This is a genomic window from Rhodococcus sp. SJ-3, assembly GCF_051918125.1.
In the GTDB taxonomy this organism is placed as follows: Bacteria; Actinomycetota; Actinomycetes; order Mycobacteriales; family Mycobacteriaceae; genus Rhodococcus.
This window is the reverse complement of the sequence record NZ_CM123306.1, coordinates 5155393-5213063: the sequence shown is the minus strand read 5'-3', so window position 1 is coordinate 5213063 and position 57671 is coordinate 5155393. Positions and strand designations below refer to the sequence as shown.

The window sequence follows — 57671 nt, the reverse complement described above, 5'->3', positions numbered from 1 at the left end:
GCGGTCGATCTTCGATCGTCTCGGATACGAGTACGACCGTGATCTGGTGCGGCGCACGGTCGAATACTACGACGAACGCACCTCGCACGGATCCACGCTCAGTTTCGTCGCGTATGCGGGTGTGTTGGCAGGGTTCGATCCCGAATCCTCCTGGGAGCGGTTCAAGGTGGCACTCGAAAGCGATGTGAGCGACCTGCAGGGCGGCACCACCAAGGAGGGCATCCACATGGGGGTGATGGCCGGAACTCTGGATCTGGTGCAGCGCTATTTCGTCGGTGCCCGGATCTACGGCGGTGTGCTGGTGTTCCGACCGCGGTTGCTTCCCCATCTCGATGGGGTGTCGTTCTCGATGCGGTATCGGGGCACTCCGCTGCGGGTACAGATCTCCGGCGAGACATTGTCGGTGTGTGCACAAGTCGAAGGTTTCCGGGTGCCGGTGCGGGTGGGCGTGAACGGAGAGTCCGTGCAACTCGGCGCTGGACAGTCGCACGAGTTCCACATTCCACCGACTCCCCTGCCGACCTGACAGGCATCCCGGAGAGACGAGGAGGCGAGCACTGTGACCGGTGACGTGTCGTCGCGTGCCCCCGGGTTCGCCGGGGTGATCTTCGATGTCGATGGGGTGCTTGTCGATTCACCGCACGAGCAGGCATGGCGGGAGTCGTTGGCCCAGCTCATGACGGGGCCGTGGCGCGATGTGGCCGGGCGTACGACGTGGACTCCGGATGCGTTCACCTCGCGGGTGTACCGCGAGGTGTTGTCGGGGAAGCCCCGGCACGCGGGCGCGTTGGCGTGCCTCGAGCACTTCCTGGTCCCGGATGCCCGACGGCGGGAGCCCGAGTATTCCGAGCGCAAACAGGCGATGCTGCTCGAGATGATCGAGGCGGGCCGTTTCGATGCGTACGGGGACGGGGTCCGGTTCGTACTGGCCGTGCGGTCTGCCGGTATCCCGGTGGCGGCCGCGTCGTCGTCGAAGAACGCACACCGGTTCCTCCGTGCAATCCGATTGAAGGAATTCGGGGCGGGCGGCGGGGCGTTGCTCGACGTGTTCGACGCCGACCTGTCGGGCCGCGATTTCGCGCGGGGTAAGCCGGACCCGGAGATCTTTCTCACCGCGGCGGACGGACTCGGAGTGCCGCCGGAGCGGTGTGTGGTGGTCGAAGACGCGGTCAGTGGCGTGCAGGCCGCGAAGGCAGGCGCGATGGTCGCGCTCGGTGTGGCGCGCGCAGGCGACGAGCACGAGTTGGCACAGGCCGGTGCGGATCTTGTCGTGACGTCCCTCGATGAGGTGGATCGGGAGGCATTCGTCGCCGGACGGCTGGTGCAGCGCGCACGTTGACTCGGTGGGGTCAGCGGTCGAGGCCGTGCCAGCGCCAGTCGGCGATCTCGGGCATGTCCTCGCCGTGCTCCCGGATGTACTGCCGGTGTCTGATCAGCGTGTTCTTGAGATGTTCGCGGGCGTAGGCGGCCCCTGGGCGGAGGCGTTCGACACGGTCGATGACGTCCAGTGCCAGATCGAATCGGTCGATTCTGTTGAGGACACACATGTCGAACGGGGTTGTCGTGGTGCCTTCTTCGATGTATCCGCGCACGTGGATGTTGTCGTGGTTGCGGCGGCGGTAGGTGAGCCGGTGGATGAGCCAGGGGTACCCGTGGTACGCGAACACGATGGGTGTGTCGGTGGTGAACAGGGCATCGAAGTCGGCATCGGGTAGCCCATGAGGGTGTTCTCGGTCGTCCTGCAGACGCATCAGGTCTACGACGTTGACCACCCGGATCCGCAGGTCGGGGAACAATTCGTGGAGGATCTCCACGGCGGCGAGAGTTTCCATGGTGGGGACGTCGCCTGCGCAGCCGAGTACGACGTCGGGTTCTGCACCGCGGTCGGTACCGGCCCACTCCCAGATCCCGATTCCTTTGGTGCAGTGAACGATGGCTTCGCCGATGGAGAGGTATTGCGGTTGCGGTTGTTTCCCGGCGACGACGACGTTGATGTACTGGCGGGTGCGCAGGCAGTGGTCGGTGACCGAGAGCAAGGTGTTGGCGTCGGGCGGGAGGTAGACGCGGATCACCTCGGACTTCTTGTTGACGACGTGGTCGATGAATCCGGGGTCCTGGTGGGAGAACCCGTTGTGGTCCTGCCGCCACACATGCGAGGTGAGAAGGTAGTTGAGGGACGGTATGGGACGACGCCAGTGGATCCGGTTGGTGGTGCGAAGCCATTTGGCATGCTGGTTGACCATCGAGTCCACGATGTGCACGAACGCCTCGTAGCAGGAGAACACACCGTGACGTCCGGTCAGCAAATATCCCTCGAGCCAGCCCTGACACGTGTGCTCCGAGAGGATCTCCATGACCCGGCCGTCGGGCGCGAGGTGTTCGTCGGTCGGCAGGATCTCGGCGTTCCAGGCGCGGTCGGTGACGTCGAGCACGTCGTCCAGCCGGTTCGAGTTGTGTTCGTCGGGAGCGACCATGCGGAAGGTTGTCGGATTGTCGCGCATGACATCCCGGAGGAAGGTGCCCAGGATTCGTGTGGATTCGGCGAAATCGTATCCGGGACGATCGATGGTCACCGCGTGGTCGCGGAAATCCGGTAGTGCGAGATCCCGGATGGTGGGACCGCCATTGGCGTGCGGATTGGCGCTCATGCGTCGAGACCCTGCGGGGTTCAGGGCGCGCAGGGCCTCCATTGGTGTCCCGTTGTCGTCGAACAGCTCGTCCGGGCGGTAGCTGCGCAGCCACCGTTCGAGAATGTCACGGTGCTCGTCGTCGTCGCGGGCGTGCGCGAACGGCACCTGATGGGACCGCCAAGTGCCCTCGATCGGGAGCCCGTCCACTTCGACCGGTCCGGTCCAGCCCTTCGGAGAACGCAGCACGATCATCGGCCAGGCAGGTCGGTCACTGCTACCGGACAGCCTGGTTTCCTGCTGGATCTCGGTGATGCGGTCGAGGCTGCGGTCGAGCGCGTCGGCGAAGTGCCGGTGCATATATTCCGGGTCGTGTCCCGAGACGATGATCGGGTCGTGTCCGTATCCCCGGAGCAGCGACTCGAGTTCGTCGGCGCCGATGCGGTCCAGCAGCGTGGGATTGGCGATCTTGTATCCGTTGAGGTGCAGGATCGGGAGCACGGCGCCGTCGCGGCGAGGATCGACGAATTTGTTGGAATGCCAGCTCGCGGCGAGCGGGCCGGTCTCGGCTTCGCCGTCGCCGATCACTGCTGCGACCACGAGGTCAGGGTTGTCGAATGCGGCACCGTAGGCGTGGGAGAGCGAGTATCCGAGTTCTCCGCCCTCGTGGATGGACCCGGGGGTCTCCGGGGCGACATGGCTGGGTATGCCGCCGGGGAACGAGAACTGGGTGAACAAGCGGCGCATGCCGGTTTCGTCCTGGGAGACGTCGGGGTAGAACTCGCTGTATGTTCCTTCGAGCCACGCTGCCGCGACCGGTCCGGGCCCACCGTGGCCCGGTCCCATGATGTACATCATGTCGAGGTCCCGGGCGAGGATCGCGCGGTTCAGATGCGCGTAGACGAAATTGAGCCCCGGTGTGGTGCCCCAGTGCCCGAGGAGGCGCGGTTTGATGTGCTCCGCGCGTAGCGGTTCGCGTAGCAGCGGGTTGTCCATGAGATAGATCTGCCCGACGGACAGGTAGTTCGCGGCGCGCCACCACGCGTCGAGGTCGTGGACGTCTTCGTCCGACAGCGTGGTGGGTTCGGTGGAGGTCGCGGGTTCAGGGGAATCGGGCATCTGTATCGGGCTCCTCGTCTCGACAGCGACCGATCGTGACCTTGTGCTGCACGATCGGCTCATGCGCGTAGCCGCTGCGTGAACGGTACCCACCGCACAGGCGTTGCACTCGTCGATCTCGAATTCGAGGGTGGGGTGGCCGTGGTCCGAGGGGCTCAGAGTCCGAGGCGGGTGACTGCGTTGGCGACCAGACCGGCGTGCTGTCTGCTGTAGAGCGCGACCATGCGCTCGTCGGCGTGCCCGGTCTGGGTCATGATCGTCTGGGTGGTGGCTCCGCCGCGGACGGCCTGGGTGACGAATCCGGCGCGCAGACTGTGCCCGCCGAGGGTCGCGACGAGTTCGTCGCTGAATCCTGCACGGCGGGCGCGCCGTTGGATCATCGAGTGAACCGATTGTCCGGAGAGCGCTGCGGCGCCGAGCGACCCGGTGCGGTGCACCGGACGGAACAGCGCGCGGTTGCCGACGGGCGTCGGTCCTGCGGCCAGGCCTCGGCAGCAGTGCTGCACCGGGCCGTCGTCCCCGTGCTCGAGTAGCGCCGCGACGGCAGGCCTGCCGCCGTCGTCCCAGGTGTCGAGGACTTCGCGCCAGCGCCGATACGCGCACACCGGGCACGTGTGCGGGTCCTGGCCGTGCGGGAGAGTGACTGTGCGACCGCGCGCCGCGCGATCGGTCTTGGACTGCCGGATTGTGACGTAGAGGCCGTCGGCCCGGTGTGGGACGACATCGGCGACGGTGAGGGCGGTCATCTCGGAGCGGCGCAGCGCCCCGGCGAGACCCATGAGCAGTAGTGCGGCGTCGCGACGTTCGGCGACGCGTTCGGCCCATCCGGCAGTCGCCGCGTCGATGCGCATGTGGGTGAGGATCGTGCGGATGTCGTCGGTGAGCAGCGGGGTGCGGCGTGCGGGCGGGGTGGCGCGGTCGCGGCGGATGCCCCGGAGGAGTTCGCGGACCGATTCGTGCTGCCCCGGTTTCGGGTATCCGGCGAGAGAGTGCATCTTGTTGATGGTCGAGACCCACCGGGACAGCGTCGACGGTGCGTAGGCGTAGCGGCCGTCGGCGCGGACCTCGACCGATTTCTCGGTGACGAACCAGGAAATCTGCTCGGGTGTTGCCGGGAGCGGGGTGTGGCCGGTGGTCACGCACCAGCGGGTGTAGGTGTCCCAGTCCGTCAGCTGCGCGGCGCGGGTGTTGTCGGAGGCGGCTTTGTCCCGGAGCCGGCGCATTGCGTCGGTGATGGTGTCGGGTGGTTGCGGGGCGTGGTGAGCGAGCGGTGTCGGGGTGACGACGTCGGGGACGTGTTCGGTGCTCATGCGATCGGGCGGGCGTCGTTGGTTTGTTGTACGCGCAGGTCGCGGGCCAGGTGGTCGCGTTGTTCGATGACGAGGCGACGCAGTGCGCCAGGGGCGTCGGTGTTCGCTGCGAGCCATGCGTCGACCTGGTCGAGGGTGTCGGCCGCGGGGAACAGGCCCAGGACGATGCGGCGGGCGATCTCGATGCTGCGCTCGGACCAGGTGTCGCGCAGGATCGCGAAGTAGTCGCTGTCGTAAGGCCCGGTGAGGTCGCGTCGCGCACCGGTGCGGAAGCCTGCGATGGTGGCGTCGAGGTGGTCGTTGGTGAGTGCGTGGTCGGCGCAGATCGCCGCCCACGCGTGGGCTTTGACCTCTGCGCGGGGGCGGGCGGTCATGGCCCGTAGGTGCGCGGTCCGGCCGGTCGCGGTGTCGTCGCGACGCAGTTCGTCGTCGAGGTCGGGCTTGTCGGCGTATCCGGTGGCGGTCAGCGCCGTGAACCAGGACCACCGCAGGTCGGCGTCGAGTGCGAGCCCGGGCGGTACGGGTGTGGCGCCGTCCAGCATTGCCCGGAGTTCGGTGGCGCGATGGGCGTCCATGGCGGCGGCAGCGCCGACCGCGCGGGCGAAGGCGAGTTGGGCGCCGCTGCCGGGTTCGGCACTACCGAGTCCGTGCCACACTGCGTCGAGCCACGCGACGCGCGCCTGTGGTCGGGCCGGGGCGGGAAGGTAGTGCTCGATGGCGGCGGGCGCGTTGGCGAGGGCCGCGGTGAGCAGCGAGAGGTTCGCCTCGTTCGTCGAGAAGCGGCTCGCCATGGCGATGTAGCGGGTGGCTGCAAGTTCGCCGTCGCGGGTGGCGTTCCACAGCGCCGACCAGATCAGGCCACGTGCAAGAGGGTCGCGGACCCGATCGAGTGAGAATTCGACGGTGGTCAGTGAGCGTTCGTCGAGGCGGATCTTGGCGTAGGTGAGGTCGTCGTCGTTGAGCAGGATCAGGGGTGCGTCGGGGAGTTCGATGCGGGTGCGGGCGTCAACGGCGTCGATCTCGACGCGGTGGGTGCGTACGAGGTCGCCCACGGGGTTGTGGTCGTAGCAGCCGACGGCGAGCCGGTGGGGTCGCGGGTCGGTCTGCACGATGTCGTGATGACCGTTGCCGGTGTGTTCGAGGGTCAGGGTCGAGACTCCGGAGGTTTGCAGCCAGGCGCGGGTCCATTCGGTGAGGTCGCGACCGGAGGTGCTCGACAGTTCGGTGAGGAGGTCGTCGAGCGTGGTGTTGCCGTACGCGTGTGCGTGGAAGTAACGGCGGGCACCCTCGAAGAAGGCGTCGCGGCCGACATAGGCGACGAGTTGTTTGAGGACGCTGGCGCCTTTGGCGTAGGTGATGCCGTCGAAGTTGAGTTTGGCGGCTTCGAGGTCGACGATGTCGGCGACGATCGGATGGGTGGTGGGGAGTTGGTCCTGCAGGTATGCCCATGCCTTGCGGCGGTTGGCAAAGGCGACCCAGGCATCGGTGTACTTCGTTGCTTCGGCGCTGACGAGGGAGCCCATGTAGTCCGCGAAGCTTTCCTTGAGCCACAGATCGTCCCACCATTTCATGGTGACGAGGTCGCCGAACCACATGTGTGTCATCTCGTGCAGGATCGTGTTGGCGCGGGCCTGGTACTGGGCTTCGGTGGCGGCGCCGCGGAAGACGTAGGCCTCGGTGAACGTGACGCAGCCGGGGTTCTCCATGGCTCCGAGGTTGTATTCGGGAACGAACACCTGGTCGTATTTGCCGAATGGATACGGATAGTCGAAGTGCTCGGCGTAGAAGTCGAGGCCCTCGGTGGTGACCTGGAGGATCTCGTCGGCGTCGAGGTGTTCTGCGAGCGAGGCGCGGCACAGCACCCGCAGCGGCACGGTGAGCTCTCCTCTGCTCCAGGTCGAGTCGACGCGGTGGTACGGCCCGGCAACGATGGCCGTGATGTAGGTGGAGATGGGCAGGGTCGGGGCGAACGTCACGGTCTGGTTGTCGCCGCCCCGCTGGCGGTGATCGACGGCCTGGTTCGAGATGACCTGCCAGTGGGCGGGTGCGGTGACCACGAACGTGTAGGTGCCCTTGAGGTCGGGTTGTTCGAAGCAGGCGAACACGCGGCGCGCGTCGGCCGGTTCGTATTGGGTGTAGAGGTAGGTTTCGCCGTCGACGGGGTCGAGGAAGCGGTGTAGCCCCTCCCCCGATCTGCTGTAGCGGCCGGTGGCGACGATGGTGACGACGTTGATCTCGCGGAGTCCGCTGATGGTGATTCGTGCGCCGTCGTAGACGACGGGGATCAGGTCGCCGTTGACCGTCACTGATTCGACGGAGTCGCCGAGGAAATCGAGCCACGATTCCGGTGCGGAGGCGGTGAACTCGACGGTGGTCACCGTGGGGAATCCGGTGCGGTCCGGGTCGACGGCACCGCGGAGGTCGAGTTCGACGTGGTAGGAGTGCACGTCGAGAGCGCGGGCGCGCGCGGAAGTTTCAACTCGGGACAGGTTGACGGAACTCACGGATCCGATCCTGCCATTGCGGCGGCGATTTCTGGCCGGCTCCGGTCGGTATGCGTGTGTCGGCGGGTGCGCTTGTGCCTATCGGCGGGTCAGGGTCGTCCAGTCGGGGTCGAGTTCTCCGAGGAGCAGATCCTGCTCGTCAGCAAGCGGTTCGGACAGTGGAAGCGGCACGAAACGGCAGGCGAACCGCAGTCCTGCGTCGGTGTCGTCGCCACCGACCGTGTGGATCCAGGTGTCCGGGGCATCATCGGGGGCCCGGAGATGTAGGACGTGGGTGTGCCGGGGTTGCCCGGTGACCGGGTGCGGGCGGCGATCGATACCGGCCGTCCCGATCACCGCACAGAGCGCGAGGCCGGTCTCTTCGGTGACTTCGCGGAGCGCGGCCGCGTGGGGGTCTTCCCCTGTGCGGATGCCTCCGGCGGGGATCTGTGTGCCCGCATCGGGGATACCGATGTGGTCGAACACGAGCAGTTCGGGTCCTGTGTGGTCGCGGATCACGTAGGCGGCGATGCGTTTTCGGAGTGTCTGCACCCGGTCAGTATTCAGGTCTCGACCCTGCCCGTGTTCCAGGGGACTACGCCCGTGTTCCGGAGGACTGCGTCAGGCGCCGAGTACGTCGGCCAGCTTGGTGGTGGGGCGGCCGATGAGTCGGCGCAGGTCATGACCATCGGTGTCGAGGGCGCCTGCGGCGATTCCGGCATCGGAGTCGGCGAGGACCTGTGCAAACGGTGCCGGCACTCCGGCACCCTCGAGCACTGTGGCGTACTCGGCCTGCGGCAGGTCCTTGTAGGTGACCTCGGTGCCGAGGACGCGGGAGAGCACGTCGGCGATGTCGCTGTAGGTGAGGTGTTCGTCGCCGCCGAGTTCGTAGGTGACGCCGTTGTGGCCGTCGGTGGTCAGGACAGCTGCGGCCGCCTCGGCGAAATCCTTGCGGGCGGCGCCGGCGAGGCGGCCGGTGCCTGCCGCACCGAACAGTGCGCCGGTGGCCTTGGCGGTATCGACGGCCGATTCGTAGTTCTCCCAGTACCACCCGTTACGCAGGAGCGTGTGGGCTAGCCCGGACTCGGCGAGCAGTTTCTCGGTGGCCTCGTGCTCGGCGGCGAGCGCCAGAGGAGAGGTGTCCGCTGCGAGGATCGAGGTGTAGGCGATGGATCCGACTCCAGCGGCTTGTGCGGCCTCGATGATATTGGTGTGCTGCGGCAGTCGCTGGCCGACCTCGCTACCGGAGATGAGGAACAGCTTGTCGACGCCGATGAGTGCCTCGCGTAGTGCAGCGGGGTCGGCGTAGTCGGCGGCGCGAACCTGGACACCGGCGGCAGCGAGATCGGCGGCCTTGGCGGTGTCACGGACGATCGCGACGATGTCACCAGCGGGGATGCCGCGTTCCTGCAGGGCTGCGATGGTCAGACGGCCGAGGTGTCCGGCTGCTCCGGTGACGGCGATGGTCATGTGTCTCCTCCGGTTGAGTTCGCACGCCGAGGCGCTCGAACCATTGATGCTTCAACTGTCCCCCATTTATACACTTACCTTTCGATAGCGCAATAATTTCGGTAGCTCTTCCTGATGGTTCGCGAGGTAAAGTGGATAGCCATGAGCACCGCCGACCTTCCCGAAGCCAATGTTTTCGCGCGAGACTGCGCGTCCAGGCCGGTGCTTCAGAACATCACCGGGCGCTGGGGCGCCTTGGTGCTCGCAGCACTCGCCGACGACACCCACCGCTTCTCCGAACTGCGCCGTCATGTCGACGGCATCAGCGAACGGATGCTCTCGCAGACCCTGCAGACCCTCGAACGTGACGGCCTCGTACACCGCGAGGTGCTCACGACCATCCCCCCGCACGTCGAGTATTCGCTCACCGGGCTGGGACACCGGATCGTCACGCCGCTGCTCGCCCTCCTGTCTCTCGTTGAGGTCAGCGTGCCGGAGATCATCGCGGCGCAGATCGAACATGATCGCAGCCGCTGAGCGTCCGCACCTCGTGCGACGGCAGTTCGCGACCCACACCGGAGACCTGCGCATGCACGACCGTGACTTTCCTTGTCGGATACCGGGATCTGCTCGCTTGTCATATCCGCTCGGAGAGGATCTCGACGTACCCGTCCGTTCCGTTGACACGAATCCGCTGCCCGTCGCGGATCGAGACGGTGGCATCCGGAACCGCGACAACAGCGGGCAGTCCGTACTCCCTCGCGATCACCGCACCGTGGGTCATCAGTCCACCTACCTCGGTGACCAGACCCGTGATAGCGACGAACAGCGGCGTCCAACTCGGATCGGTGTAGGCGGTCACCAGGATGTCGCCCGGTTCGAGGTCGGCCTGCCCGATGTCGGAGACCACGCGGGCGCGTCCTTCGACGACCCCGGTGGACACCGCCAGGCCGGGAAGCGCACCGGCGGGTAGATCCTCGCGGCGGTACTCACCGGTGACGATCTCACCGTCCGAGGTGAGCACGCGTGGCGGTGTGAGCATTCGGAAGGCACGGAACTCCTCTTCTCGTTCACAGAGGAGTTCGGCGGAGGCGTGTTGTGTACGCACAACCTCACGGAGTTCGTCGAAGCGCAGGTAGAAGATGTCGTCTGCTCGCCGAAGCACCCCGGCCTCGACGAGGCGTTCGGCCTCGCCCAGGAGCGCTTGTTTGTAGACAAAGTAGCGGCAGACCATTGCGTACTTCGGATATTCACGGTATCCGGCGTAGGTGCGGACGCGGTCGATCACGGCCTTGGTTTCGTCCGCTTTGCGGTGCCCGTCGGGAAGGGCACGGAGCCGTTCGAGTACCTCGTGTTCCTTCTGTCGCGCCGTGCGCAGTCCGTCGTCGAAGCGTCGCCGGGCGGCACCCGGTTCGAAGTTCGCGATGTTGCCGAGGATGGTCGGGACGAGTGCGGTGGGGTGCTCGCGCCACCGTGGCCTGGTGATGTCGATCTCGCCGACGCAGCGCATCCCGTACTTGTCGAGGTACGAGTCGAGGGCGTCGCGGGCTTCCCCTCCGCCGGGAACTGTGGCCAATGCGTCGAGGAACTGCGCGTCGCCGAGACCTGCGCCCTCGACACTATGGAGGAATGCGACGACCTCGGGGTGGGGCCGGATCGCGTCGGCAACGTCGAGCAGCTCGAGACCCATTTCGGAGGTGATGTTGTGGGGGACGGATTGTGTCAGGGCGTCGAGGGCATTCTCCTCTCCCAACCACTCGTCGAGATGCTCACGCAACCACATTGCGCCGTCCAAGGAAGCCATGATCGCTCGAGAGCTCTTCGGTGCGAAGAGGATTCGTCGCAGCTCCAGGATGTCTGCGTCGATGAAGTCGAGGAGTGCAAGCCCGGTTCGGGTTCGGATGTCACGGGCCAGCACCGAGGTGGAGGCTTCGCTGTCTGCGATCAGTTCGGTGACGAGCGCGTCGTCGGTCTCGATCGGGGCATGCGGGGCGCCGGCAGCCGAGCTCCGGTCGGTCGGTACATCCGGGCGGGTACGAACGAAACCGCGTTCGACGATGGCCTTCAGTGCGTCGCCGACGAGCGGTTCGGAGCTGCCGAGGGCCGCGATCAGGCCTGCACTCGCCGTGGGCGATGCGAGTCGGTCGGTGACGTCGACGAACAGCCGGCCCCCTGAATCGCGCATGGGTGCCGTACTCGTCATCTGCCAGACGGAGAGCCCCAGCGGTTTGATGGCGTCGGTCATCATCTGCTGGTGTCCGACCGACACATACACCCGGTTCGCGTCGTCGGGAGCCCCGGGAATCGGGAACAGTGTGGTGATGGGCCGGCTCTGGACGATCCGGAATTCATCGTCGACGAGGCACCATTCGATGTCCTGGGGTCGCCCGAAGTGGGTTTCGATGTCGCGGCCGAGCTGCGCGAGTCGTAATGCCTGCTCATCGGCCAGTACCGGCCGGATCTGCTCTTCCGATTCGAGGATGCGGGTTCTCGTGCCTCCGGCCGGATCTGCCTCGACGGCGAGTTCTTTTGTCGCCACAGATCTGTCGGTGACGTTGCCGTCACGCACCTTGTAGACGTCTGCCTCGACGAGACCGGAGACCAGGGCCTCACCGAATCCGTATCCGGCGTCGATGCAGACGACGGTGCGATCGCAGGTGAGCGGATCGGCGGTGAACAGGATCCCAGAGGCCTGCGCGAATGCCATGCGCTGGACGATGACCGCCATGTGGACCGCGCGGTGGTCGTACCCGTTCCGTAGCCGGTAGGTGACGGACCGTTCGGTGAACAGCGAGGCCCAGCACCGGCTGACGTGTCGAAGGATCTCCACCGATCCGGTGATGTTGAGGTAGGTGTCCTGCTGACCGGCGAAGGAGGCGTCAGGCAGGTCCTCGGCGGTTGCGCTCGAGCGGACGGCATACGCGCCGTGTGCACCGAGCGCAGCGTGTGCGTCGGTGATCGTCACGGCCACGTCGTCGGGGATCGGGCACTGTTCGATCGCGCGACGGATGTCCGCGCTCGTTGCGCTGATCCGCTCGCGGTCGTGGTGGTCCAGTCCCGCGATCCGGTCGATCAACGCGTCGAGCCGGGGTGCGGCGGTGACGATCCGCTGGAAGGCGTCCGTCGTCACGCAGAAGCCGTCCGGCACGTGTGTGCCCGGGATGCGCGACAGTTCACCGAGGTTCGCGCCTTTACCTCCCACCCGTGCGATATCTGTGCGGTCGATCTCGTCGAAGCCCAGCACGTAGTCCATTCGCTGCTCCTGACCTGTGGTGTCGGCATGTGAGAGGCGAGTATGGACCAGTTTTCGGGGCCTCATGAGCGGCATCGATCGTGTATAACGTGAAAGGGGGGCGGAGAAGTCTCGCACGCTTGCCGCAGCCGAAGTCGTCGGCTGCGAGTTGGTGTCCATTCCGATGGTTCGTGACGGATAGTTCGGTACACCAACCGTCCTTTCCGACGCCGAACGGGTCGCAGCTACGCGGGTCGGGGTGCGCGAAGTCGGTCGACGATGACGCTGCGGGCGGCTCGGCCTTCGGGTGTGGGGGTCAGCGGGTAGACATGCAGCAGCCCGTCGCCCGGGTGATAGTCGACCTCGATCCCTTCTGCCGTCGCCTTGTCCACGAGCAGCCGGGTGTCTGGATAGATGATGTCGCGGGTGCCGATGAACACGGTGAGGGGGCCGAGTCCGTGCAGGTCGGCGGCGAGTGGGCTCACCCATGGGTGATCGAGGGCGAGATCGCGGCGCCAGTGGTCGATGAATACGCGGGTGCCCTCGCGGGCGAGCCATGGATCGGTGGGTTGGACGATGTCGATCTCGGGGTTGGACAGGGACAGATCGAGTGCCGCCGAGATGAGAACCGTTCGCGGCAGTGTCAGGGCGTGCTCATCGCGGAGGGCGATCGCCGCCGAGAGCGCGATCTGCCCGCCCGCGGAATCACCGGCGATGCACGCGGTGCCGTACCGGTCGTGATTGGTCCGGACGAGGTCGGCGATCATGGGGACGACCTGCCCGGCGGTACCGAACGGCACCAGGGGGTAGATCGGCACGGTGACGGTGGTCTGCGCGACCGCGGCGATCTGCGCCGCGAGATGCCAATGCTGCGAGACGATTTCGTTGACCCATCCCCCGCCGTGGACGTAGACGGTACTTCCGTGCGGCGTTCCTGAGATGGGGGCGATCGTGTAGATGGGCCACTGTCCGCTGCGGTCGAGCGTCACGGTCACGTCGCGCCGCAATCGTGCCGGCGGGCCGTAGGGCCGCGGGCGGAGCGAGACTTCCGTCAGGTGTGCGCGTGCGGTCACCGGATCGAGGTAGTTACGGTTTCGGCGCATCGCTTTGATGACCGTGGGCAGGAGACGACTCGGTACGCTCGGCAATGCGTCCTCCAGTGTTCGGCGGTGGAACCCGGCCCGGCCGTCGGGTCGCGCTCGGTGTTGGAGCCCACTCTAGGTCCGGATCCGTGCGTGTCGGGGCAGGCAGGCACACCTCGGGCACCGTGTACTTCGACCTCTGCGGCAGTCCCGGTGGGATTCAGCCGGTGGCGCACGCGGGCGCTGGCACGTCCTCGAACAGCGGCGCTCCGATCGGCGTGAGGTACACGACGTCGAGGACCACCGGCACTGTGCCGATATTGCGGCCGACATGCATGTGGTCGGCTCCTGCAGGTTCGTCGATCACCTCTCCTGCGTTGTAGATCACCGGCTCGCAATCCGCTCCGGGATGTGTGAGTGTGCCGGACCGGACGATGCCGAGGACGGGTCCGTCGTGATAGTGCCACCCTGTGGTTCCGCCCGGATCGATGGTGATCTCTCGCGCTACGGCGTGCACCCCGTCGGGCACGAACGGCAGCAGGTTCGGGGGGATCTCGATGTCCACCCACGTCACGCCCGACAGTCCCTCACTCGGCGTGGCGTGCGCCCACCCGGGCACCGCGACGGATCCGGCGAGCACCATGGCCGCGAGCACACTACGCAGGGGCCGTCTCATGGTCACGGAGGTTACCGCTCGCGCGCCCCGGTCACAGGGCGAACGCGCATACCGGTCGCCGACACGGACCGTGGGTGATGCGAGACCGAGGGCGCCGTCCGCCTACCCTGTCACGGTGAACGAAACAGGTCGATCCCGCGTCGGAGCGGTCGAGGACGCGCTGGTGCGGGACGACCGGCTGCGGTTGTTCTCGTTCGCGACCGCAGAGAAGCGCACCCATTATCTGTGGGTTCTGCGGGCATTCGACCACGCGCGCGGCAACTACACGGTGCTTCTGCACGCCGGGGAGGTCGAGACCGTTCTGAGCCGCATCGTCGCGGACGGCACCGGCGACGTTCCCGGCGCCTCGGACATTCCGGCGCTGCTCGAGCAGCTCCACAACTGGGGTGTGCTCGAACGTAGCTACGACGGTACCCGGGCTGCCACGCTCGCCGAATACCGCAATCGTCATTACGTCTACCAGTTCGGGCAGGCCGGTTACCGGGCGTTCCGTGCGGTCGAGGATGTGCTCTCGGCGCGCGGGGAGGACGTGTCGTTGTCACGGTTGGCGCTGGCGGATCTGCTCGCCGACCTCACCGAACTCGCCGACGCGAACGCCGCAGGCGACGGTGAACTCGTCTATCGCAAGCTGAGCCGGCTCGATGCGACGCTGTCGGACATGGCCGAGCGCGCCGCCCGGTTCTATCTGGTGCTCGGCGATCTGGTGCGCACCACCGAGATCACCCCTGAGCTTTTCCTCGACCAGAAGGACGCGCTGCTCACCCACATGCGCGAGTTCAGTTCCGATCTTGCCCGCTACGCCCCGAAGCTCACCGCCGCCCTCGACCGGGTGCACGCCACCGGCGCCGAGACCCTGCCGACGCTCGCGGCACAGCACGACGAGCGGGTGTTGCTCGCGCTCGAGGAACGCGAGGCCGACTGGCGGATGCGGTGGCGTGGGGTCGAGCATTGGTTCGTCGGTGTGGGGTCCTCGCCGAGCGAAGCGGAGCGGCTGCGCGGCGCGACGAGCAATGCGATCTCGGCGGTGTTGTCGCTGCTGCGGCGCCTGACCGAGCAACGACGTGGCGGTGTCAGCCGCGAATCGCAGTTGCGGCACCTGGCGGGATGGTTCGCGAACGCGCCCACCGAGGTGGCCGCGCACGCTCTGTTCGGGACCGTGTTCGACCTGGGACGGCCTCGGCATTTCTCGGTACCGCATGCCGACGCGGACGTCGTTCCGGTCACCCGGTCGTGGTGGGAGGCGCCGCCGGTGGAGATCGCGCGCACCCTTGCCGAGACGGGACGTCGGCCCGCCGCGGGTGCGCCCGGCCGGATCCAGCGCAATGACGCCGGCGTGCGCAGGTTGCGGGAGAAGCAACTCGAGACGCAGCGGCGTCGCGCGCACGCCGCGAAGTCGCTGGCGGTCGGTGGGGTGCGGGAGCGCGAGCTCTCGGAGCCGGAAACCGAGGTGTTGTTGGGTTTGCTGGATGCGGCGTTGTCGGCGCGGGTGCCGGTCAGTGGCCGGGTGCGGCCGGATGAGCAGACGTCGGGGACTCAGAACGGGGTGAAGCTCACGTTGCGGCCGAGTAAGGAGTCGATGGTGGTGCGCACCGCGCGGGGCAGTCTGTATCTGGATCATCTGTCGGTGGAGGTGCAGTGAAGGCGCGATCGATTGCGTCGGTCGATCTCGATTCGTATCAGCGTGCGGCGCGGCTGATCCTGACGCACCGTCTGGTGACGACGACGTTCCCGGACCGGTCGGCGTTGTCGTCGCTGCGCCGGTGGGCGACGGAGTTGCGTGAGGATCTGCTTGCGACGTTCGGGTATCGGCTCGAGGTCACCGAGACCACGGCGCGGTTGTTCACGGTCGCCGATCGGCTCGATCCGGGTGCGGGGACGAGTACGGCGACGGATCGGGCGTTCGATCGTCGACGGTATGCGTATCTGGCGTTGGCGATCGCGGCGTTGGGGCGTGGTGGTGGTCAGATCACGTTGTCGGAGTTGGCCGATCACGTGGCGTCGGATGCGGGCCGGGTGGACGGGGTCGATCTCGATACCGGGCGCGCCGCAGACCGGGATGCGTTCGTCGATGCGGTGGCGTGGTTGACGGTGCGGGGTGCGTTGACGCTCGCCGATGGTGATGCGGGTGGCTGGGCGAGCGATCCGGGCCGCGGGGAAGCGCTCTACGACATCGATCGTGCCGTGGTCGCCGCGCTGTTCCGGCCGCCGCGGGCGTTGCAGCATCTGACGTCGGTGCGGGCGCTGCTCGGATCGTCCGTGCCGCACGGCGACACCGGTGAGGTGCGGCGGCGGGTGCGTCGTGCGCTGGTGCAGAAGCCGGTGGTCTATGCCGAGGAGTTGTCCGACGACGAAGCGTTGCAGTTGGCGTTGCCGCGCACCACCGATGAGGTGGAGTTGTTGACGGGTCTGGTGTGTGAGCGGAGGGCCGAAGGGGTGGCGTTGGTCGATACATCAGGCCGGTTGTCGGATGTGCGGTTTCCGAACACGGGGACGGTCGCGCAGGTCGCGTTGCTTCTTGCCGGGGAGATCTGCGATCGGGTGTTGGATCCGGATGCTGCGTCGCCGGAGCGGATGCCGCTGCCTGCGGATGCTCACGATGCTCTGGTGGCGGCGATCGACGGCGCGATTCCGCGGTCGGGGTTGTTCACACCGTTGGTGTCCGCGATGCCGGGCGAGTTCGTCGATCGCTGCGGGGGTGAGTCCGAGCGTGTGGTTGCGGCGCATCCGCTGCTCGAGGATTCGTGGATCACGGGCACGATCGGGCGGCTCGTCCACACGTACGGGCGGACTTTCGCTGCGCAGTGGCAGGCGGATCCGGCGGGGCTCGCGCGGGCGGCGACGGAGCGGCTCGAGCAGATGCGGCTGGTGGTGCGGGCGCCCGGCGGGATCTTGGCGTTGCCGGCGCTGGCGCGGTTCCGCGGCGTGACGGTCAGTGTGCGCAAGCGTGATCCGGAGATCGATCTGTTTCCCGATGCGTCGCCGCCCGATGATCTGTCCAGCAACTCGGCTTCCACTGTTTCCGATTCGATCGACCTGGAGATCTCATGAGCAGCGCCCGTTTCCGCCCCACGCGTGCCGGGATCATCAATCTGTGGGATTACCGCGATCAGGAGTTCTCGTTCGCGGACGGTCGCCTGGTGTTGCGCGGCCCGAACGGCTCCGGCAAGACGAAAGCCCTCGAGGTGCTGTTTCCGTTCGTGTTGGACGGGCGCATCGAGCCGCGGCGGCTCAACCCGTTCGCCGGTGAGGAACGCACCATGCGCTCGAATCTGCTGTATCAGGGGCAGGAGAGCGCGCATTCGTATGTGTGGATGGAGTTCAGCCGCGGGCAGCGTGACGATCCGGAGGCGGTCACGGTCGGGATCGGGATGCGCGCGACGAAGGGCAACGACAAGGTCACGCGCTGGCATTTCGTCGTGGACGGGCGGGTCGGTGTCGATTTCTCGCTGCTGGATGACGAGGATCGGCCGCTGACGAAGAAGCAGCTGATCGAGCAGGTCGGTGCCGATGCGATCACCGAGCGGCCGATCGAGTATCGGGCGGCGATCGATGCCCGGATGTTCGGACTCGGGTCGCAGCGCTACGACCAGCTGATCAATCTGATCTTGACGTTGCGGCGTCCGCAGCTGGCGAAGAATCTGGATCCGAAGGGCCTGTCGCAGGCGCTGACCGATGGGTTGCGGCCGCTCGACGACGAACTCGTCGTCGAGGCTGCCCGGTCGTTCTCCGACATGGAGGAGGTGGCCCGCACGCTGGAGTCGCTCGCCGCCGCTGATGATGCGGCGCAGCGTTTCGTCACCGTCTATTCGAAGTATGTGCGGCAGCAGGCGCGGGTCGCGGTGGAGCAGGTGTCGGGGCGGCTCGAGGCCGTGGACGCGGCGGTGTTCGCGTTGCGGCAGGCCGCCACCACCCAGCAGGAGGCCACGGCCGCGCGCACCGAGTCGGGGGAACTGCTCACGGGGGCCGAGCGGGAGCTCGAGCAGGCCCGGACGACGCTCGATGCGTTGCAGCGGTCGAGCGCGTACGAGGGCAAGCAGCAACTCGACGATCTCGCGTCGGTGGTGGCCAATCTCGAGCGCACCACGTCCGCGCAGACGGAGAATGCTGCGCGGGCGCAGACTTCGATGGCCGACCGGCTCGATGAGCTCACTCGTGCCGAGGAAACGTTGACGGCCGCGACCGCGGCACGGCGCCGCACCGAGGAGGCGATGCAGGCCGCGGCCGGGGATGCGTCGATCACGTGGTCGGGTGTGGAGCACATCGACAGGACGGATCGGCTGGTCGCGTCGATCGAGGCGAACGCCGAGGAACGCGATGGTGATGTGCGGGCGGTGCGCAGCGCGTTGTCGAGGGTCGAGGGTGCGGCCGCGGCGCGCACGCGGGCCGATGCGACGGCGACGCGAAGCCGCGGTCAGCGCGACACCGCGTTGGCTGCGGTCGAGGCCGCAGAGACCGTCGTGGAACTGGCCCGCAGCGACGCGGCGAGCGAGTTGCGTCGTTGGTGGACCGAGCACACAGCCGATTTCGGGGCCGTGGGGTTGTCGACTCCGGTGTTCGAGGCGCTCGATGCGGCGTTCGGTGTGGTCGGTGAGGACGATGCGATCGGCCCGGCCGCGGTGCTGGCCGAGCACATCGGCCCCGTCGTCGAGGAGATCCGGTTCCGGCAGCGCGCGATGGCGGCGGAGATCGACGCCATCGCGGGCCGGGTCGGTGAGCTCGAGCAGGAGCGCGGGGCGGTGGCAGCGGAGCGGGACGACGCTCCCCCACCGTTCCCCGCTCGGTGCGGGTCGCGGGACGGCTGGGACGGCGCCCCGCTGTGGCAGCTCGTGCGGTTCCGGAATGAGGTGTCCGCGGACGATGCGGCCGGTGTCGAGGCAGCGTTGCAGGCGGCGAATCTGCTCGACGGGTGGCTTGTCGGGGGAACCGGCGAGGTGCCGGATCTCGAGTCGGATCAGGTGCTGGTGGCGTTGCCACCCGAGCAGCGACCGGCCGGTCGAACCCTGGCGGATGTTCTGGTGCCCGAATCGGATACATCGGTACCCGAGGCGTGGGTCGCGGAGGTGCTGGCATCGATCGCGTTGACGACCGAGCCGGATCCTGGTCTCGGGGTCGCGGTGGATGCGCGCGGCGGCTATCGGCAGGGTGTGCAGCTCGGCCGGCACGTGAAAGACCATGCGGAGTTCATCGGGGCGACAGCGCGGGCGCGGCGACGGCAGCGACGCATCGCCGAGCTCGACACGAGCATCGCCGAGGCCCGCGCCGAGGCGCAGTCCCTGCGTGAGGACGAGCAGGCGTTCGGGGGGCGGCTCGCCGCCCTCGACCGTGCGGTGAAGGCGCTCCCCCGCCCGGGTGCGGTGTTCGCGGCGCTGCGGAAGGTCACCGAGTGTGCGGGTGCGTTGCGTACCGCGCAGGAATCGGCGGCGGCGGCGGACCGTGATCTCGATCAGGCGATCGCTGATGCGTCGGTCAAGGAACAGCAGTTGCGTGCGGCGTCGGCGCGGCATCGCACCCCGATGACCGCCGTCGAACTGGACAGTCTCGATGCCGCGATCCGGCATTTCCGGACGCAAGGTCAGGCGCTGCTGCGTGCGTTGCGGGAGCAGGCGAATGCCGCCGAACGTGTGCGGGAGGCTCGGTCGCGGCACGACGAGGCCCGGGTCGCGGCGGACGACGCCGCCGAACGTTCTGTCGAGGCCGCGGAATCGCTGACACATCAGCAGCAGCGGCTGGAGACTCTGCGGGAGTCGATCGGGGCGAGCGCCGAGCGCATCGATGCGGAACTCGCGGATGCCCGTGGGCGCATCGAGTCGGCGAAGGCAGCCGAACGTGCGGCCCGGAACGCCTTCCAGTCGGCACTCGAGCAGATCGGCAAGGCCGAGGCGGCACATACGGCTGCGGAGCAGACGTTGCGGTCGGCGCTGGTGGAGGGTCAAATCGATGCCCGCAGGTTGGCGCCGTTCGCGCATCGCGACCTGTTGGCGTTGCTCGAGGTGCACAGCGAGCGGGTGTGGCCGGTGAGTGAGGCGGCGTGGCTCGATGCCGATCAGCTGGTCTACCGGATCCGGCATGCTTCGGGATTCGACGGTGCTGTCGTCGAGACGCTGCCCGTCGAGGTGACGGCGTTGTTCCGGTCGTTGGAGGCGGCGACGGTGTCGGTGTCGACCGGGGAATCGGCGCGCAAGTCGACCGGATCGGCGTTGACGTCGGCGTTGCAGGATTTCGATGCCGAGCTCGCGCGGGGCCGCGACTATCGGCTGACCTGGGATGCGCCCGACGGGGTGACGGTGGTGCAGGTGCAGGACGAACAGGGCTACAGCTCGGTCGGTCGGTTCGCGGCGCGCATTGCGCAGGCCAGGCAGGAGCAGGAGGCATTGCTCACCGATTCGGAGCGTCGCATCCTCGAGGACGCGCTGTTGACCGGGTTGTCGCAGCAGATTCACGAACGTACCGTCGACGCCCGAGATCTGATCGGTCGGATGGGCAGTGAGATGCGGCAGCGGCACATGTCGTCGGGCACCACGATCGGGGTGCATTGGGTGCTTGCCGACCATCTCGATGAACGGGCGCGGGCGGTGTGCAAGTTGCTGGACCGGGATGCGTCGGTGTTGTCGCCGGAGGACCTGGCGGGGATCCGGGCGCATTTCGCGTCGCGGATCCGCGCCGAACGCGCGGCGCATCCGGAACGGTCGTACCCGGAGATCCTCGCGTCGACGCTGGATTATCGGCGGTGGCGGGTGTTCTCGTTCAGCCTCATCGGTGCCGATGGGAGCGAGGACCGGTTGACGCCGGCGCGGCATTCGGCGTTGTCCGGTGGTGAGCAGTCGGTGTCGCTGCATCTGCCGTTGTTCGCGGCGGCGCACGTGATGCTCGATTCGGCCGATCCGCACGCCCCCAGGTTGTTGGCGTTGGACGAGGCGTTCGCCGGTGTCGATGACACCGGTCGCAGCGAATTGCTGGGCCTGTGTGTGCAGTTCGATCTGGATTTGTTCATGACCGGTTTCGATCTGTGGATCACCTACGCGGGGGTGCCGGGATGCGCGCACTACGATCTGTCGCATTCGGTGGCCGAGCACACGGTCGCGGCGACGCTGCTGGTGTGGTCCGGTGGTGAGTTGCTCGCCGAGCACGACGGGTCGGATCTGGCGACGGCATTGGGATCGCCGGGGACGCGGCGGGTGATGCAGCCGGTGGAGGGGTCGTTGGAATTCGCCTGATCGGCGCGGGATTCGAGGAGGATCTGTGGGCTGGTCCGGTAGCAACGAACTGCGTGCGGTGCTCGACAGAGCTCGCCGGCATGTTCTGAGCAATGGACTTCAGGTGACCGGGAAGATCACCGTTCCGGTCACCGAGGAGACCCCTGATCTGTACCGACTGGCGCTCGCGATGCGCAGGGTCAAGGTAGACAGCACCTCGACGACGGTGCCCATCTACGTGCAATCCCTCGACACGTGGTTGCAAAGTCCTCTCAACGGCGGTCGCTCACTGCTCGAAGTGCTGGACGCGGAGTCACCGCTCGTCGACCGCCCCGCCGAAAGGTCCGCCGAGAAGGATGCCGTCGGCCGGGCATGGGAGCAGATCCACACGATTCTGGCTGCACCCGAGCGTCGGCAGTGGCTCGAGCTCATCACCGCCGCACGGGTTACGACGACCGACCTGACATCGGGGAGAATGCGCGACGTCGCCCGCGTCCTCGCCGAATTGCCCGCCCAGGGCGCCTCACCGGTCGAGCTCGCCGAGCACGCGCTCGGCGACACCAAGGCTCTGACCGACACGTCTCTACGCCGGTGGGTGCTGCGTCTTCTCGCGGCAGCACGTGGCATCGATCCGCCCTCGACCGGTGCAGAGCGCGCCGCATTGTGGGAGCAGTTCGGTGTGATCGACAGTGGGCTGGCCAGCCGCGTACTGACCCTCGGAGTACGGCTCGAAGGTCACCCCGCTGCGGTGACGATCTCCGAGGCCGCGGCGGATGCCGGGATTCATCAAGTATGGACACTGGCGCAGCTGCGCACCTGGAATGCAAGGTTGACTGCGGACGAGGTGTACGTGTGTGAGAATCCCACCGTCATCCAGGCCGCCGAACGTGAACTGGGAGCACAGTGCAGACCGTTGGTGTGCACTGAGGGGCAGCCGTCCGAAGCAGTCCGCAAGTTGATGAGCACAGCTCGCGGAACCGTGCACTGGCGCGGCGATTTCGACTGGACCGGACTGCGCACCACCGGTCGCGCCTGTGCCGAGCTCGACGCAACGCCGTGGCTGATGGATGCGGCCACCTATCGGGAGGCGCTCGGCCGTGGTGACTCCGAGGCGTTGAAGTCCGCCGATACGCGTGCCGAGTCCCCGTGGGATCCCGAGCTCGCGCAGGCACTGAAGACGTCCGGGCGGGCCGTCATGGAGGAGCGTTTGATTCCGGAGTTGGTGGAGTGTCTCCGGCGATAGCCGCCGAAGACGAACTGCCTGGTGGACTTTCTGCCTGTCGTCAGATGCGGCGCATCACCGACACGACCTTGCCCAGGACGACCGCGTCGTCGCCGTCGATCTGGGCGTAGGCGGGATTGCGTGGTTCGAGGATGACGTGACCGTTGCGGCGCCGGAACACCTTCACTGTGGCTTCGCCCTCGATCATCGCGGCGACGATTTCGCCGGAGTGCACTTCGTCCTGGCGACGCACTACGACGACGTCGCCATCGCAGATGGCGGCGTCGGTCATCGACTCACCGCGCACCCGCAGCGCGAACACGGTGCCGGAGCCCACCAGCTCGCGAGGAAGCGTCAGCGTCTCATCGTGGTACTGCTCGGCGAGGATCGGTGCACCGGCCGCGATGTCGCCCACCACCGGTACCGCCACATTGTTGTCGTTCGACCGTCCGCGGTCGGTGCCTGCGAGGAAAGGGCGCACATCCAATTGCCGGGTCACGGAGGCACCGCGAAGGAGAAAACCCTTGTCCTCGAGACTCTTGAGGTGCTTGGACACCGACGACGTCGACCGTAAACCCACCGCGTCCCCGATCTGGCGGGTGCTGGGGGCGCATCCGTGGGCCGCCACCCAATCCCGGATCGTTGCCAGAATCTGCTGCTGCCGGAGGGGTAGTGCTGAGGCGTCGAGGCCGCCGAACATGTCGAGGTCGTCGTAATCGGTCACCGAAGAATCGTAGGTGGCGGCAGCCACGCACGCCCAAGGGCGGTGTTGTGGGTCGACGGTGAGCGAGTCTCGACGCCGCCAAGCGCGACGTGAATGCGAGCGGCTGATCGTGCTCGTCCGCGATCACGGCCGGTGGCGCATTGCCAGTGGAGCTGCCCACATCGGCGCACCCCGACGCGGCCTGGCGTTGATCGATAGGCTCACCGCCGACAACGCTGTACACCCCACCGCCACCTGGGACAACGATATCGATGCTGCGGCATCGTGCGCCCCCGGTCATAGTCAGATCACCGCAGCAACCCTGAAGCCGACAGCCCCGTTCGAAGTGCGTCGTACTCGTCGTCGTCGAGAGCCAGAAGTGGGGACCTCACGGCCCTGTTCTGCAGAACGCCGAGCAACTGGAGCGCGCCCTTGACCGTCGTCGCGCCGTAATTGGGAACGCCCATCACCGCCTGCAACGCCGGCTGCAGACGGGCATTGATCTGCCGCGCCCCCTCGACATCGCCCGAGAAGAACGCTGTGATCATCGCGCGGATCTCATCGCCCGCCACATGGCCGAGAACAGAAACAACCCCGCACGCCCCGTACGCGAGAAATCCCAGCGTGAGACTGTCGTCCCCCGAGTAGACCGCGTAGCCCAACTCGCGCAACATAATTGCCTGTGTGGGGTCTCCGGCTGCATCCTTCACTGCGACCACGGACGGCCACTGTGCCATCGTCTCGAATGTCGAGGGCGCCAGTTTGGTGCCCGCCCGACCCGGGATGTCATAGATCATGACGGGCGCATCGACCGTCTCCACGACAGTGTGAAAGTGATGCAGTACGCCACCTTGACTCGGCTTGTTGTAGTACGGCGTGACCAGCAACAGCCCGTCGGCGCCGTGCTCGACGGCCTGGCGCGCCAATTCCAGCGTGTGCCGGGTGTCGTTGGTGCCCACCCCGGCAACGACCTTGACGCGGTCGCCCACCGCCTCCTTGACCACGCGCAATATCCGACCGTCCTCGGCGGTGGTGGTCGTGGCCGCCTCACCGGTGGTCCCCGAGACGACGATCCCGTCGTGTCCGTGGTCGACCAGATGCCGTGCGATCCGAGCAGTCGCCTCCTCGTCGATGTCGCCGTCCGCGGTGAAGGCGGTGGCCATCGCAGTCAGTACGCGTCCGAACGGCGCTTCAGGTGCAGACGAGAGTGTCATTGCCTCAGTATGCACGCCGGACCGGTGGCGGTGAGGGTCCCTCCCGGGACTACATACTGTTGCTCCGGTTGTGCTAAACCATGGCACACGATGGTGGAGGCTCACGCGGTACGGAAGCCATCGAGGTGACGGCGATCACCGGCGTCGACGCGGTGTATCCGCCTGCGCTCGGTTACCTCACCACACCGGGCCCGCGCAACGTGTATAGGCTGGCGGGTATGTTCTTCGGTCCCCGGAGCAGTGTTGCACTGATCTTGTTCGTGCTCTCGTGGGCCGTTGCCGTTTTCTTCTCCGTCGATCCCAGTTCGGCGGGCACCACACCGGGTCTACTGGCAGGGATCGTGGTCACCCTCGTCGCGGTGGCGGCTGTGCTGAGGACCGCCCACGCAGACGATGTGCTGTTCGGGTTCGGCCGAACTACGCGCGGCCCCACCGAGGAAGAACACCGCCGCCGCGGTGAGCTTCGCCGGCACTCTCATCCGGATACTTCCGGCCGTCCGCGTCCTCGATCTCCCGGCCTCCGGGCGGGGGCCGTATCGACTGTGCTCGCCTGAACGATCGGTCTCCGCGTCCTCGATTCTGCGTCCCTGCACGAGGAATACCAGGAGATCCCCATGTCCACCCCTTCGCTGCGCGCTCACCCTGCCATCTCGGTGCGCAAGGCCGGTCGCCGTTTCGGTGACCTGTGCGTCTTTTCCGACGTGAACTTCGATGTTGCTGCCGGTCGGTGTTGCGCGATCGTCGGTGCAAACGGCGCCGGCAAATCCACCCTGCTGCGCTGCGTGATCGGCGCCGATCAGCTCGATCACGGCAACATCACCGTCCAAGGAATCCCGGTCGACGAGGCCTCGGCGTCCTTCCGTGCCGCTGTGGCCGCAGTGGTCGGTGAACCCGCCACATTCGCGCACCTGACCGCCCACGAGCATCTGCAACTTGTCGGTGTCGCCCACGGCGTCACCGACCCGTACGATTCGGCGACTCGCGTCCTCGACGAAGTGGGTCTCATGGAGATCGCCGATCAACTTCCCGTGACGATGTCGAGTGGCCAGCGTCATCGCCTGGCATTGGGATCGGCGCTGGTGCGGCCTCACAGGGTACTGGTGCTCGACGAACCTGAACAGCACCTCGACGCCGGTGGCCGTGCATGGCTCGCCGACGCAATCCGTGCAGAGAAGCATGAAGGTACTGCGGTGCTGTTGGTCTCCCACGACCACGCCCTGGTCACTGCAGTTGCCGACGAGACCGTCGACGGTGACTCATGGCGCTGAGCGAGACCTCCCGACCGATTCCCGCTGTGTCGACGCTGCGCACTCTCCGACGCAGTTTCGAACGTGCCCATACTCCGCCGATGCACAAGGAGGGAACCTTCGCGCTGACCGCGCTCGGGGTGTACGTATGCCTCGGGGTGCTCTGGTGGCTCACGACACGACCGTCCACAGTGCTGACCACCTCATTTCTGATGGACACGAACGAGCGATGGAATCCGACGTGGGGATGGGCACTGGCCGGGGTGCTCACCGCAGTCGTGGTCACAGGAGCGTCAGCGCTGGGGCCGGTGAGCGTTCGCAGCGAGACCGCATCGTGGTTGTTGCCCACCCCCGTCGATCGCCGTGCAATGCTGTGGCCGCGGATCGGTGCAGCTCTCGGCCTCGGCTCTGTCGTCGGCCTGGCAGTGGGTCGGTTGGCCGCATTCGTCGCTGGACTCGAGCACTGGCTGCCTTTCACCATGCTCGGAGCAGGTCTCGGCACCGGTAGTGTTGCGCTCGCAGTGCTCGTCCAGTGTGGGGTTCTTCCCGCCTGGACCCTCCGTGTTGTTACCGCCGTCTGTGTGTCGGGCGCAGGCGTAGCAGCGATCGTCGCGGCCGCGGGTGGCACAGTTGTGCTGATCACCTCGTGGATTCCCGTCCTCGTCGTCTCGATAGTGGCAGTAGCGCTGTCGGCGATGTCCGTCTGGTGGTGCGGCCGGATCACGTTGGCCCGCATGTCGATCGGTTCCGAGACCACGGTTGCGACGTCGGTATCGCTGACGATGCTGGACCTGTCGATGGTGACCGGAGCCCTGGAGCAACGGGCATGGCGTCGTGTGGCCCGTCGCGCCTCCCGCCGCGTGCCCACCTCCCGTACCCGCGCGTTGATCCGTATCGATGCGATGCGTCACGCGCGCCGTCCGCACTCACTGGTCATCGCTACCGGTGCGGTCTGTGCGGGGTGGACACTGTCGACTGTCCTGTCGCCGATCGCTGCAGCGTGGATGTACCTGGTACTCGTGTTCGGTGTGTGCATGATCTTCAGTGTCGGGCTGCGGGCGTTGTGCGCCGACACTGCGCTGGCGGTGACGCTAGGGGCCGATGATCGTCTGCTGAGGTTGCCGTTGACGGTGCTCCCCACCGCGGCGGCAGTGATCACCATGGTGTTGATCTCGCCGCTGGTGGCGACGAACCCGACAATGATGGCACTCACCACGGTAGGAGCGGTGACCGCGATGTATCGGACACGGACACGAGCTGCCCTGACGTACGACGGCCTCATCCTCGAAACGGGCTACGGCCAAGTCCCTGTCGAGTTGATCCGACAGAAGATTCGGGGAACCGACGCGCTCGTTCTGACCGCGGCGCTTCTTGCTGTCTGTGTCTGATCGGCGGCCGAGAACAATGCGGTATCCGATCCCAGTAAGTTCGACGAGTTTACCGCGATGCAAGCACGAACGACCGGCTTCCGGATCAAACACGCAGCAGCTCAGGCGAAGACGCTGAGGTACGCCGCATCGTGCGGTTCCAGGCAAGGCACTCGAAGAGCTGTGATCCCGCTGATGCTGCTGTCACCCGTCCTGCGGGTTGATTTTCAGGGAGTGTGTCGCACCTTGCGGTCTGCTACGGGACGTTACAGGTAGCTGGCCGGATCGCGTACCGCTGACCTCTATGTAAGTCGGAACCTCATCGGGCAGCGCATGCGTCCGGCCGTGACCATGGGCCCCTCTCACTACTCTTCGCTACATGCACGCCGCGCCAGACCCCACCCCACGCGGTGCACGAGCGCACCGACCAGCGCTCCCAGTACGCCACCACCGAGAACCAACACCGCCATGTACCCGGTCGGCGACGGCGAATCGAGGCGGACAGACGCGAAATCAAGCGGTTGATAGCCGGCGGTGTAGAAATCGAACGGCCGGGACGCGAACCACCACAACACGGCAGCGGCGGCGATCCCACACGCCACACCGAATCCGATGAACACCAGCACAGTCATCATCGCTTGCCTCGGCTGCGGGTTCACGACTCGTCCCTCATCCAACCGCCGGATCCGTCCGTCGCAGGCGGGATGTTCTCGGGGATGCCGTAGCCGGGCATGTCCCACAGTTGCGCGGGTCCGATGACGCTGCCGTCGTCGGGCCACAGCCGCAGACGCCACCCATCCCCCGGCGTGGTCGAACCGGGCCAGCCGTAGTTGACGAACCCGCGGCCGGACACCTCGACCATGTACTGTCCCGGCGGCACCGCGACCGTCACCGGTTCAGACGTCGGGGACGACACGCTCAGCATCCCAGGCGCGTCGACTTCGAGACGCCCTTCGCTGACCTGCTGCCAGTTCGAACGGTCGGCTGCGGGACGGCGGTCGAAGACCTGTACCTCCACGCTCATCTCGACGTTGTTCTGGTGCGGGCACAACACCACAACCATGGTGCCGTCGCCGGCGCTGGGTTGCGCCGCTTGGGCCCGCTCGAGCAGCTCCATCTCGTTGTCGATGTCTCCGAGTCCGCCGTCGAGACAGAACTGGCCGTAGTCCATCGCCAGCACTACCGTCGACTCGGAGACGGGGCTCGTCTGTGCGTTCATGGCGGTGATCTTGACACGCTGACCTGACACTCGTGCGAGTCCGCGCCGAAAGATCCTCGCGCAGCATCGAAGCAGTGATCTTGATGTAGTGCATCCGGAACCGTGAGGCAGATTGACAGGATACTTTGACAGAAAATAGGTGACGTTAGCGGCTTCCTTGCGAATCAGTACAGGTACGAGCGATGGCGGCCTGAACGATCGTTGCCAATCTATGCAGTCAGGTTTGTCAGTCTTTCGCTGCATCTCGACAACAGAACTGTAGGTTCCCGTTGGACGTGTCACCCGTGCAACGCACGGGCCTGCAAGTTCCTGGTTCGTATCAGTCAGCGATCTTCACCACCTTGTCAGAATCCTCGGATTCATCGTGGCGGCGAACGATTCCTTCCGTCAATCGACAGCCACTTTGCCGAAGCGGTACCAACCACCCCCAATGCTTTCGGGGGGCCAGCCGCTCGATATCCCGGGGATGCGTTCCCGGGAGTACACCCAGCCGGGACGCAACAGTGCGAAACGCCAACGGCGAGCATCATGAGAACAGACCATGGTTGTGCGGGGTCACCGCTGAGAATTGCCGTCATGCCGATGTGGGCATAGCAAGCTCGTGACGCTCACACACACGCGCACCTTGTATCCAAGATGTATCCTTGCGCACGAACGAACGCAATCGATCCTCTCCGAACGCCGGAAGGACGAAACGAAAGGCAGCGTCGATGCCGTCGCAGAGGTACACGCAGGCCAAACTGATCACCGCACAGTTGTTCTCCGGGGCCGGCATCGCCTCCGGATACGCCGTCGGTGGCCTACTGGCCGAACAGATCACGGGACGCACCGCGATGGCCGGCTTCGCTCAGATGAGCGTGATCTTCGGCGCTGGGCTCGTCGCCTACCCATTGGCGGCGTTGGCGGCACGGACCGGACGTCGCAGGGCGCTCACCTTGGGGTTCACAGTGGGCACACTGGGTGCACTCGTAGTGCTGGTCGCCGTTGCCGTGCAATTCCTCCCGCTGTTCATGCTGGGGATGATGATGTGCGGATCATCCACGGCCGCAGGTCTACAGGCGCGCTACGCTGCGGTCGACGCTGCAGGCCCGGCCGCGACGGGGCGGGCCATGTCGCTGGTGGTATGGGCGACGACGATCGGGTCCGTTCTGGGCCCCAACTTCACCGGTCCGGGCGCACACCTCGGCGAAGCATTCGGGATGCACCCGCTTGCCGGCCCCTACCTGATTTCGATGGCTGCCTTCGCGCTGGCCGCTGTGGCGGCGTCGACCCTTGCGGGCGGGAAGCAAGGTGCGACAGCCGAGGGCACGGCCGACGGAAGTGCTGCACCTGATGTAACAGCCCCGAACACTGCGGCGCCGCTGCGTCTCGGAGCCGCACTGCGTTTCGTAGCAGTACGCCCGGTTCCACTGTTCGCGATCGTCACCATCGTCACCGGTCAGATGATGATGACGAACGTCATGGTAATGACTCCGGTGCATATGCACCATCAAGAGTTCGATCTCGGTGCCATCGGTCTCGTGGTGAGCATCCATATCGCCGGGATGTATGCGCTCTCGCCGGTCTTCGGCTGGATGTCCGATCGCTGGGGGCCGGGCACTGTGATTGCCTCAGGTGTCGTCGTCTTCATCGCGACGATCGCCCTCGGCGTCGTCGACGCATCGGCCTCCGCCTCCTCGATGACACTGCTGACCATCGCCCTGCTTCTCCTCGGTGTGGGCTGGTCGATGTTCCTCATCGGCGGCTCGGCGCTGCTGACGGCTTCGGTGCCGCAGCACGCGAAGGTCACACTGCAAGGCGCATCGGACTCGGCGATGAACCTGGGTGGGGCGCTGATGGCAGCAATGGCAGGCACGGTGTTGGCGATGGGCGGCTTCCTCTGGATCAATCTGATGGCCACCGGGGTTCTGCTCATCACACTGGCCTTCTCCGTGAAGGCGGTGCCGTTGATGAAATGGCCCGGCAGGGGGGCACCGGCTACTGACGCAGAACCCGGTCTCGATCGAGTGACAACACCGTGAAACGGAATCCTGGAGCAACAACGGCGCCGGAACGTACCAGTGGTATCCATATCGTACTCGAGTCGAGAGCGAGGAGACCCCAGTGACCGCCGACCAACACGACGGCATCAGCGCCGCCGAGCGCTCCTACCAGGTGATCCGCGACCACATTCTCGACGGCACGCACTCCCCCGGGACGATGCTCGGCGAAGCGTCGCTCGCGGCAGCACTCGGAGTCAGCCGCACACCCGTGCGGGTGGCACTGGCTCGTCTTCAGGACGAAGGATGGATCACCATCTATCCCAAGCGAGGCGCCCTCGTCCAAGGGGTGAGCGAGCGCACCGTCGCAGAACTCGCCGATGCCCGCTTCGTGCTCGAGACGACGGCGGTGGACAGGGCCCCGGACGAGCTTCGTCACCGCCTCGCCGAACGTCTCGAACAGTCCATCGAGGAACAACGTGAAGCGTTTGCGAACAGCGATGTTCGGCGCTTCATCGACCTCACGCTCGGATTCCACAAGGGGTTCGTCGAAGCCGGCGGCAACACCGTGCTGATCGAACTCTACGAACAACTCTCCGACCGGCATCGTTTCATGCTCTTCGCCACCGGAGACCACCTGCTTGCCCGTTGCGCTGAGATCATCGCCGAACACCAAACCCTCACCGAGCATCTCCGCACAGGTGACACAGCGGCGTTCGCCGAAGTCCTACGCGGCCACATCGCCGAGAATGCACCTCCCTCCTCGGTGGGCCGAGAGCTGAGCAAGTTCACTCCTTCGATCCGGAAGTGAAGAACACCCCCCTGTTCGACGTTTCCGGACCCGGCAACACCTTCCGCTATAAGGCGCGACAGTCACTGGAAGGGATTGCGCGGAAATCCGCGGCCGAGCTACGCCCTTCCGACGCAGCATGCGAAAGGGAGGAGTTCAGGCTGGTCGACCGATCGACCGCCCCTTCGTCCCGATCCTGCCCCAGGTGGACAGCGATCGAGACGGGGCTCTGCTGCGTCAGCCGATCGCGTCGGCCAACCGCGGAACGAGGCTGTCGATTGCGTACGGAACCGACAGCACCGAGTTGTAGGTGATCGCGCCGCGCTGATCGAGTGTGGTGGCAATGATCGCGTCGTTCTGCGCAGCATCGAGACTGCCGAACAACGGGTTGCCGGCGGTGATGTCGACCGTCTCATCATTGCCGAGCACAAGGATCAGGTCACCGTCGAGCATGCTCACGTTCTCCTGCGACACGTCGACGAAGAAGCTGTCCCCGGTGTCTTGACTTGCGACCTCCTCGGGGATGTCGAATCCGAGCACGGTGAGGAATGCTCCGCGGGCATCGCCGGCCAGATACGCGCCATACCTGTTGTCGTAAGGCAGCACTGCTACACCGGTCTTACCGTCGAACTCAGGATGGGACGCAGCGGCGGCAGCCAGCCGGTCTGCGGTCTGCCGGTTCAGTTCGGCGCCGCGATCAATTTCGCCCATGGCCGCGGCAATCGTCTCGGTCGCAATCTCACGGTCGACGGTGTAGGCCGCGAATCCTTCCGGCCTCGAGATCGTCGGCGCGATAGCGCTCAGCTTCTCGTACACGGCCTCGTCGTACCCCGCGGACACACCGATGATGAGGTCGGGGGCCAAACCTGCGATCTGCTCGAGATTCGGTTCCGAATCGGAGTCGATGCGGGTGAGCGCGGCATCGCCGACGTACTCGTCGGTCCACGGACCGAGTCCGGTCTCGTAGAACTTGTAACCGGTGTTCCCAACGGGAACCACACCGAGGGCGAGCACAACATCAGCGTCGGTCACCCCGAGGGTGACGATGCGTTCGGGCTTCTCGGTGATCGTCGTGCTGCCGTGGACATGCTCGATCGATATCGGGAACGCCCCCTCCCCGCCCGCCCCTGCGGTCTCGTCACCACCGCCGTCGCTGCTGCACGCCGTCACGGTAGCGGCGAGCACAAGTGCACCCACAGCGACTGCGACACGGGCCCTGGTTCGTCGTCCGAACATCCAACATCCTCTCGATCGAAGTAAGCGAACCCTAACTTGATGTGCGCAGCTCACTTCACGCCCCCCGGTCCTCTCGGCAGACGAACCCCTGGCTCGCGGCTCGTGCGAAATGTCTAGGCTCGACGGCGTGAGCGTGCGTGCAGGAATCATCGTGACCGGAACCGAAGTACTCACCGGCAGGATCACCGACCAGAACGGACCATGGCTGTCCCGGCAGCTTCTGACCCTCGGAGTCGACGTCGCCCACATCACGATCTGCGGCGACCGACCCGCCGACCTGATCGCACAACTACGCTTTCTCACCGATCAGGGCGTCGACCTCATCGTCACCAGCGGTGGGCTCGGCCCGACCGCCGACGACCTCACTGTCGCTACCATCGCCGAGTTCTGCCATCGCGAACTACTCCTCGACCCGGAACTCGAAGAACACATCGCGGGCATCATCCGCCGCTACCGCCCGCACACTGAGGACCTCGACGCAGGGCCGACACGTACCGGGATCCGCAAGCAGGCGCAGATCCCCACCGGGTCCACCGCGCTACCACCGACCGGTACAGCACCGGGCGTAGTCATCTCCGCGGTAGCCGGTGACCGGCCGGTCCCGACCATCGTCATCCTTCCCGGACCACCCGGAGAGCTACAGAAGATGTGGCGCAGCGCAATCGCCTCGCCCGCGGTCGCCGACGTGCTGACCCGAGCCGACGATCTGCAGCAGGAAACCGTGCGCGCTTACGGATTGCACGAGGCGCAGCTCGCCGAGACACTGCGCCGGGCCGAAGCAGAGAACGCCGGCCTCGATCGACTCGAGATCACTACGTGCCTCCGACACGGTGAACTCGACATGGTGACCCGATTCGACTCCCGCGACGTAGACATCTACCGCCGTCTCCTCCACGTTCTCACCGAACACCATGGGCATCAGATCTTCTCGACCGACGGTTCGACCATCGACGATCAGCTGGTCGACGCCCTGGACGGCCGTTCGATCTCGACCGCGGAATCGTGTACCGGCGGGCTCGTCGCCGCGCGCCTGACCGACCGCCCCGGGTCGTCGGCCTATGTCACCGGCGGCGTCGTCTCGTACTCCAACGCCGCGAAGTCCGATCTGCTCGATGTACCGGCCGAGTTGATCGCCGCGCACGGTGCGGTGAGCGAACCGGTCGCCGCGGCGATGGCCGAGGGCGCCCGACACCGACTCGAGGCCGATGTCGCCGTCTCCACCACCGGAATCGCAGGCCCCGGCGGTGGCACCGAAACCAAACCGGTGGGCACAGTCTGCTTCGGTGTCGCGATCGAAGGCCGGCCGACGTACACCGTCACCCGTCACTTTCCCGGGGACCGAGAACGAGTCCGAGCCCTCACCACCACGGCCGCACTGCATCTGGTTGTCACACAGCTCCGACAAGAGTGAACCCGCACCCCAACGACCTGCGAACCGTCGGGCTGACACGCGGGACCGCGTTCCCGCCCGAAATCGACCCGACGATGGGATGATGCGCGGGTCGGTCGAGCAGAGGAAAGGAGTTCATGCGGGTGCCCTCAATCACGGTGAAGTCCGCCCGCGCGCAACTGAGGGATCTGGTTCGGAAGGTCAACAACGATACGGTCGCGGTCGAGATCGCCGGCAAACGGAACACCGCAGTGCTGATCTCCAAGGCGCGATACCTCGCTCTCCAGGAGGCCTCGTTCCTGCTGCGTTCTCCTGAGTTGATGGCCAGTTTGCGGCGAGAGATGGAGCGGTCGGTTCAGGAGGAGATGGTCGCGCCCCCGGTAGGGGAGGACGAACCCGCCGACGAGACCTCCCCCTCGCCGTCTCCCAAGAACACCAAGCGCCGAAACAAGCGGAAGAAGCGTAAGAAGCGCCGACGCGTTCGATAGATCCGCGGCGTGCTCGGCACTGTCCGGTCCGCAACAGCTGCAGAAGTCGGGTGCGGTTTTCGACGTGTGCTCACCGAGACGTGCGCTCACCGAATCGGAGGGACCCTCGTTGCGCAGCATGCTCGGTGCGAGACACATCGCTGCCACTGCTAAATTCGTCACGCCAGGTAGCCCCGACAATGGGGACAGGTGGAATCCGGTGGGAATCCGGAGCTGACGCGCAACGGTCAGGGGCGAACAACCCCGAGCCCGATACCCTGCTGGACCGGCAACGGCCTGCCGCTGCCGGTAATGACGTGTGGGTCGCTCGCGTGAAGCGGCTACAGAAAGCTCGATGGGTAATGCACGGAAGAGTTCGGAAGACGACGGTCGCCGCGACGACAGCGATTATGGTGTGGGCCGCATCCGGGTGCGGCACTTCCACCGGTAGTGACGATCCCGTGGGGACTGTCGACACAGACGGTGTGATCAACTGCGGAATCCCCGTGTCGCCGAGCGCCCCCATCGAACGGGCAGTAGCCGTAAACCAGCCTGCTGTCGAACTGTTGCTCAGCCTCGGACTGGCAGATCGACTTTCCGGGCTCGCACTCGGTGATGACCGGCTTCTACCGGAGCTCGAGCCGGAAGCGTCGGAGGTGTACAGATTCGACACGGAGTTTCCCTCCTTCGAATCGGTGCTGGATCGTGAGCCCGATTTCGTCTACACCACTTTCGACTACACATTCAGCGACGAGGGAATCGCGGATCGCGACAGGTTCACCGAGATGGGTATCTCCACATATCAGTCTCCGAGCGAATGCACCGGGCAGGACGCGGTTCAGGATTCCGAGCTCACCCTCGACGACCTGTACGCCGAGATTCTGGACGTATCCACGCTGTTCGACGTCCGCGAACGCGGCGAGGATCTCGTCGGCGATCTGCGTGGTCGGGCAGAGACGGCGGCTGGGAGTATCGACGCTTCGCAGGTGACCCTTGCATGGTGGTATGCCGGAACTACCAGTCCGTACATCGCCGGATGCTGTGGCGCTCCAGGGATCATGACGCGTGCGGTCGGAGCACAGAACGCGTTCGGTGACAGTCGGCAGTTGTGGCCGGAGGTGGGATGGGAGAGCATCCTCGATCGCGATCCCACCATTCTCGTACTGGCCGACCTCACACGTGGCAGTGACGGCGACAGCGCCGAAGAGAAGATCAGGTTCCTCGAGTCGGATCCGGTCGCAAGTCGCCTGACCGCAGTGCAGAACAAGCGATACATCGTCCTCGGTGGCACCACTATGGACCCGTCCATCCGCAACATCAGCGGAATCGAGCAACTTGCTACCGGCCTTCGCGACTTGGGTGTGGCGTAGTGGCGTCCGATGGACCGGTCGAGCGCGGACGACGGCGAATGCCCCATGGGCCGATGCATGAACCATCGACGGTGAGGCACCGAACCTCGATGCCGCGCGTCGTGCGGGCTTTCGTGAATCCGCGTACCAGTGGTGAGACGCACGTCGAGTTCAGAAAGCCGATAGTCCCGCGACAGCAAAATTGAGGAAAGACTCGAACGTCCTCTCCGGATCCGCGGCTCCACCCTGCTCATTCAACGCGCCGGTGGTCTCACCGAGAATGAAGCCGGACAGCAGGGCGAACAGAGTCTTGCGGGCGTACACGAACTCGGCTTCGTCGACTCCGGCACGGGAAAGGACCCGGTCGAGTGCTCGCCAGAGAAGATGGTCACCTCCGGTCACCTCCGGGTGCGACAGCGCGTAGAGCCACAGGGAAGGGTGCCTGCGCGCGCTGGCGCGACATGCGTAGCCCAGTGCACGCAATTGTTCCGCCCACGGGGCATCACCGTCGGGGACATCCAGTTGGAGCGCCACCAGGCCGCACACCCTCTGGAGCAGCACGGTCTTGTTGTCGACGTGGTGATAGAGCGACATCGGATTGACGTCGAGTTCGACCGCCAGTTTGCGCATGGACAACCCCTCGACGCCACCGGCATCCACGAGGCGCAGAGCCGTCGAATAGATCTCCTCCGGAGTCAGGGGTGTACCCCGATGCGCGCTCACAGCCATACACCGTATGCTAGCTTTCGCCATACAGTGTATGGCTGGTGGTTGCGAGTGCCACCGGCCACGGGCAACAAGGAGTTCTCGCGAACGTCTCCCCCACGCTGCTGGCAGGAGATTCCCAGCTCAGACCGCGCCCGAACCACCCGAAGGAGGCGGACCAGTGACCTACGTCGTCGACACCGGTGTGGCCACGCTCCGTCACAGCCAGAACCACCCCGGCAGCGTTCCGATCCCGACACCTCGAAAACCACAGGTATCGCACCGGAAGATTCGTTCCCCGAGTCCGAGGGGTTGCTCGGCCCTCACGAAACACCCGAACACGTCATCGTTGTATACACGGGCCGTACCACCTCACACCCCATGTACAGCAACATATTCGGGCGCACCAACGCGTTCCCCGTCTCCACCGATCCTCGAAAGGAGGACGGCGCTTGCGCTCCCTCGTAAGCGAGGGAGTATCCGCGCCGAACATCAGATGACTGCGACCCGATCGATCCCGGCGCTGCGCGGGGTGCCGTTCCTCGGCAATGCGCTGCAACTGTCCGGTGACGTACCCACCGAGTTCCTGGTCGAGGCAGCCGACAGACATCCAGAGGGGATCTACCGGGTGGATATCCTCGGCCGCCAGGCGTTGTTCGTCTACGACCCCGACCTGGTCGACGAGGTTTGCGACGAGACGCGGTTCTACAAGAGTGTCGCACCCCCGTTGTCGATCGTGCGCGACTTCGCCGGCGACGGCCTGTTCACCGCCCGCGGCAACGAGCCGGTTTGGGGTCAAGCCCACCGAATCCTGATGCCCGCTTTCGGGCAGCGGTCGATGAAGACCTATTTTCCACAGATGCTCGAGGTCGCCGAAGCCCTCATCGCCTCCTGGACGGCCCGCCAGAGCGAGGATCTTGTCGTTGCGGACGATATGACTCGCTTGACCCTCGACACCATTGCCCTCACCGGTTTCGGATATCGATTCGACTCCTTCTCCTCCCCGCGATTGCACCCGTTTCTGCAGGCAATGGGTAATGCCTTGACCGAGGCGATGGTTCGCGCCAGACAGCCTCTGATGGTCACTCGCATGCGTGCCCGACGGGAAGAAGCGTACCGCTCCGATATCCGCGCCATGCAGGAGTTGGTGGACGACGTCATCCGGCGCCGCCGCGACGATGGTGGTGGTGACGGCGGAACAGATCTGCTCGGCCTGATGCTCGAGGCAGCCGACCCCCGCACGGGGAATCCGTTGCCGGACGAGAACATCCGCAATCAGGTACTGACGTTCCTCATTGCAGGCCACGAAACGACCAGCGGATTGCTGTCTTTCGCCTTGTACAACCTGCTCCGCAATCCGCACGTGCTCGCGCAGGCGTACCGAGAGGTGGACAGCGTCCTTTCCGACGGTAGCGTTCCGAGCTACGAGACGATCATGAAACTCGACGTGATCCCCCGCGTACTCGAGGAGACACTGCGGATCTGGTCGCCCATCCCGGGCATCATCCTCAAGCCTTTCGCCGAAACCTCGATCGGGCAATACCGTGTCGGAGCGGGTCAACAGATCTTCGTTCTGTTACCCGCGCTGCATCGACACTCCAAAGCGTGGGACAACCCCGAGGAGTTCGACATCGACAGATGGCTGCCCGAACGCAGGGGTCAGCACCATCGCGCCGGATACAAGCCGTTCGGCAACGGTGAACGTGCATTCATCGGAAGGCAGTTCGCGCTCACCGAAGCGCGACTTGCCCTCGCATTGATCCTGCAGAGGTTCGCAATCAGCGACCCCCATGCCTACCGGATGCAGGTCAAGCAGACACTCACCCTCAAACCCGAGGGCTTCACCATCCGTGTCCGCGAACGTCGTCCTCATGAGCGGGCCACGGCGCCCACACCGGCCGCCGACCCGGACACCCGCGAGCAGGATCTAGGCGCGGTCCCCGCAGGCACTGCGCTCACTGTCGCGTACGGGTCCAATCTGGGTACCTGCGCCGATATCGCCGAACGGCTTGCCGAGCGCGCCGGGCGCGCCGGCTTCGAGGTCCGGTTGAGCACTCTCGACGAACTCGCCGCCGATCCACCTCGCTGCGGGATGCTCGCAGTGATCACCTCGAGCTACAACGGGCGAGCACCCGACAATGCCCAACTGTTCGACTCGCTCGACGACATGCCGTCCCTGCGGGGAGTGCGGCTGGCACTGCTGGGGTGCGGAGACACTCAATGGCCCACCTACCAGGCCTTTCCTCGCCGCGCCTTTGCGAAGCTCACCGAAGCAGGAGCGGTTCCGCTCATCGACCGTTGTGAAGCCGATGCCGCCGGCGACTTCGACGGTGGTGTCAGTGCGTGGATCTCCGCCCTGTGGGAAGCACTGTCCACCGAATACGGTGTGACTGCTGCGGCCCGCGGCTCCCGCTACCGCATGGAGGTGCTCACCGAAGCCGACATCCGACCGGACGTGCTTTCCTCGACGGCTGTCCCGCTGACCGTGATCGAGAACAAGGAGCTCACCGGCGATCCGGCCGGCCTGTGGGATTTTTCCCTCGAAGCGCCCCGCCCGGGCGTTCGTGCGATCGTGGCCGAACTCCCACCTGACCTTTCGTATTCCGCCGGCGACCACCTCGCCGTCTTCCCCCGGAACGAAGCCGTGCAGGTCCAGCGCGCACTACACCTGCTCCGGACCTCACCGGACCAGGTGGTCCGATTACATACCCGAGGAACTACCCACCTCCCGGTGAACACACCGGTCACGGCCGGACTGCTGCTGACCGAGTTCTCCGAACTCCAGGAGCCCGCCACTCGCTCCGACCTCGAAACGCTCGCTGCCCACACCGGGTGCCCGAACACTCTCGGACGGCTCACAGCGCTCGCCGACACGTACACAGAGGAGATCGTCGGCAAACGCGTGTGTGTGCTCGACCTGCTCGAACGGTTTCCCGCGGTCGTCCTGCCGCTGGAAGTCTTCCTGGAAATGACGGGCCCGATCCGTCCGCGCTACTACTCGATCTCGTCCTCGCCCTTGGCGGCGCCGAACCATGTCCGGCTCACGGTCGGGCTCGTCGACGGCGCCTCCTGGGCGGGCTCCGGCCGATACCGCGGAACCTGCTCCAACTACCTGGCCGGCCTCGCTCCCGGCGATGTCTTCTACGGACACGTTCGCACTCCCGCGCCGGCTTTCCGCCTTCCCGAGGACCCGACGACGCCGGTCATCCTGATCGGACCGGGTACCGGCATCGCCCCGTTGAGAAGCTTTGTGGAAGAACGGGCCCATACTGCCGCGACCGGGCCTGTCGAGCTGTTCACGGGCTGTCGGCACCCCGAGCACGATCGTCTCTACGCCGAGGACCTCGATGCGTGGCACGCTGCCGGTCTCGCGAGGGTGCACACGGCGTATTCCGCGTTGCCGGACCACCCGGAGCGATTCGTCCAGCAGGCGCTTGTCGCCGAGGCCGACCGAATCCGGGAGTTGCTCGAACGGGGGGCGCATATCTACGTGTGTGGAGACGGGTTGCACATGGCACCGGCCGTACGACGAACACTTGCACGGATCCTTGCTGTACGAACAGATGACGACGGCGAGGTCCCGCTGCACCGCCTCGAGTCGGAAGGCCGTTTCCACCAGGACATCTTCGCGTGACTCGGTTCCCGCCCCGGGACGTATCGTCTACCGCCTCTGCAGGTTCCGGCGGTGAGTCGGCCGACATCAGTGTTGCGGCACCAGCACGGTGCCTGCTCCGCGCACTGCCTCCACCTCGACCGGCAGCGCGCGGAGCGGTTCGCCGTCGGCGTAGACCGTGATACCGGGGCTGTCTAGCCGTACCCGTCGTGCGCGGCGCACCATCACCTCGGGCAGGTCGACGTGGGTGCCCCGGTAGACGGTCGGGAAGAGGCGCAGAAGGCGAGTGCGGTTCGCCGAGGTGGCCACCACCACGTCGAGGAGGCCGTCATCGAGCAACGCGCCGGGTGCGATTCGCATTCCGCCGCCGTAGGTGGAGGCGTTGCCGACGGCCACCAACGTTGCGTCGAGTTCGACGGCCGGTTCGTCGTCGAAGGTGATCCGGTACGGGAGCAGCCGCAGATTCACCAGTTCGACGATGGTCGCAGCGTTGTAGCGCAGTGGCCCGCGCGGCCATTTCATTCGGTTGGCACGGTCGGTGACGAGAGCGTCGAAGCCCCCGGCGAGCACGGTGCCGAACCACTGGTCCGGTCCTTCGTCCGCGGAGACCCGGCCGAGATCGATGGTTCGCCGGTGGCCGGTCGCTACCACGTCCGCCGCTGCGCCCGGTTCGTCGGGGATACCGAGGACGCGGGCCAGATCGTTCCCGGTTCCGGCGGGGACGATCCCGACGGGCGTGCCCGTGGTGGCCGTTGCCTGCCACGCTTGCCAGACGATGCCGTCACCGCCGACCGCGACGACCGCGTCGATACCGTCCTCGACTGCGTGTCGGGTGAGTGCGATCGACTCATCGACCGAATCGGCGGCGATGTGCGCGATGCGCAGTCCGTACGTACGCAGTCGTGCACTGGCATCCGCGAGGGTGTGAAGTGCGTCGTCGTCGGCGGTCGGGTTGCTCAGCACGACAACCGAGCCGGTGGTCACGGGATCAGCTTTCCGGGATTGAGGATGTGGTGCGGATCGAGCGCGTTCTTGATCGCTCGGAGCACCTCCACACCACAGTCGCCTACCTCATCGGTCATCCACGGCAGGTGATCGCGTCCGACGGCGTGATGGTGGGTGATGGTCCCGCCGGCAGCAACGATCGCCGCAGTGGCTGCCTGCTTCGCCTCGGCCCATTGCCGGACCGGGTCATCGGTCTGCGCGCACACGATGGTGAAGTACAGCGATGCGCCCGCCGGATACGTGTGCGAGATGTGGCACAACACCAGCGGCGGAGTGCCGCCCTCACGAAGGGTGCCGGTGAGGGCCTCCGCGACCGCGGTGCGCAGTCGCGCCAGATTCGACCAGGTCGTTGCAGTTTCGAGGGTTTCGGCGAGGGCGCCGGCCTCGAGCAGCGCGTCACGCAGGTGCGGTGCGCCGAATCGGCCCTGCTCCCACTGTCGGGCCGGTTCCGCTCCGAGATCGATGCCTCCCGCGGCACCAAGGATTTCTTGAACGGCTGCCGCACGGTCGCGCACGTAACGCTCGTCGCCCTCGATGGTGGTCACGGCTAGGCACCCGCCCGGACTCTCACGCCCGATGTCTTTGTGCAAGGCCAGGTTGAGGCCGGTTTCGACTTCGTCCGACAGACGTAACACCGTCGGCGGCAGTCCACTCTGGACGAGAGTTCGAAGTGCGTCGGCGCCGGTCGTGAAATCCGGGAACTTCCATGCCCGATGCTCGACCACTGCGGGGATGGGATGGATGCGTACCCCGACCTCCGTGATGATCCCCAACGTTCCTTCGGAGCCGAGAAAAAGTTGCCGCAGGTCCGGCCCCGCCGCGGAGGCCGGCGGGTGGCCGACGCGGATCGTGCCCCGGGGTGTGGCCACCGTCATGTGTTCGACCATGTCGTCGAACCGTCCGTACCCGGCGGAGGCCTGTCCGGAGGACCGGGTGGCCGCGAAGCCGCCGATGGTCGCGTGGCGGAAGCTTTGCGGGTAATGACCGAGGGAGAATCCGTGGGTGCCGAGCAGTTCTTCCGCCTGGGGTCCGGTGACGCCCGCGTGCACGGTGGCGACACGGGAGATTGGGTCGAGATCGGTGAGGGCGTTCAATCGGCGCAGATCCACCGCGATCACCGCGGGTAAGCGGCCGGAATCCGGATCGACTCCCCCGACGACACTGGTGCCTCCACCGAACGGGACAACCGCGATCGACTGTGCCGCACAGTATTTCAGAATGCTCAGGACCTCGTCGTGGTCGGCGGGCAGAACCACTGCGTCGGGCGCTGCCTGCGGATCGGTTCCTTGCCGACGCAACAGGTCCAGAGTGCTTTTTCCGCCTGCATGCCGCAGGCGTGCGGCGTCGTCGTCGAGGACATGCTCGGCGCCGAGAAGACGAACGAGGCCGGTTCGATGTTCCGGGGCAAGTCGGGTGGGGGTGAGCCGGACGTCGGATTCGGCGAGCGAGTTCCGCCGAGGGTGGACTCCGAGTGCCTGCTCGAGCAGAGTGCGCACCTCGGCGCCCAATTCAGTTCGGTGTTCGGCAGTACCCCATGCGTCCCACTCCATCTCCGGAGCGAGCTGATCGGGTCGAAGGGGCGTGAAGCTCTCAGTCATGCGTTACAGTTTTACACATGACGCCTGTTCGTAACGACACATTCAGTGATGCGCCGTCACGGCACCCACTGTCGCCCGATTCCGACCCACCCGGCGACAGCATCGAGAACAAGATCCTCGACGCCGCACGCTCCTGCTTGCTCGACTTCGGACTACGGCGCACCACCCTCGCCGAAATCGCTCGACGCGCCGGCGTCAGCCGACCCACCGTCTACCGCCGGTGGCCGGACACGGACTCGGTACTCGCCGACCTGCTCACCCGGGAGATCCGTGCCGCACTTCCCGACACACACGGCGTCGGGCCTACCCGTCCGCTCCTGGTCTCGGCAGTCGTCACCGCCGCCCACGACATCGGAACCCATCCGATCTTCGAGAAGATCCTGCGCACGGACCCGGAAGTGCTCATCACGTACATCGTCGACAGGCTCGGTACCAGCCAACGCGCCATCCTGGACGTCCTCGTTTCCGCGATCACGCAGGGCCAGAGCGATGGCTCCGTCCGCGGCGGCGATCCCCACACGCTCGCGGCATTCGTACTGCTCACCGCCCAGTCGACGGTGCAATCCGTTCGCATGATCAGTGAGTTCGTCGACCACCGAGCGTTGCTCGACGAACTCGGCCACGCCATCGACTCCTATCTCGCGCCCGCGGAAAGGTCTTCATGATGATGCCCGCCGGGCCGAGCTCGCTCAATGCCGTCCGTCGCAGTCGCGAGCTCGAGCAGCTCGGTGAGCAACCTGCCGTCGACCTGCTCGTCATCGGCGGCGGCGTCACCGGCGCCGGTGTCGCCCTCGACGCCGCCAGCCGAGGACTGAGCGTCGTCCTCGCCGAACGCCACGATCTCGCGTTCGGCACCAGCCGTTGGAGCTCGAAGCTCGTACACGGCGGACTGCGCTATCTCGCATCCGGCAACGTCGGTATTGCTCGGGAAAGTGCCGTCGAACGCAACATCGTCATGACACGCACCGCACCGCATCTCGTGCGGCCACTCCCCCAGCTCGTCCCGCTCCTGCCGTCCGTGGGGGCTGCCGAAGCCGCCTTGGTCCGCACCGGGTTTCTCGCCGGTGACGCGTTGCGCGCCACCGCAGGAACACCGTCCACCGTCCTTTCACGATCCCGGCGCGTCAGCGCGCAGCGCACCGCAGAACTCGCGCCGGCTGTCCGGCGGGCCGGGCTCCGCGGCGGCCTCCTCGCCTACGACGGCCAGCTCATCGACGACGCCCGGTTCGTTGTCGCGCTCGCTCGCACCGCCGCCGCACACGGTGCGCGCATCCTCACCCGTGTGGACGCCCGCGACGTCACCGGTGAGGGTGCCACGCTCCGCGACACCCTCACCGGGAGCGAACTGCATGTCCGTGCCCGCGCCGTGGTGAATGCCGCAGGGGTGTGGGCCGGTCGCGTCGATCCCACCATCCGGCTGCGCCCGAGCCGGGGTACGCACGTCGTGCTCGACGCGGCAGCACTCGGGAACCCGGCTGCCGCGCTCACGGTGCCGATCCCGGGCGAGCGCAACAGGTTCGTGTTCGCTCTCCCCGCCCAACTCGGCCGCGTCTACCTCGGTCTGACCGACGAGGACGCCGCGGGCGAGTTACCGGACGTCCCGCGCGCCACCGACGGGGAGATCGATTTCCTGCTCGACACGGTCAACACGGCACTGGCAAAAGCACTGACCCGAAACGACGTGCTCGCGTCCTTTGCCGGACTCCGCCCGCTGCTCGACACCGTCACCTCCGACGGCGGGGGCGCGACGGCCGACTTGTCGCGCAAGCACGCGGTCATCAGGGCCGAGGGCAGACCGATCGGCATCGTCGGCGGCAAGCTCACGACCTACCGGAAGATGGCCGAAGATGCCGTCGACACAGCGCTCGAGGTGGCGGGCCTGACTGCGCGACCGTGCCGTACCCGGCATCTGCCGGTGGTGGGGGCTGCGCATTCCGCCACGCTCCGCACGGTGCATGCGCCGCAGATGCTGGTGCAGCGCTACGGAACCGAGGCAGCGATCGTCGCCGCCGATCCCACTCACATGGAGCCGATCGCCCCCGGACTCGACATCACGCGAGCAGAAGTGCAGTTCGCGGTGAGCCACGAAGGCGCACTCGACGTCGACGACGTACTCGATCGTCGCACCCGAATCGGGTTGGTTCCGGAGGATCGCGCGCGTGCCGAGGACGCGGTCTCCGCAGTATTCGAGTGAAACCGTTGGCCCCGGCCTACACAGAGATGAAATCGTGGGGCCATGACCTCCTTCGACGTCTCCGCCGCCATCTCGCTCGCCGCCGCGCACGGCCTGCACTTGTCCGCTGCGGATGCCACAGTGAACGAGGCGGGCCTGGACTACCGCGTCGTCATGGCCACCGACGACACCGGGCAGCGCTGGGTGCTGCGCGTACCACGCCGCGACGATGTGTCGGCAGGCATGGCCGCCGAGATGCGTATCCTCGATCTGGCCTCCCCCGTCCTGTCCGAGGACGGTATCGCCGTCCCACACTGGCAGATCCGCACCCCCGAGCTGATCGCCTACCCTGCCCTGCCCGGCGCGCCCGGATTGACTCTCACCGGCACCGGAGAACCCGTCTGGCACATCGATCCCGCCAGCCCCGACTACGCCCAACGGTTGGGACGTCTGTTGGCCCGCCTGCACTCGATCGGCGCGCAACAGGCCGGGGCCGCGGGCATCGAGGTACGCAGTCCCGCCCGGGTACGCCAGGCGTGGCGAGACGACATCGAGCGGGTGAGTGAGGCTTTCACCATCGCGCCTGCTCTGAGCCGAGCGTGGCAGACCTGGCTCGAGGACGACATCTGCTGGCCGGACGACACCGTCATGACGCACGGTGAGATCTACCCGGCGCATGTCCTGCTCGGCGAGAGCGGCGCGATCACCGGGGTCCTGGACTGGACCACCGCTCGCGTCGACGACCCGGCCCGCGATCTGGCCGCCCAATACGGCGCCGCCGGCGAGGAGATGCTGCACGTCACCATCGACGCCTACGCTGCCGCTGGAGGACGCCCCCACCCCGGGCTCGCAGCCCAGGCAGGACATCTGTGGGATGCGTCCCCCATCGGATACGCCCTCTACGCCCTGACCACGGGTGCAGAGTCCGATCTCGCATCGGCAGCCGCCATGCTCGACCCGGCCTGACGACCTCAGCGCGTCACGGCGCCGGACAGCCCGACCAGAGCCTGGTCGAGGTGGGCCTGCCATTGCTGGGGGTCGATCCGATGTACCGCCGACTCGCTGGGGAACGCACTCGAGATCACCACATCCGGCGTGAGCGTGCCCAGCAACCGCAGGCTTTCGGCGAGGGCGCGGGAGTCGCTGTAGCCATCGATGTAGCCTGCCGTCCATTCTCCCGAGGCACCGACGAACAGTGTGTCGCCGGTGAACAGGTAGCGGGCTCCGTCCGCGCCCGGAACCAGGTAGCAGATGCTCCCCACCGTGTGCCCCGGTGTCGGGATGACCTCCACCCCATTGCGGTCGGTGTGCCGATTCGTCAGCGGGACGTCGATGCGTGCATGCGGGCCGATCGCGTCGGCTTCGGCCGCGGATGCGTGCAGCTTCGAACCGAACCGCTCGGCTATCCTTCCGAGCATCGGGCCCGCTTCGTCCTGGTGAGACAGATATTGATCAGTGAACCCGCCTCGTCGCTCCAATTCGGCGAAGTCCGCCTCGCCTGCGACCGAGTAGAACAGCACGTTGGTGCTTCCGGTCCACAAGTAGGCATGGGTGGTCAGACCGGGAAACGGGTTGTCTTGTTGTGTTTCCCACAGATCAGGCAGAACTTGTCGCATCGTGATTCCTCCTCGTTGTCGGTGTCGCACCACGACTCAACGGTGCAACCTCGAGTCCACTCGAGGTCAAGAACTCACGAGGACGCGGTCTCCGCATTCGAATGGAACTCACCGGGCCGAGCTCGAACGACGGCAAAGCCCCACAGACTACTCATCACTCGACTCACGGCACGGTGTCCCGCCAACGAATTCGAGCGCTTCGCCTGCGACCTGACGCCACGTGGCGAGCGTTGCGTCGAGATCATCGTCGTCGACAGGGAGGGACACCCATTCCTTCATCGTCCGTTTGCCCATCGTGACTTCGTCGGCAAGTCCCGAGTCGAGCATCTCCAGTGCGCGATGCCGTGGAAGTTTGACGATCAGACACCTGCCGGAGCCGACGAAGGCGAAAACCTTGCCTGCGATCCGCAGACCTGGACTGCGGAACATCGTGCCGACCTCGATGTCGGGATCGCGGCGGTACTCGGTCGCGAGTCGGTCGAATAGCGCTCGTGCCCCGCCGGGACTCTCGGCTTTCTCACGCATGGGTTTCTCCTGGCGCGATGTGCAGCATGATGCTGTTCCAGGAGAGACGGTACCGCGCATTGCCGAGACACACCGGTGTATCCCCAGAGTCTTCTTCCGAATCGAGAACGAGTTCGTGGCCGCACGGAAAATGCAGCTGACTATGCAAACGTGGATTCCACGGCGAGTCTTTTCGAGAGCGTACGTCGCGCCGGGGCGAGTCAGCGCGGCGTGACCCAGATTGTGATGTCCGCGTGTACGACCTCCGCACCGGTTGTGTCGTAGATACGCACGGGGACAACGAGTTCCAGCCCTTCGGTAATGGACGCGAAATCCGGAAGCGAATCGAGTTCGGCCACCGCACGGAGACCGGATTCCGCCTTGGCGAGGTACCGGGTGGACATGGCCTTCGGGATCCACCGATGCGTCGAGGGCACTGTCGCCTCGGCGAGCATCCCCATGGCCGCTTCGGCGAGGTTGCATGCGGCGATCGCGTGGAAGGTACCGAGATGGTTGTGTACGCCCCACCATTTCGGGGCTCGCACCTCGCAGCGACCCGGCTCGAGCGCGGTGACACGGGGTAGCACCGTCGCAAAGAAGGGGACGCGCACGCACATCCCCACCGAGAAGAGCAGGGAGCCCACAGCACCCCGCGGCAGCTTCAGCCAGGTTCGGTATGTCGATGTCACCGCAGGTTGCATCCCGCCACCTTACTCCAAAGTAAGAAATGGCGAGGTGGCGACGAAGCGAATCGGCTCGCGTCTCGTCTCGGCCTCGACTCAGCGCTCGGATCTACCCCTCGCCCGATGCCGACGGACGGCATCGCGGTTCGCGCAGCGCACCGAGCAATAACGCTGACGTCCATTGCGGGTGATGTCGACAACGACAGCGGAGCACGGATCACCCGGAACCTGCCCCGCAGCACATCGCCCCAGACGGTGCATTCCGCGGGTGGTCAGATGCAGCGCCGTGCCGACACTGATGATGGATCGGAGTACGTCGGGTAGAGATTTCTCTTCGGCGCGGTAGTGCAGGTGCCAGCCCTCTCCGTCATGATCCGTCAGTCGCGGATACGCCGAGGCGGTGGCCATCTGTGCGTTGAGCAGGCGTGCGCGCTCCTGCGGATCGGACGCATCGACGACGGTCAGCCACTCGTCGATGACCTCCCGGGTGAGCGCATGATCGTCGGGCCCCTCGGCGAATTCCATCGTCATCCCGACATCCCGGGTTCGGGCCTCGATCTCGGCGCGCGTGGCCGGCCAGTCGTTGGCCAGTGACGCAGCGAGGACGACCGCATACTCTCCGTAAGGGTTGAGATGCATAACGGCATTACATCATGGTGGTACGCATGCTCACACGCGAAACCCTCCACGATCCCGCACCCGTACCCGTACCCGTACCCACCGTCCAGCACGAACACGGATGGGGCGTGGAATCCCGCCACTCGACCTCGATCGGTCTTGTACTCTACGTGCGGTGCGCCACATGCGGCGCGCGGCGTGTCGATCTGCGCGCGCACGACGAGACTAAGCCCCCTCCCACCGCACTCAGCAGACCAATCGATGATCGACCTCACGAGAACTGATGCTTGGATCTGGAACGAAACAAGGAACGGCTCCGACGAATCCCGGTGACCGGGCGCAGCGGCTACGCACAGTCTCGCGTCGGCTCATGTTCACCGAGCACGCAGCTGAAGCCGGAGGTCCTCCGGCCTGATCGTCAGCATTTCGGACACCGACAATTCGTATCCGGGAGTGGGCACTACGTCGAACCGCATGAGGATTCGAGCGAGCGCGAGCACCGCCTCGTGCAGCGCGAACTGCCTTCCGATGCAGGCCCGCGCCCCTACTCCGAACGGTTTGTAGGCATGCGCCGGGCGGGCACGCACGTGAGCCGGAAGAAACCTGTCGGGATCGAACTCGTCCGCATCCTCACCCCACAACCGACGGTCGCGGTGCAACGCAAGCAGGACCACCAGAATCGTGGCACCCTTTCCGATCGGATACCCGGACAGCGTCGTGTCGGCACGTGCTTTGCGGAAGAAAGCCGGACCTGCCGGCCACAACCGCAGGGTCTCGTCGACGATCCGCCTCACATATCGCAGTTTCGCGACCTGCTCGAACTGTACCGCCGCGCCGTCACGTCCGACGACGTCCTCGATCTCCGCCCGTGCCCTGTCCACGATATCGGCGTTCAGAGAAAGATAGTGCAGCGCGAAAGACAATGTGCCTGCGGTCGTCTCGTGACCTGCGATCAAGAAGGTCAGCACCTGATTACGGATGCTCTGGTCGGAGAGCAGTTCGCCGGTATCGGGATCAGGGTACTCGAGCATGCGCTGGAGCAGGTCGTCCTGCCTCGGCGTCTTCCCGCCTCGACGAGCGGCGATGATCCCATCGACCGAATGCGTCAACAGAGCGATGTCCTTCGGATTCTGCCGCAGCGCTTTCCAGCCGAAGATCTCTCTCAGTACGGGTACATCGTTCGCGGTTCTCGATGCGAACGACAACGCTCGGGTCATCGCTTCGACGAACTCGTGGCGCTCATTTGCGAACGAATCGAAGGAGTAGCCGAAACCTGCCCGTCCGATCACTTCCAACGTCAGCCGGTTCATATCCGATGAAATATCCGAGGGCTCTCGATCGAGCCGACCCGTCCAGAAGTCGCACAGTTCTTCGACACACTGGGCCATCGTGTCGTGGTAGTTGCGCATCGACGCCTGGCTGAATGCGGGCATCAGTACGTTGTGGGCTTGTGCCCATGCCGGCTCACTGTTGAAGGCCGTGAACAGCCCGTCACCTGCAAGGTCGCGTAGGTTCTTCACCGGGGGCACGACTGCCTTCGCGAACCGGGACTCGTCGAACACCTCGGCCACGGCATTTCCGCCCCCGACCACGATCACCTTGCTGCCGACGATATCGATCTCGAATACATCCCCCAGTTCGCGCACGAACTCCGTCTCACGCTGAACTGGCCGCTTCGGATCGAGCCTCATTGCATCCCCGATCAACGGCATCCGCCACGAAGGCCGTGGCATCCTTGCGTTTTCGTTCTTCTGCACCACTGCCGCAGGCGTCGCGCCCCCCGACTTGCTCCCTTGCGTACCCATGTGAGCCAGTCTGCCCGACCGATGGCAGCCACGATTCAGCCCACCCCTCACGTGAGATGAATCAATGTGTGCACCAGACGAATCCGCGCTCAGACTTTCGCCGTGTCACCCCCTGGTTGTTCGCGTGACCCGTCGGGGAATGTCCCCGGCGAACTCTTGCAGTCTGCCTGCCTCGAACCCGAGCCTGCCGGAGGTCCCGACTTGCCCCGCAACCACAAGGGAGGCATCTCACAGGGATCGAAGCTTTGTTCTAATTTCCTTGCACCTCGAATATCAGTTCGATACAGTGTTTCCATGGGTGGGGACCTATGGAAACTCAACGACACACAACTGATGGCCGAGACACTCGCCATCTCCGCCGACATCCATGCCCTGCAAGTGCAGCGGGTGGACCTGATCATCGCGATGGTCGAACGCGACACAGTGAAAGAACACGACTACCGCAGCCCCGCACACTGGCTCGCCGCAGCCACACACCTCGAAATCGGCGAATGCCAGCGCATCACGTCACTCGCGCAACTCCTGCGACTCGAACCCGAAGTCCACGCCGCCTACTCGGCAGGCGCGCTCGACGCCGAGAAAGCCCGGCAGATCGCCTACTTCTGCCAGCACTACCCCACAACCATGAACCCCTGCGACTTCACCAAAGCCCGCACCATCCTGCTCGACCACGCCAGCCAGAACATCGCCACCAAAGCCACCGTGCGGGCACTGATCCACCGACTCGAACACCTCTTCGGCACCGGCGACGGCCCACCACCGGGCGAAGACACCGACCGCAACGAACTGTTCGTCTCCACCACCCTCCACGGACGCATCGTGATCAAAGCCGACCTCGACGCAGTCACCGGCGCACGCCTGCGGCACCTGCTCTCACCCCTGGCAGCACCCCGCCCCGAAACGAACGGCATCACAGATGACCGACCCGCCTCGAAACGCCACGCCGACGCCTTCGCACAGTTGCTGCACCTGGTCGAGACCACCGGAGTCGTTCCCGTCGAAGGCAGCGTGAAACCCCACCTGTCGATCACCGCCTCGATCAAAGACCTCACCACCAACACTGCGGTGAAAGAACTGTTCACCCACAGCCCCGAACACGGCTACGCCACCGAACCCTGGGCCGGACCACTCTCCCTCGACACCGCCCGGATGCTCGCCTGCGACTGCCAGATCACCCGCATCCTGCTCGACGACCACGGAGTACCCCTCGCACACGGACGCACGCACCGCTCCGCCACCACCGCGCAGCGACGCGCCCTCGCGGTCCGCGACGGCGGATGCGCATTTCCGGGGTGCACCACACCCCCGGCATGGGCCGACGCCCATCACATCGATCATTGGGTCGATGGTGGTAGCACCGATCTGGATAATCTGGTGCTGTTGTGCGGGCATCATCACCGGTTGATGCATCACACCGGCTGGGACGTCGAACTCACCGAAGAACGCCGGCCGCAGTTCATTCCGCCGGCGAGTGTGGACCTGTTCCGCACACCGATACCGGGGAACAGACCGGATCTGGTCGCTTGAGCTCCACGTAAACAGAACACAGCCACCGTCACCAGGGCACCCGTGTGCCCTGGTGACGGTACGTGCCAGGACGCGGGGCCGACGAGATACCCTGCGCGGGAACCCACCAGAGGAGCGACAGGAAGATCTACTTTCCGGCGAGCCGGTCGGTAGGGAGGTGTTGCACCGGTCCCGGCGAGCGCGGATCCACGACCCATACCTCTCCGGCGACGATCCAGATCAGCCCGCCGCCGTCATAGGACACCTCCGGGTACGGCGAACGAACCGCCAGGCGGCACTGCAGGGCGAAACTGACCCGATCGAGTATCGACAGCAGGCAGTACCAATCGCTGAGAGGATTCGGCTCGATGTTCGGATCATCGCTCGCATGATGCACGACCCACACCCATGGACCAGCGGTGCCGCCCGAATGTCCTCTTACTGCAGCAGCTTCGACGTCACCGACGGTCAAGTCATGGCGGATCGTCACCTGCCGACCTCGCGGATCGACCAATCTCGGAGGATCATCCCCGACGAAGAAGGAGCCGGGCAGCGGAGACAGGGGCGGGCCGAGGCGCAGATGTCCCTCCTCGTCGAGGACAAAGAGCCGGGAGTGCCCGTTATCGGAGCCCGTTCCGATATCCAGTACCGCTGCGCCACGACCCGGCCGCGGGCGTCGACCAGACGTGGTGCAGTCCGCGATAGTGCCCAGCTTCAGCTCGGCTGCTGCTCTACCCGAGTCGCGCGATACCGGTAACCGTCCTGATCGGTGACCTGCTCCCAATCCAGCATGACGGTCGCTCCGACCTGCACACTGCGAAAGCCGTCGCCGACGATGTTGCTGAAGTGGGCCCAGCAACCACCAGGGGTCTGCTCGGAATCGATGACTCCCCAGCCTTCCTCGTCGTTCCACATCCGGACCGTGCCGGTGGTGTGGCCGGTGATCCGAGCTACGGACGGAACCGGCTCCGAGGGGTCGGGAACCAGCTCCTCGATGCTGCCGTCGGAGTGGAGCGACCACGCTCGCGCCCCGAAAGGGGTCGGTCTGATGAATGGCTGTTGTCCGACCGGCCACGCTCGCACACATTCGTATGCGAAGCCCTTGTCCGCCGTGTCGAGGCGAGTCCACTCGAACTCCACCTGCTGACCCTGTGCCAGGGCAGGGAACCCGTCCACCGCGACGGCTCCGAAGCTGACGTGGCATCCACCGGGTACGTCGTCGCTGTCGATCACGCCCTGCATGTGCTCGACATCCCAGCTGCGGACCACGCCTCGACTCGGCACCGCTTCCCCACCTCGCTCCTCACGGCCGGCGACGACTGCAGCCGTCTCGGAGCCGGATGCGCTGCACCCTGCCTGTGTGCCCGCTGCGGCCGACGCTGCCAAGACCGTCGAGGCGGCCACAACCAGAACTGTCCTGCGCACCACGTCTCCTCGGAATCCGGTCCTCGGATCTTCCGCGGATCGCCGTCCACAGCGTGTCAGGTGACCGGCACAACCTTCCAGCCGAAAGCACACGCACCATTCACGGGATGGTGAGCATCTGCACCGCGAGGGGATCAGCAGGCACCGACGCACTGTGGTGCGCCGCAACCAGTTCCCACGCGGTCTGACGCGGCGCCGCTCCGTACAGGACCCACCGTTCGAGCAGTATCGCGACCTTGGCCAGCATTTCGGTCCGCAAACGCAAGAACGAGTCTTCGGGGTCCACACCGACGTGACCGAGCAGCACCCACCACGCCCACGCGACGGCACCGGAATTGGCGACGAAGTCCGGTACGACGGGAATACCCCGGCCGGTGAGGACCGTCTCGGCTTCCGGTGTGGTCGCGGCGTTGGCTGCTTCGATCACGACCTTCGCCGCAACCTGGTCGACGTTGTCGGTGGTGATCGCGTAAGAGATCGCGGCAGGCACGAAAATATCTGCCGCAACACCGATCACAGCCTCGACCGGCCATTGCTGCACATTCGACGGGACGCGGGACCTGTCGATTTCGCCGTATCCGTCTCGCAGATCGAGCAACGCCGGAACGTCCACTCCGTCAGCGCAGTACAACGTGCCGAGGGCATCAGCGACAGCTATCACGCGTACGCCGGCTTCATGCAGGTACCAAGCGGCGCCGCCGCCCATGGTGCCGACACCCTGGATCGCCACCGTGGTCTCGGACGGAACCCAGCCCTGGGCGTGCATCGTGCCGATGCAGGCCTGCGCGACACCGTAACCGCCGACCACATCACCGAGCAGAAAACCACCGGGGACCGGGGCGTTCAATGCGCCGTGAACCCGATGCAGCGTCCGCTCAGGGTCCGCTGACCGCCCGATCGCCGCGTGATAGGACTGCTGCAGGCCGAGCCTCCCGAAGACTTCGTCGAGGAGGTGCTGTGGCACCCCGAGATCCTCAGCGGTCACCCAGTGGGTATCGAGCCACGGCCGCATCGCCTGGCAGAACCGTTCGAGAACCCCGACGGCGCGAGGATCCTTCGGATCGAAATCGATGCCACCTTTCGCACCCCCGACCGGTAGGTCGAACACGGCGGTCTTCGCTGCCATGCCTCTGGCGAGATCCTCGACCTCGGACATCGTGCAGCCCGCCCGCATGCGCGTACCCCCGGTCGACATGCCGGAGACCGACGTGTGCACGACGAGGTAGCCGTGAGCTCCGGTGAGGGGGTCGGTCCAGGTCATGCGCAACAGTGGCTCACGGTTGCCACCTTCTCGGTCGTTCGGGCCTGCCCCGAATCCGCGTTCCATTGTTGTGGTCACCCGAGTCACCCCACTCATCCTCAGAAAGTTGTCGGCACCGCAGATGGTCGGCCGATAGCGTCAGGGTGCCTTCGCTGATGATGCGGCGTCCAGTTACGAAACCTGAAGGATTGCGTTCACGGTTACTTCACAGCGCCTACCCTGACGACATGGAGCTGTCTCTGCGACGGTTGCGGATGCTTCGGGAGTTGCATCGCCGAGGCACGGTGACGGCTGCGGCGCAGGCCTTGCATTACACCACATCCGCCGTGTCACAGCAGCTCACTCTGCTCGAACGTGAGGTCGGGGCAAAGCTTTTCGAGCGACGCGGCCGGCGGGTGCAGCTTACCGAAGCGGGCCTGATCCTTGCCGAGCATGCCGAGGAGATCATGCGGTCGGTGGAGCGCGCCACCACCGCCCTCGAGCGGGCACAGGATGGAGTCAATGCTCGATTGACGGGGGGTGTCTGGGCATCTGTCGCGTCGAGCCTGCTCCCGAATGCGCTGATGTTGCTGGCCGCCGACTATCCCGGTATCGAGGTGCGGACGAAAGAACTCGCACCGGAGGAGACGGCGGGCGCGGTGCTGGACGGCACGCTGGACTTCTCGTTCGTCATCGACTACTCGGACTATCCGATGCCGTGGGATCCGGAACTGACCAGGGTGGTCATCGCGGTGGAGCGACTGCACGCCGCGTTACCTCAGGGCACAGCCTCGGCCAGGACCATGACGCTGACAGATCTCGCAGAGCACCCCTGGATCCTTGCCGGACCCCGGTCCCATTTCGGGCGCGCAGTGCGTCTGGCCTGTCAACGTTACGGATTCGAGCCTCGGATCAACCATGAGGTCGGCGAGCAGGCGACCGCGCTGGCGATGGTCGCGGCAGGCCTGGGCGTCACCCTCGTCTCCGATCTGGGTCTGACTCTGCGTCCTCCGGGAATCGAGGTCGTCGCACTCGCCGAACCGCTGATGCGGACGATTTCCATAGCGTATCGAGGCTCGGATCTCCATCGGCAACCGCTGCAATTGGTGATAGACGCGGTGCGCGACGCGGCGACCGCGCAAGGACTCGCCGTGCGACCATCGTCTCCGGAGCCGACGGCCCAGAGTTTCCCCCGCGACTGATTACCGCAGAAATTCACGTGCCCCGGCGGCACCGAGTACGCCATACTTTCCTGTTCATTGACGCAGGAAAGAGAAGGGCAGGCGGATGGCGACAGTAGTCGAACAGGCCGACGGCACCCGCATTCACGGGTCGGGAAAGTTGTCGGCCGAACGTCTCCAACACGAATTGGCATTGCGACGGCGGGCGCATCGAATCCCGGGCCGGCGGAAGCACGACGGGAAGGGTGGTCGTCGTCAACAGCGCCGAGCGGCAGCATCGTCGTGATGAGGCCGATGCGCTATGCCGATGTGCTAGGCCTCAGTCCCAAGGGATCCTCACGGGCCGATGAGTCCGCTACTGTGTCGGGGTGTTGTCCGCTGCACGTAACTGGTGGCGGCCGCTACTGCGGCCGTGACGCTTGCGTGTGTCCCGAGTCGCCTGCGCTGGCGGCTCGGCCCTGTTGATCACGCCGGATGTCCGCGCAGGCAGGCTCCCAATCCTATGGAGTTCCTTCTATGCCTAGCGACCCTCGATCAACCACCGGCACCACTGCCCCACCGAACGTCATCGGCGACATCTTGGTGTCCTCCCGGTCGATGACGGAGTACAGCGCGATGTTCGCTCTCTCCCCGGCCGACCTGCGCCGTCAAATCCTCGATTGTCCCGGTGGCACCGCCAGTTTCACCGCCGAGGTGTGTGCCGCCGGTGGCGACGTAACCGCGTGCGATCCAGTGTATGGGCAGTACACAGCGGATGCGCTCGCTGCTCTCGGGCAGCGGGGAACCGAACGTGGCAACCGCTACTGCCGCACCCATTCGGACGAGTACATGTGGACTTTCTTCACCGATCCGGAGCATCACTCGTCCTCCCGTAGCGCCTCCGGACATCGGTTCGCGGACCATCACCGCGCGCACCCTGAGCGTTACATCGCCGGTGCGCTACCTCGACTGCCGTTCACCGACGAACGTTTCGATCTTGTGCTCAGCTCCCATTTTCTGTTCAGCTACGCAGACCGGCTCGACCTGTCGTTCCACCACCGCGCCGTGTGCGAGCTCATGCGCGTCGCCGCGACCGAGGTACGAATCTTCCCGCTCGTCGGCATGGGATCGAACAGATACCCGAATCTCGAGGTCTTGCGAGACCGGCTCGCCGACGATGGCATCACCACCGAGATCCGCAGCGTCGACTACGAATTCCAGATCGGCGGCAACGAGATGCTCGTGTGCTCACGGGACTCTGCACTGTCGGATGAGCAGCGGTGACAACATCGACGGAATCGATCGTGAGGTTGTCGGTGCAGGATGCCGGTGAGCTATTCACGTTGCAACGCGCGGCGTACGTCACCGAGGCGCAAGCCCACAAAGACCTGAGCCTTCCGCCACTGACCCAGTCACTCGACGAACTCGCGAGGGGACTCGTCGACCCGGAGGTGACCGCGTTCGGATTGCGTGTGGGAGGTGCGCGGCTCCTCGCGGCCGTGCGTGTCCGGTTCTCTCCGACGGAGTCTCACACCGCAGAGGTGGGGCGGCTCGTCGTAGCACCGGACATGCAGGGCGAAGGCCGCGGGAGCCGACTCCTCGAATTCGTCGAAAAGAACCTTCCCGACCAGGTCCAGGAACTCCACCTGTTCACAGGTGAACACAGTCGCGGCAACCTACGGCTCTACGCCCGGTTCGGCTACGAGGAAACACACCGCACACCGACACCGGGAGGTTACGCGCTGGTCAACATGATCAAGCGGCGTGTCGCGTCCGGGCCTGCATTGTCGCCGTCACTCCTCCGTCTTCTCGACAATCCGTAATCCGCCACGGAGACACCGCGGACTATCCCGTTGTCCACAGCAACTCCGGTCGGATCGAGCCCATCCCGTACATCTGCACACCGTGTACTCCCTCACCGACAACGGCGGCAGGCGCGGTGCGGATATACCAGACTGCGGGATTCAGATCGACGATCCGCTGCTGCGCGGTCGCATAGGCCGCACTGCGGTCGTCCAACTGGTCGGCTGTCCGGCCTTCGTCGATGGCAGCGTTGAGCTCAGGGTCATCGATACCCGCGAAGTTCCCGGGAGAGTCGCCGTGGAAATTTGCCCATAGCGCGGTGTCGGGGTCGAGGATCGTCGCCGACGTGATCGCCACATCGAAATCGTAAGTGTTCAGCCGTGGCAGAGCTGAGGTGAAATCCAGGACCTCCACCCGGACGTCGACGCCGTCGAACGTGCTGAGCTGCGCTTGGACGGCCTCGGCGATGGCCTTGTTCTCGACCGAGGTGTAGGCCAGGAAGGTGAACGACACAGGCTTGCCCTCTGCGGCGAGTTCGTCGAACAGCTTCTGGGCTGCGTCCGGATCGTGCGCAGGGATCGGAATGTTTGCATAGAACGGTGAGGACTCGTCGAACAGGGCCCGTGGTAGTTCCGCACGCCCCGCGAAGACCACCTCGTTCAGGGCGTCGATGTCGATGGCGAGCGCGAGTGCCCTTCGAGCGCGTTCGTCGTCGAACGGCGCACGACGCGTGTTCAGCGCCAGAAACTGCCCGCCACCGGTGGGTTCGACGAGGGTGCGGAGGCCGGCGTCCTCGGCGCGTCCGAGCGACGCCCAGCTCCCCTCGATGGCAAGACCGGCTTGGCCGGAGACCACGGCGTTGA

The 57671-nt window shown here is 65.8% G+C and carries 48 protein-coding genes and 1 riboswitch (2 of these 49 only partly in view); of the genes, 23 read left to right on the top strand and 25 right to left on the bottom strand.

Annotation, left to right across the window (positions count from 1 at the left end):
- Window positions 1-526: the final stretch of a glycoside hydrolase family 65 protein gene (locus ACTDXD_RS24290; RefSeq protein WP_440124733.1), read on the top strand. It extends 1895 nt beyond the left edge of the window; only the last 526 of its 2421 coding nucleotides appear in the window; the start codon falls outside the window, past its left edge; the stop codon is at window positions 524-526.
- Window positions 527-559: 33 nt separating this feature from the next.
- Window positions 560-1339, top strand: a complete 780-nt coding sequence (locus ACTDXD_RS24285; protein WP_440124732.1) for an HAD family hydrolase — start codon at window positions 560-562, stop codon at window positions 1337-1339.
- A 10-nt stretch (window positions 1340-1349) separates the two neighbouring features.
- On the opposite strand, the gene ACTDXD_RS24280 is transcribed toward ACTDXD_RS24285, so the two are convergent.
- From ACTDXD_RS24280 to ACTDXD_RS24260, 5 genes are all read right to left on the bottom strand, one after another.
- Window positions 1350-3746: a phosphoketolase family protein gene (locus tag ACTDXD_RS24280; RefSeq protein ID WP_440124731.1), complete on the bottom strand. Its 2397-nt coding sequence runs from the start codon at window positions 3744-3746 to the stop codon at window positions 1350-1352.
- Between the two features lie 155 nt (window positions 3747-3901).
- Complete coding sequence (locus ACTDXD_RS24275; RefSeq protein WP_440124730.1) at window positions 3902-5056, bottom strand: tyrosine-type recombinase/integrase; 1155 nt, start codon at window positions 5054-5056, stop codon at window positions 3902-3904.
- The gene (gene pepN / locus ACTDXD_RS24270) at window positions 5053-7560 is read right to left on the bottom strand and encodes an aminopeptidase N (RefSeq protein ID WP_440124729.1); all 2508 of its coding nucleotides are present in this window, start codon (window positions 7558-7560) and stop codon (window positions 5053-5055) included. Before pepN ends, ACTDXD_RS24275 begins: the two co-directional genes overlap by 4 nt.
- Window positions 7561-7638: 78 nt before the next feature.
- Window positions 7639-8091 (bottom strand): NUDIX hydrolase, encoded by a 453-nt coding sequence (locus tag ACTDXD_RS24265; RefSeq protein ID WP_440124728.1) that lies wholly within the window; start codon window positions 8089-8091, stop codon window positions 7639-7641.
- A gap of 69 nt (window positions 8092-8160) precedes the next feature.
- Entirely contained in the window at window positions 8161-9009 is an 849-nt protein-coding gene (locus ACTDXD_RS24260; RefSeq protein ID WP_440124727.1) for an SDR family oxidoreductase, read from the bottom strand.
- Window positions 9010-9150: 141 nt separating this feature from the next.
- Between ACTDXD_RS24260 and ACTDXD_RS24255 the strand changes: the two genes are divergently transcribed.
- Window positions 9151-9525, top strand: coding sequence for a winged helix-turn-helix transcriptional regulator (locus ACTDXD_RS24255; RefSeq protein WP_440124726.1), 375 nt, complete (start codon window positions 9151-9153; stop codon window positions 9523-9525).
- Window positions 9526-9625: 100 nt separating this feature from the next.
- Here ACTDXD_RS24255 and rph read toward each other — a convergent pair whose 3' ends face one another.
- The 3 genes from rph to ACTDXD_RS24240 all read right to left on the bottom strand — a co-directional run bounded on the left by rph (window position 9626) and on the right by ACTDXD_RS24240 (window position 13978).
- Complete coding sequence (gene rph / locus ACTDXD_RS24250) at window positions 9626-12241, bottom strand: rifamycin-inactivating phosphotransferase (RefSeq protein WP_440124725.1); 2616 nt, start codon at window positions 12239-12241, stop codon at window positions 9626-9628.
- 224 nt (window positions 12242-12465) lie between these two features.
- Window positions 12466-13368, bottom strand: coding sequence for an alpha/beta hydrolase fold domain-containing protein (locus ACTDXD_RS24245; RefSeq protein ID WP_440124724.1), 903 nt, complete (start codon window positions 13366-13368; stop codon window positions 12466-12468).
- A 154-nt stretch (window positions 13369-13522) separates the two neighbouring features.
- A complete protein-coding gene (locus tag ACTDXD_RS24240; protein WP_440124723.1) occupies window positions 13523-13978 on the bottom strand; it encodes a cupin domain-containing protein in 456 nt (151 codons plus the stop codon).
- Between the two features lie 178 nt (window positions 13979-14156).
- On the opposite strand from ACTDXD_RS24240, the gene ACTDXD_RS24235 reads away from it, so the two are divergent.
- From ACTDXD_RS24235 to ACTDXD_RS24220, 4 genes are read left to right on the top strand one after another with little or no spacing between them, the layout of a single operon-like run.
- Entirely contained in the window at window positions 14157-15617 is a 1461-nt protein-coding gene (locus ACTDXD_RS24235; RefSeq protein WP_440127777.1) for a TIGR02677 family protein, read from the top strand.
- On the top strand, window positions 15614-17026 hold the full coding sequence (locus tag ACTDXD_RS24230) for a TIGR02678 family protein (protein ID WP_440124722.1): 1413 nt from the start codon (window positions 15614-15616) through the stop codon (window positions 17024-17026). Before ACTDXD_RS24235 ends, ACTDXD_RS24230 begins: the two co-directional genes overlap by 4 nt.
- A complete protein-coding gene (locus tag ACTDXD_RS24225) occupies window positions 17023-21192 on the top strand; it encodes a TIGR02680 family protein (RefSeq protein ID WP_440124721.1) in 4170 nt (1389 codons plus the stop codon). The genes ACTDXD_RS24230 and ACTDXD_RS24225 overlap by 4 nt, the downstream gene beginning before the upstream one ends.
- A gap of 25 nt (window positions 21193-21217) precedes the next feature.
- Window positions 21218-22414, top strand: a complete 1197-nt coding sequence (locus ACTDXD_RS24220; protein WP_440124720.1) for a DUF2399 domain-containing protein — start codon at window positions 21218-21220, stop codon at window positions 22412-22414.
- Between the two features lie 40 nt (window positions 22415-22454).
- Here ACTDXD_RS24220 and lexA read toward each other — a convergent pair whose 3' ends face one another.
- Both lexA and dapA read right to left on the bottom strand, forming a co-directional pair.
- Window positions 22455-23117 (bottom strand): transcriptional repressor LexA, encoded by a 663-nt coding sequence (gene lexA / locus ACTDXD_RS24215; RefSeq protein ID WP_440124719.1) that lies wholly within the window; start codon window positions 23115-23117, stop codon window positions 22455-22457.
- A gap of 287 nt (window positions 23118-23404) precedes the next feature.
- Window positions 23405-24310, bottom strand: a complete 906-nt coding sequence (gene dapA, locus ACTDXD_RS24210; protein ID WP_440124718.1) for a 4-hydroxy-tetrahydrodipicolinate synthase — start codon at window positions 24308-24310, stop codon at window positions 23405-23407.
- Window positions 24311-24390: 80 nt separating this feature from the next.
- On the opposite strand from dapA, the gene ACTDXD_RS24205 reads away from it, so the two are divergent.
- From ACTDXD_RS24205 to ACTDXD_RS24195, 3 genes are all read left to right on the top strand, one after another.
- Window positions 24391-24864, top strand: coding sequence for a DUF6412 domain-containing protein (locus tag ACTDXD_RS24205; RefSeq protein ID WP_440124717.1), 474 nt, complete (start codon window positions 24391-24393; stop codon window positions 24862-24864).
- A 60-nt stretch (window positions 24865-24924) separates the two neighbouring features.
- Complete coding sequence (locus ACTDXD_RS24200) at window positions 24925-25578, top strand: ABC transporter ATP-binding protein (RefSeq protein WP_440124716.1); 654 nt, start codon at window positions 24925-24927, stop codon at window positions 25576-25578.
- Window positions 25579-25658: 80 nt separating this feature from the next.
- Window positions 25659-26945 carry a DUF6297 family protein gene (locus ACTDXD_RS24195; protein ID WP_440124715.1) on the top strand — a complete coding sequence of 429 codons (1287 nt, stop codon included), beginning with the start codon at window positions 25659-25661 and terminating at the stop codon, window positions 26943-26945.
- A 344-nt stretch (window positions 26946-27289) separates the two neighbouring features.
- Here ACTDXD_RS24195 and ACTDXD_RS24190 read toward each other — a convergent pair whose 3' ends face one another.
- Window positions 27290-27583: a hypothetical protein gene (locus tag ACTDXD_RS24190; protein ID WP_440124714.1), complete on the bottom strand. Its 294-nt coding sequence runs from the start codon at window positions 27581-27583 to the stop codon at window positions 27290-27292.
- On the bottom strand, window positions 27580-28143 hold the full coding sequence (locus tag ACTDXD_RS24185; RefSeq protein WP_440124712.1) for a hypothetical protein: 564 nt from the start codon (window positions 28141-28143) through the stop codon (window positions 27580-27582). The genes ACTDXD_RS24190 and ACTDXD_RS24185 overlap by 4 nt, the downstream gene beginning before the upstream one ends.
- A 710-nt stretch (window positions 28144-28853) precedes the next feature.
- Between ACTDXD_RS24185 and ACTDXD_RS24180 the strand changes: the two genes are divergently transcribed.
- Window positions 28854-30164 (top strand): MFS transporter, encoded by a 1311-nt coding sequence (locus ACTDXD_RS24180; RefSeq protein WP_440124711.1) that lies wholly within the window; start codon window positions 28854-28856, stop codon window positions 30162-30164.
- An 82-nt stretch (window positions 30165-30246) separates the two neighbouring features.
- Complete coding sequence (locus tag ACTDXD_RS24175; RefSeq protein WP_440124710.1) at window positions 30247-30933, top strand: GntR family transcriptional regulator; 687 nt, start codon at window positions 30247-30249, stop codon at window positions 30931-30933.
- Between the two features lie 216 nt (window positions 30934-31149).
- Here the strand turns inward: ACTDXD_RS24175 and ACTDXD_RS24170 are convergent, their stop codons facing one another.
- A complete protein-coding gene (locus ACTDXD_RS24170) occupies window positions 31150-32148 on the bottom strand; it encodes an iron-siderophore ABC transporter substrate-binding protein (protein ID WP_440124709.1) in 999 nt (332 codons plus the stop codon).
- A gap of 127 nt (window positions 32149-32275) precedes the next feature.
- Here ACTDXD_RS24170 and ACTDXD_RS24165 point away from each other — a divergent pair, with 127 nt between their 5' ends.
- From ACTDXD_RS24165 to ACTDXD_RS24155, 3 genes are all read left to right on the top strand, one after another.
- On the top strand, window positions 32276-33559 hold the full coding sequence (locus ACTDXD_RS24165; protein ID WP_440124708.1) for a competence/damage-inducible protein A: 1284 nt from the start codon (window positions 32276-32278) through the stop codon (window positions 33557-33559).
- Between the two features lie 116 nt (window positions 33560-33675).
- Entirely contained in the window at window positions 33676-34026 is a 351-nt protein-coding gene (locus ACTDXD_RS24160; protein WP_440124707.1) for a type II toxin-antitoxin system Phd/YefM family antitoxin, read from the top strand.
- A gap of 148 nt (window positions 34027-34174) precedes the next feature.
- Window positions 34175-34320, top strand: a riboswitch (cobalamin riboswitch).
- A gap of 146 nt (window positions 34321-34466) precedes the next feature.
- Window positions 34467-35375 (top strand): ABC transporter substrate-binding protein, encoded by a 909-nt coding sequence (locus tag ACTDXD_RS24155; RefSeq protein ID WP_440124706.1) that lies wholly within the window; start codon window positions 34467-34469, stop codon window positions 35373-35375.
- 150 nt (window positions 35376-35525) lie between these two features.
- Here the strand turns inward: ACTDXD_RS24155 and ACTDXD_RS24150 are convergent, their stop codons facing one another.
- Window positions 35526-36083, bottom strand: a complete 558-nt coding sequence (locus tag ACTDXD_RS24150) for a TetR/AcrR family transcriptional regulator (protein ID WP_440124705.1) — start codon at window positions 36081-36083, stop codon at window positions 35526-35528.
- Between the two features lie 472 nt (window positions 36084-36555).
- Here ACTDXD_RS24150 and ACTDXD_RS24145 point away from each other — a divergent pair, with 472 nt between their 5' ends.
- A complete protein-coding gene (locus ACTDXD_RS24145) occupies window positions 36556-39693 on the top strand; it encodes a bifunctional cytochrome P450/NADPH--P450 reductase (RefSeq protein ID WP_440124704.1) in 3138 nt (1045 codons plus the stop codon).
- Between the two features lie 66 nt (window positions 39694-39759).
- On the opposite strand, the gene ACTDXD_RS24140 is transcribed toward ACTDXD_RS24145, so the two are convergent.
- Both ACTDXD_RS24140 and ACTDXD_RS24135 read right to left on the bottom strand, forming a co-directional pair.
- Window positions 39760-40656: a diacylglycerol kinase gene (locus tag ACTDXD_RS24140; RefSeq protein ID WP_440124703.1), complete on the bottom strand. Its 897-nt coding sequence runs from the start codon at window positions 40654-40656 to the stop codon at window positions 39760-39762.
- A complete protein-coding gene (locus ACTDXD_RS24135) occupies window positions 40653-42275 on the bottom strand; it encodes an FAD-binding oxidoreductase (protein ID WP_440124702.1) in 1623 nt (540 codons plus the stop codon). The genes ACTDXD_RS24140 and ACTDXD_RS24135 overlap by 4 nt, the downstream gene beginning before the upstream one ends.
- Window positions 42276-42292: 17 nt before the next feature.
- Between ACTDXD_RS24135 and ACTDXD_RS24130 the strand changes: the two genes are divergently transcribed.
- The 3 genes from ACTDXD_RS24130 to ACTDXD_RS24120 are packed head-to-tail and all read left to right on the top strand — an operon-like array spanning window position 42293 to window position 45414.
- Window positions 42293-42940: a TetR/AcrR family transcriptional regulator gene (locus ACTDXD_RS24130; RefSeq protein WP_440124701.1), complete on the top strand. Its 648-nt coding sequence runs from the start codon at window positions 42293-42295 to the stop codon at window positions 42938-42940.
- Entirely contained in the window at window positions 42940-44469 is a 1530-nt protein-coding gene (locus ACTDXD_RS24125; RefSeq protein ID WP_440127776.1) for a glycerol-3-phosphate dehydrogenase/oxidase, read from the top strand. The genes ACTDXD_RS24130 and ACTDXD_RS24125 overlap by 1 nt, the downstream gene beginning before the upstream one ends.
- Window positions 44470-44511: 42 nt before the next feature.
- Complete coding sequence (locus ACTDXD_RS24120) at window positions 44512-45414, top strand: macrolide 2'-phosphotransferase (protein ID WP_440124700.1); 903 nt, start codon at window positions 44512-44514, stop codon at window positions 45412-45414.
- Window positions 45415-45419: 5 nt separating this feature from the next.
- Here ACTDXD_RS24120 and ACTDXD_RS24115 read toward each other — a convergent pair whose 3' ends face one another.
- The 5 genes from ACTDXD_RS24115 to ACTDXD_RS24095 all read right to left on the bottom strand — a co-directional run bounded on the left by ACTDXD_RS24115 (window position 45420) and on the right by ACTDXD_RS24095 (window position 49602).
- On the bottom strand, window positions 45420-46064 hold the full coding sequence (locus ACTDXD_RS24115) for an MBL fold metallo-hydrolase (RefSeq protein WP_440124699.1): 645 nt from the start codon (window positions 46062-46064) through the stop codon (window positions 45420-45422).
- A gap of 147 nt (window positions 46065-46211) precedes the next feature.
- Window positions 46212-46589, bottom strand: a complete 378-nt coding sequence (locus ACTDXD_RS24110; protein ID WP_440124698.1) for a hypothetical protein — start codon at window positions 46587-46589, stop codon at window positions 46212-46214.
- Window positions 46590-46789: 200 nt separating this feature from the next.
- The gene (locus tag ACTDXD_RS24105; protein ID WP_440124697.1) at window positions 46790-47269 is read right to left on the bottom strand and encodes a hotdog fold domain-containing protein; all 480 of its coding nucleotides are present in this window, start codon (window positions 47267-47269) and stop codon (window positions 46790-46792) included.
- Between the two features lie 78 nt (window positions 47270-47347).
- On the bottom strand, window positions 47348-47890 hold the full coding sequence (locus ACTDXD_RS24100; protein ID WP_440124696.1) for a CGNR zinc finger domain-containing protein: 543 nt from the start codon (window positions 47888-47890) through the stop codon (window positions 47348-47350).
- A 353-nt stretch (window positions 47891-48243) separates the two neighbouring features.
- Window positions 48244-49602 (bottom strand): cytochrome P450, encoded by a 1359-nt coding sequence (locus tag ACTDXD_RS24095; protein ID WP_440127775.1) that lies wholly within the window; start codon window positions 49600-49602, stop codon window positions 48244-48246.
- 366 nt (window positions 49603-49968) lie between these two features.
- On the opposite strand from ACTDXD_RS24095, the gene ACTDXD_RS24090 reads away from it, so the two are divergent.
- Complete coding sequence (locus ACTDXD_RS24090) at window positions 49969-51201, top strand: DUF222 domain-containing protein (protein WP_440124695.1); 1233 nt, start codon at window positions 49969-49971, stop codon at window positions 51199-51201.
- A gap of 127 nt (window positions 51202-51328) precedes the next feature.
- Here the strand turns inward: ACTDXD_RS24090 and ACTDXD_RS24085 are convergent, their stop codons facing one another.
- From ACTDXD_RS24085 to ACTDXD_RS24075, 3 genes are all read right to left on the bottom strand, one after another.
- Window positions 51329-51670, bottom strand: a complete 342-nt coding sequence (locus ACTDXD_RS24085; RefSeq protein ID WP_440124694.1) for a hypothetical protein — start codon at window positions 51668-51670, stop codon at window positions 51329-51331.
- A gap of 224 nt (window positions 51671-51894) precedes the next feature.
- Window positions 51895-52605 carry a cold-shock protein gene (locus ACTDXD_RS24080; protein WP_440124693.1) on the bottom strand — a complete coding sequence of 237 codons (711 nt, stop codon included), beginning with the start codon at window positions 52603-52605 and terminating at the stop codon, window positions 51895-51897.
- Between the two features lie 100 nt (window positions 52606-52705).
- Complete coding sequence (locus ACTDXD_RS24075) at window positions 52706-53944, bottom strand: Glu/Leu/Phe/Val dehydrogenase dimerization domain-containing protein (RefSeq protein WP_440124692.1); 1239 nt, start codon at window positions 53942-53944, stop codon at window positions 52706-52708.
- A gap of 149 nt (window positions 53945-54093) precedes the next feature.
- On the opposite strand from ACTDXD_RS24075, the gene ACTDXD_RS24070 reads away from it, so the two are divergent.
- From ACTDXD_RS24070 to ACTDXD_RS24060, 3 genes are all read left to right on the top strand, one after another.
- Window positions 54094-55047, top strand: a complete 954-nt coding sequence (locus ACTDXD_RS24070) for a LysR substrate-binding domain-containing protein (RefSeq protein WP_440124691.1) — start codon at window positions 54094-54096, stop codon at window positions 55045-55047.
- 495 nt (window positions 55048-55542) lie between these two features.
- Window positions 55543-56289, top strand: a complete 747-nt coding sequence (locus tag ACTDXD_RS24065) for a hypothetical protein (RefSeq protein ID WP_440124690.1) — start codon at window positions 55543-55545, stop codon at window positions 56287-56289.
- On the top strand, window positions 56286-56828 hold the full coding sequence (locus ACTDXD_RS24060) for a GNAT family N-acetyltransferase (protein WP_440124689.1): 543 nt from the start codon (window positions 56286-56288) through the stop codon (window positions 56826-56828). Before ACTDXD_RS24065 ends, ACTDXD_RS24060 begins: the two co-directional genes overlap by 4 nt.
- 22 nt (window positions 56829-56850) lie before the next feature.
- Here ACTDXD_RS24060 and ACTDXD_RS24055 read toward each other — a convergent pair whose 3' ends face one another.
- A protein-coding gene (locus ACTDXD_RS24055; protein ID WP_440124688.1) for an ABC transporter substrate-binding protein crosses the window boundary here: on the bottom strand, window positions 56851-57671 show its 3' portion. The gene runs 769 nt beyond the window's last position; the window shows 821 of its 1590 coding nt (coding positions 770-1590); its start codon lies off the right edge, out of view; it ends in the stop codon at window positions 56851-56853.

What these genes read in the sequence shown, in the direction of transcription:
- ACTDXD_RS24280 (WP_440124731.1), bottom strand. Translation starts at nt 3,746, where the DNA reads ATGCCCGATTCCCCTGAACCCGCGACCTCCACCGAACCCACCACGCTG.
- ACTDXD_RS24275 (WP_440124730.1), bottom strand. Translation starts at nt 5,056, where the DNA reads ATGAGCACCGAACACGTCCCCGACGTCGTCACCCCGACACCGCTCGCT.
- ACTDXD_RS24260 (WP_440124727.1), bottom strand. Translation starts at nt 9,009, where the DNA reads ATGACCATCGCCGTCACCGGAGCAGCCGGACACCTCGGCCGTCTGACC.
- ACTDXD_RS24255 (WP_440124726.1), top strand. Translation starts at nt 9,151, where the DNA reads ATGAGCACCGCCGACCTTCCCGAAGCCAATGTTTTCGCGCGAGACTGC.
- rph (WP_440124725.1), bottom strand. Translation starts at nt 12,241, where the DNA reads ATGGACTACGTGCTGGGCTTCGACGAGATCGACCGCACAGATATCGCA.
- ACTDXD_RS24240 (WP_440124723.1), bottom strand. Translation starts at nt 13,978, where the DNA reads ATGAGACGGCCCCTGCGTAGTGTGCTCGCGGCCATGGTGCTCGCCGGA.
- ACTDXD_RS24225 (WP_440124721.1), top strand. Translation starts at nt 17,023, where the DNA reads ATGAGCAGCGCCCGTTTCCGCCCCACGCGTGCCGGGATCATCAATCTG.
- dapA (WP_440124718.1), bottom strand. Translation starts at nt 24,310, where the DNA reads ATGACACTCTCGTCTGCACCTGAAGCGCCGTTCGGACGCGTACTGACT.
- ACTDXD_RS24205 (WP_440124717.1), top strand. Translation starts at nt 24,391, where the DNA reads ATGGCACACGATGGTGGAGGCTCACGCGGTACGGAAGCCATCGAGGTG.
- ACTDXD_RS24200 (WP_440124716.1), top strand. Translation starts at nt 24,925, where the DNA reads ATGTCCACCCCTTCGCTGCGCGCTCACCCTGCCATCTCGGTGCGCAAG.
- ACTDXD_RS24195 (WP_440124715.1), top strand. Translation starts at nt 25,659, where the DNA reads ATGCACAAGGAGGGAACCTTCGCGCTGACCGCGCTCGGGGTGTACGTA.
- ACTDXD_RS24185 (WP_440124712.1), bottom strand. Translation starts at nt 28,143, where the DNA reads ATGAACGCACAGACGAGCCCCGTCTCCGAGTCGACGGTAGTGCTGGCG.
- ACTDXD_RS24180 (WP_440124711.1), top strand. Translation starts at nt 28,854, where the DNA reads ATGCCGTCGCAGAGGTACACGCAGGCCAAACTGATCACCGCACAGTTG.
- ACTDXD_RS24170 (WP_440124709.1), bottom strand. Translation starts at nt 32,148, where the DNA reads ATGTTCGGACGACGAACCAGGGCCCGTGTCGCAGTCGCTGTGGGTGCA.
- ACTDXD_RS24160 (WP_440124707.1), top strand. Translation starts at nt 33,676, where the DNA reads ATGCGGGTGCCCTCAATCACGGTGAAGTCCGCCCGCGCGCAACTGAGG.
- ACTDXD_RS24150 (WP_440124705.1), bottom strand. Translation starts at nt 36,083, where the DNA reads ATGGCTGTGAGCGCGCATCGGGGTACACCCCTGACTCCGGAGGAGATC.
- ACTDXD_RS24145 (WP_440124704.1), top strand. Translation starts at nt 36,556, where the DNA reads ATGACTGCGACCCGATCGATCCCGGCGCTGCGCGGGGTGCCGTTCCTC.
- ACTDXD_RS24135 (WP_440124702.1), bottom strand. Translation starts at nt 42,275, where the DNA reads ATGACTGAGAGCTTCACGCCCCTTCGACCCGATCAGCTCGCTCCGGAG.
- ACTDXD_RS24130 (WP_440124701.1), top strand. Translation starts at nt 42,293, where the DNA reads ATGACGCCTGTTCGTAACGACACATTCAGTGATGCGCCGTCACGGCAC.
- ACTDXD_RS24125 (WP_440127776.1), top strand. Translation starts at nt 42,940, where the DNA reads ATGATGCCCGCCGGGCCGAGCTCGCTCAATGCCGTCCGTCGCAGTCGC.
- ACTDXD_RS24120 (WP_440124700.1), top strand. Translation starts at nt 44,512, where the DNA reads ATGACCTCCTTCGACGTCTCCGCCGCCATCTCGCTCGCCGCCGCGCAC.
- ACTDXD_RS24115 (WP_440124699.1), bottom strand. Translation starts at nt 46,064, where the DNA reads ATGCGACAAGTTCTGCCTGATCTGTGGGAAACACAACAAGACAACCCG.
- ACTDXD_RS24110 (WP_440124698.1), bottom strand. Translation starts at nt 46,589, where the DNA reads ATGCGTGAGAAAGCCGAGAGTCCCGGCGGGGCACGAGCGCTATTCGAC.
- ACTDXD_RS24105 (WP_440124697.1), bottom strand. Translation starts at nt 47,269, where the DNA reads ATGCAACCTGCGGTGACATCGACATACCGAACCTGGCTGAAGCTGCCG.
- ACTDXD_RS24100 (WP_440124696.1), bottom strand. Translation starts at nt 47,890, where the DNA reads ATGCATCTCAACCCTTACGGAGAGTATGCGGTCGTCCTCGCTGCGTCA.
- ACTDXD_RS24095 (WP_440127775.1), bottom strand. Translation starts at nt 49,602, where the DNA reads ATGCCACGGCCTTCGTGGCGGATGCCGTTGATCGGGGATGCAATGAGG.
- ACTDXD_RS24090 (WP_440124695.1), top strand. Translation starts at nt 49,969, where the DNA reads ATGGGTGGGGACCTATGGAAACTCAACGACACACAACTGATGGCCGAG.
- ACTDXD_RS24070 (WP_440124691.1), top strand. Translation starts at nt 54,094, where the DNA reads ATGGAGCTGTCTCTGCGACGGTTGCGGATGCTTCGGGAGTTGCATCGC.
- ACTDXD_RS24065 (WP_440124690.1), top strand. Translation starts at nt 55,543, where the DNA reads ATGCCTAGCGACCCTCGATCAACCACCGGCACCACTGCCCCACCGAAC.